Origin of the sequence: Streptomyces sp. NBC_00510 (assembly GCA_036013505.1) — a bacterium.
Lineage (GTDB): Bacteria > Actinomycetota > Actinomycetes > Streptomycetales > Streptomycetaceae > Actinacidiphila.
In genome coordinates this window covers 6,949,728-7,006,397 of the sequence record CP107851.1, presented here as the reverse complement: position 1 = coordinate 7,006,397, position 56,670 = coordinate 6,949,728, and the positions used below count along the sequence as shown (strand labels likewise).

The window sequence follows — 56,670 nt, the reverse complement described above, 5'->3', positions numbered from 1 at the left end:
GGACTCGTTGAGCCAGATGTCGTCCCACCAGCGCAGGGTGACGAGGTCGCCGAACCACATGTGGGCCATCTCGTGGGCGACGACCATGCCGCGGGTCTGCCGTTCGGTGTCGGTGACGGCGGAACGGAAGACCATCTCGTCGCGGAAGGTGACCAGGCCCGGGTTCTCCATCGCGCCCGCGTTGAACTCGGGGACGAAGGCCTGGTCGTAGGAGTCGAAGGGGTACGGCTCCTCGAACAGCTCGTGGTAGCGGTCGAAGCAGCGCCGGGTGATGTCGAAGAGCTCCCCGACGTCGGCGTCCAGGTACGGGGCGAGGGAGCGCCGGCAGTGCAGCCCGAAGGGCAGGCCCGCGTGCTCGGTGCGCACCGAGTGCCAGGGTCCGGCGGCGACGGCGAGCAGGTAGGTGCTGATCGGCGGGGTCGCCGCCACGCGCCAGCGGCCCTCGGCCTCCCCGGTGCGCTCGGCGACGCCGTTGCCGAGGACCGTCCACGCGGGGGGCGCGGTCACGGCGACCTCGAAGACCGCCTTGAGGTCGGGCTGGTCGAAGGCGGCGATGACGCGCTGCACGTCGTCCAGGAAGAGCTGGGTGTACAGGTACGTCTCGCCGTCGGCCGGGTCCGTGAAGCGGTGCATGCCCTCACCGGTGCGGGAGTACCGCATGTCCGCCTCGACCCGCAGTTCGTGCGGGCCGGCCGCGAGCCCGGTGAGCGGCAGCCGGTTGTCGTCCAGGGACGCGGGGTCCAGCGGCCGCCCGTCCAGGACGGCGCCGTGCAGCGCGGCGGGCTTCAGCTCGACGAAGGTGTCGCCGTCGGCGAGCGCGGTGAAGCGGATGACGGTGGTCGATCCGAACACCTCGTCGCCGCGGGTGAGGTCCAGGTCGGCGGAGTAGTGCTGGACGGTGATCCGCCGGGCGCGGGTCTCGGCCTCGGCACGTGTGAGAACAGGCATGCGGTCATGCTGCCCCATGCCCGGTCCGCGGCGCACGGCGGTTCGCCGCGGCCCACGGTCGCGCGGGCCGGTCGGCCGGGCGTGCGGGCCGGCGTGCCGTCAGGTGAAGATGCCGCGCGGAAGGGTCATCGACACGAGCCAGGACGGCAGGTCCACCGTCTCGTTGATCTTCAGGTCGCCCGCCACGCTGCAGAGCGTGTAGGCCTCGTGCAGGCTCAGACCCTGCTCGCCGGCGAGCCAGTCGACCATGTCCCGGACCGCGTTCTTCGCGTTCTCCATCAGGTCCGGTCCGGTGCCGGTCGTCTGGTAGTAGCCCTGGGCGAGCATCTCCTCGGGCATGGCCAGCTGGGTGGGGTCCGCGGCGGGCACGACGGCCCGGGGACCGGCGATCACCGTGTCCGGGATGACGGCGAACCGCAGCGTGACGGCCATGAGCGTCTCGATGGCCGTCCCGGTCACCTCTCCGTCGCCTTGCGCCATGTGCCCGTCCCCGGCGGAGAACAGCGCGCCCTCGGCGTAGACCGGGATCTGTATCCGCGCTCCCTTGACCAGCTGCCGGATGTCGGTGTTGCCGCCCATCGCGCCGCTGACGTCGGGCGGGAAGGTGCGGTACATGCCCTTGCGCAGGGGCGCGACGCCCATGATCCCCATGAAGGGCGCGATGGGGATACGCGCCTGCCGGCCGGTGTCGGCGCCGGTGAACGTGGCGAACCCGGTGTTCTGGCCGCGCTCGAAGCCGAACAACTGGAGGAACGGGGCACCGCTGTTGTGGGGCTGGTCCTCCGGCAGGGCGCCGGCGGCCGGTCCGGGGGTGGGGTCGCTGAACTGGGAGGCCTCGCTCCAGGGGGCGAGCGGGGCGAGCAGTTCGGGGCGCAGGGATCCGAACAGGCCCAGGGCGGGGCTGACGACGACGTAGCCGAAGTCCACGAGCGGGGCGACGTCCAGCACCTCGACCTCGAGGATGTCGCCCGGCTTCGCACCCTCCACCTCGATGGCGCCGGTGAGCGGATGGACCTTCCCGAGGTCGATGGTCAGGGTCGCCTCGGGGGTCATCGTCCGGGCCGCGGCGCCGATGTCCAGGGCGTCCCGGCACAGCAGTTGGACGACCTCGCCCGGCCGCACCGTGGTCACCGGGGGCAGGTCCCGGTTCCACCGGTTGTGCAGTACGCGGCCGAACCCGTCCACGACCTTGTCCCCGTCCGGTCCCGTCGTCACGTCCGGGAAGCCGGAGCCGGCGACGTCCATTCCGCCGACCGTCCCGCCCCCCGCGGCCAGTGCCGACAGCGCGGCCGCGGCCGGTCCTGCGGAGGCCCGCTGCACCAGGCTGCCGGCGCCCGCGGTACCAGAATGCACGAAGCACATCACGGCCTCCCGTGACCCTGCGTCCCGGGTGCCCGAGGCGGCCCGGCTGACGGGGGATGACCCGGGGTCCGCCGGGCGGCGCCCGAGTCGGCGGGGAACCGAGCGGCGCGCCGGCCAGGGCGCTCGACTCCGGCATCCGATGCGAGGGCAGCCCCGCTCTTCACGATCCTCCGCCGGAAATGCCGCGGCAACCGGGGCGGTGGGAGGGGTGCCCGGGCCCGCAGCGCCACTCAGGAGGCGCGGACGGCGGTCGCGTGCACGACCAGCGCCCCGGCGGGCCGGTGGCCGTCGTGCCGGTCGCCCGCGCAGGTGACGAGCCGCAGGGTGGGTACGCCGCCGTCCGTGCGCAGGTCCTGGGCGGGGAAGGAGCGCCGGGGGACGTGCTCGATCCGTGTGACGGTGAAGCGGGCGCGGCTGCCGTCACGGCGGGTGACGACGACGGTGTCGGCGCGGCGCACGGCGTGCAGGTCGTGGAAGACCGCGCGGCCGCGCCCGCCGTCGTCGTGGCCGACGATCACGGAGGTGCCGGTGTCGCCGGGGGCGGCGCTGCGGTCGTACCAGCCGGCGTAGCGGCCCTGCTCGGTCGCGGGGGTCTGGAGGGTGCCGTCGTCGGTGATCCCGAGGTCGACGACGCGGGCGTGCACGTCGGCGCTGGGGATGTCGATGCGCACCGGGGTGTGCCCGGCCGGGTCGGAGGCGCGGGCGGGCGTGCTGCCGTGGACCACGGCGGCGGCGCCCTGCCCCGCGCGGGTGACCGCCCAGGTGGTCGCGGCGGCGGCGACGGCGAGGAGGACGAGGGCGAGGACGTTGATGCGACGGTGCGTCATCCTCATCGCCCCCTCACCTCGGGCGGACGGCGTAGAGGACGCCGCAGACGCCCGCTCCCAGCAGGAACGCGCCGGTCAGCGCCGGTCCGGGGCCGCCCAGGGTGCCGGGGACCCCGGCCGCCCTGGCCACGCACACCGCGAGGACCGCGAACGCCGCGAGCACCGACGCGAGCACCGCGCGGCAGGCGACGGCGGCGGCGATCCGGGCGGAGGCGCTCCGGACGGCCAAGGCGGGGGCGGTCACGGCGGAGGCGGCACAGGCGGCGGACATGGGTTGGTGGGGGTCCTTCGGCGACGGCGGTACGGATGCCGTGGCCGGCCGCCGGGCGACGGGCGGCCGGCCACGGGTCCCACCGTACGGAGCCCGGGGGTGCCGGGGCCTCCCCCGGCCGACCGGTTCCGTATCAGCCGAAAGTATGGTCCCGTGGGCGGGCCTTGCGTCCCGAGGAGGAGGCCGGGCAGGCTCGGCGGATGATCGCCACCTTGCAGTGCACCGTGATCGACTGCCCGGACCCGGCCGCGCTGGGCGCCTTCTACCAGGGGATCCTCGGCTGGGCCCTGGACACCGCGGACCCCTCGTGGGTGACCCTGACGGCCCCGGACGGTACCCGGATCGCCTTCCAGGAGGTGCCCTTCCACCGGCCGCCGCGCTGGCCCGATCCGGAGCACCCCCAGCAGTTCCACCTGGACTTCGACGTCCCCACCCGCGCCGACGTGGAGCGCGCCCACCAGGAGGTCGTCGCGCTGGGCGCCGCCTTCCTGCACGACAGCGGCGGCGAGCGCAGCGGCTTCCGGGTCTTCGCCGACCCGGCCGGGCACCCGTTCTGCCTCTGCTACGGGCAGACGCCGGGGCCGGCCGTCACGGGGTGAGCGGCGGCCCGGTGTCGGCGGCCGCTTGTACGGTGTTCCCGAACGCACTCGGCCGAGGGGGAACGGCATGGACGCACGGCGGACGGCGTACGCATTGGTCGAGGAGGACCCGGACCCCGCGTCGGTGCGCCGGGTCACCTTCGTGCCGTTCCTGCCGGGCGGCCTGGCGGGCGCGGTGCGCGGCGCGGACGGGGTGGTGCGCCTGCCGTCCGGCGAGGTGCTGCCCGGCGAGGACTGGATGCTCGACACCGCCGCCCGGGTGCCGCTGGAGAGCGCCGGCTACTACCGGCAGCGGGTGCACCCCTTCGCCTGGGACGCGGGGCAACAGCGGCTCTACGCCTGGCTGGACGGCGACCGGTACCGGGGCCGGCGGCCGCACGCCGCCGACGCGGACCTGGTCGTGGCCGACGCCGGCACGATCGCGGGCCTGCTCCCCCACGGCCCCGAGCGGCGTGCCGTGCTGGACGCGGCGCGCTCCTTCCGGGAGCAGGACGAGGCCTCGTACTTCGCCGACAACCTGCGCCTGCTGGAGCCCGCCTACCTGCGGGCGACCACGCCCGAGGGCGGTTCGGGCTTCGGCCGGGAGCCGGAGCAGTGGCGGGCGCGGCGCTCGATGGTGGTCGAGGCGCTCCACAAGGACGGCACGTTCCTGGACGTCGGCTGCGCCAACGGGCTGCTGATGGAGTCGGTGCGGCGGTGGGCGGCGGAGCGGGGCCGGGTGGTCGAGCCCCACGGTGTGGACTTCGCCCCGCGCCTGGTGGCGCTGGCCCGGCGCCGGCTGCCGCAGTGGGCCGGGCGGATCGCGGTGGGCAACGCGCTGGACTGGCGGCCCGCCGACGGCGGCCGGTTCACCTTCGTGCACACCCTCGCCGACTGCGTGCCCGAGCGCCGGCTGGGCGACCTGGTCCGCAGGCTGCTGGCGGAACTCGTGGAGCCGGGCGGGCGGCTGCTGGTCAGCGTGTACCAGGCGGAGGGCGGCACCGCGCCGACCGCCGCCGAGCGGCTGGCCGCGCTGGGCGTGCGGGTGGCCGGTTCGGCGAGCGGCACGGGGCCGGAACGCACGGCGACAACGGCCTGGGTCGACGCGTAGGCTCGAAGCGTCGTACCCGCCGGGGAGGCGCCGTGACCGAGCCGTCGTCCAGCCCGATCGAACACGGCTTCCCGCACCTGGAGAAGGTCCGGGCCGCCCTCACCGCGCTGTACCGGCGGCTGTCGTACGACACGGTGAGCCGCTTCCCCGCGAGCGTGCGCCCGGAAGCCGTGGCGTTCCCCGCGCAGGAGGACCTCCATCTGGGCGCCCAGCGGGTGGCCCGGGCCATCGTGCAGCACTTCCGGCTGCCGGAGGCCCGCATGGTGGTCAGCTTCCGGGACATGGTGCACGCGGGCAACGTGGAACTGGCCGCCGGGCCCGAGTACTTCGTGGAGCTGCACGCGCGCTTCCGGGACGACCGGCGCGACGTGGGTGCGGTGCTGGCGCACGAGGTGATGCACGTCTACCTGCACCGGCTCGGCCTGGAGTACCCCGGGGTGCGGGACAACGAGATCCTCACCGACACCGCCACGACCTACCTGGGCGCGGGCTGGCTGCTGCTGGACTCCTACCGGGAGGAGCCGGCGCTGCTCGGGGAGCGGCTGACCACGGCCGCGTCCAAGCTGGGCTACCTCACCCCGGAGGAGTTCGGCTACGTCCTGGCCAAGCGGGCGCAGGCATTCGGCGACGACATCGAGCCGTGGCTCACCAGCCCGAGGGCACGGGAGGCCTACCGGACGGGGCTGCGGCTCGCCGAGGCCGATCTGCGCCATCCGCCGATGGTCGGCTGCGGCTGGGCGGGCCGCCGCCGGTACGCCCACGACCGGCGCCGCGGCGGCGCGTACCCGGCCGCGGGCTACGCCTTCGAGGGCGCCGACCCCCAGCGGGTCTCCTTCTCCTGCCCCACGTGCCACCAGCGGATCCGGGTGCCCGTGCGCGGCCGGGTGAAGGCACGGTGCGGACTGTGCCGCACCGTGCTGGAGTGCGACACGTGATCAGCCGGTGGGCGGAGCGACCTCCCGCAGGAAGTCCAGCAGCACGGCGTTGACCTGCGCCGGGCGCTCCTGCTGGGTCCAGTGGCCGCAGCCGGGCAGCACCACCGGTTCGCGCAGCGTGGGGTGGAGCTCCCGCAGCACCGGGAGCAGCTCGGACATCCCCGGGAAGCCGTGGACGAGGTCGCGGTCGCCGGTGACGTAGAGGGCGGGGACCTGGAGGGCGGCACCGGCCCAGGGCGCGGTCAGCCGCCAGTTGCGGTCGAGGTTGCGGTACCAGTTGAGCCCACCGGTGAAGCCGGCCTCGGCGTACTCGGCGGCGAAGGCGTCGAGGTCCTCGTCGGTGAGCCAGTCCGGGAGTTCCCCGGGCTCCTCGACGAGGTCGAGGAAGCCGCCGCCGGGCGGGACGAGGGGCTGGGCCGGGACCGGGTCGTTGGCGGGGTTGTCGCCGGACGCGCCGTACAGGAAACGACGGAAGGTGGCCCGCGGGTCGGCGGCGAACTCGGCGTCGGCGACACCGGGCCGCTCGAAGTAGTTCCAGTAGAACCGCCCGTCGTACAGCTCGCGCACGGACCGCAGCGGCGGAGTGTCGCCGCTGCGCAAGGTCGGCGGGACGCTGAGGCCCACTACGGCGCGGACGACGTCGGGCCGCAGCAGCGCGGTGTGCCAGGCGACGGGGGCGCCCCAGTCGTGGCCGACGACGACGGCCCGGCTCTCGCCGAGGGCGTGCACGAGCCCGACGACGTCGCCGACGAGGTCGAGGACGGTGTAGGCGTCGACGGCGCCGGGCCGCTCGCTGCGGCCGTAGCCGCGCTGGTCGGGGGCGACCACCCGGTAGCCGGCGGCGGCGAGCGGCGCGAACTGGTGGCGCCAGGAGTACCAGCACTCGGGGAAGCCGTGCAGCAGCAGCACCAGCGGGCCCTCGCCCTGCTCCGCGATGTGCAGCCGGATCCCGTTCGCTTCGACGGTGCGGTGGTGGATCATGGTGCCGGGCGCGCGCCGGGGGATCCTCACGGTGTGACGATCGGGAAGTCCTGGTCGGCGGCGTCCAGCAGTCCGACGAGGGTCGCGACCACCTTCAGGTCCCCCTCGTGGTCGACGCCCTCGAAGCGGCCGCCCGCGAGGAGCCGGTGCAGCTCGGGCCGGCTGAGGGTGAGCGTCAGGTCGGCGTGCCGGACGGCGGGGCGCCCGTCCTGGGTGGAGAAGTAGGTGAGGGCGCCGTTGGAGAGGGTCAGGTGCCAGGTGCGGTGCTCGTCGGTGAGGCGCCAGTCGATGGTCAGGTGGACGTCCCAGGCCTTGGGGCCGTTGACGCGGATGGCGAGGGAGTCGATGAGCTGGTCGACGGTCAGGGCGGCCATCAGCTCCGGGTTCGCGATGACGACGGGGGTCCGGGTCACCCCCTGCCGCAGTTCCTGGGCGCCCATCAGGTAGAAGTTGCGCCAGGGGCCGTTCTCGCAGCCGTGCCCCAGCCGTTCGTAGAGCAGGGCCAGCTCCTCCGCCGCGGCGGCGTGCCCGGGGTCGGCGAAGACGGCGTGGCCCAGCAGGGTGACGGCGAAGCGCAGGTCGCCCGCCTCGGCGTACTCCCTGGCCTTGGCGACGGTGGCGTCGGTGCCGCCGAGGCAGTCCACGTAGCGGCGCGCCTCCTCCGCCGGGGGGTGCTGCCACAGGTGGGCCGGGTTGCCGTCGAACCAGCCCATGTAGCGCTGGTAGACGGCCTTCACGTTGTGGCTGAGGGAGCCGTAGTAGCCGCGGTTGCAGTTGATCCGTTCCAGGGCCGGGGGCAGGGTCAGCTCCTCGGCGATCTCGCTGCCGGTGAGGCCCCTGTTGATCAGCCGCAGGGTCTGGTCGTGGAGGTAGGCGTAGAGGTCGCGCTGGTGCGACAGCAGCCGGTGGATGCCCTCGCGGCTCCAGGTCGGCCAGTGGTGGGAGGCGATGACGACGTCGGAGGCGTTGCCGAAGAGGACGAGGGCCTCGTTGAGGTAGTGCGCCCACAGCCGGGCGTCGCGGACCTGCGCGCCGCGCAGGGTGAGGACGTTGTGCATGGTGTGGGTGGCGTTCTCCGCCATGCACAGCACCCGCTTGGCGGGGAAGTGGAAGTTCATCTCGGCGGGCGCCTCGGCCCCCGGGGTGAGCTGGAAGATGATCCGGACCCCGTCGATGGTCTCGTCCTGGCCGGTGCGGGTGACCAGGACGGTGGGCGGGATCAGGGTGACGCTTCCGGTGGAGGCGGTCTGGCCGAGGCCGCAGCCGATCTGCCCGGCCGGGCCCTTGGGCAGTTCGGAGCCGTACATGTAGACGGCGCGGCGGGTCATCGCGACCCCGGCGTCGACGCTCTCGCCGGCGGCGTGCTCCAGGAAGCCGGCCGGGGCCAGGACGGGCACCGGGTCGTGACCGTGCGGCAGGACACCGCGGGCGCCGCCGAAGTGGTCGACGTGCGAGTGGCTGTAGATGAGGGCGGTGACGGGCCGGTCCCCGCGGTGTTCGCGGTAGAGGGCGAGGGCGGCGGCGGCGCACTCGGCGGAGCGGAGGGGGTCGATGACGACGACCCCGCGGTCCCCCTCGACGAGGGTCATGTTCGACAGGTCCAGGCCTCGTACCTGGTAGATCCCCTCGACGACCTCGAACAGCCCCTGCCGGGAGGCGAGCCGGCTCTGCCGCCACAGGCCGGGGTGCGCCGTGTCGGGGCACGGGCCCTGCAGGAAGGAGTACGCGTCGCCGTCCCAGACCACCCGGCCGTCGCCGTCGGTGACGCGGCCGGGGGTCAGGGCACCGAGGAATCCCCGGTCGGCGTCGGCGAAGTCCGTCGTGTCCTCGGTTGCGCCGGGTGCGAGAGCCGTCATGACGACACAATGTCAGCGTTTCGCCTGAATTGTCACGCTCATGTGCGCCACCAGCGGCGCAGCACCTCCTCCGCGGGTTTGCCACGCGGGCTGTACGCGAGCCGGGCCGGGGTCTCCCCGCTGTCCGGCCAGTCGTCCCACATCCACCAGCACACCCCGGCCCACCAGTGCTCCCCGTCCAGGGCGGCGAGCAACGCCTGGTACGCGGCCGCCTGCTCGGCCTCCCCCGGTTGCCGGCTGACGGTCCAGGAGTACGGGGCCGTGGTCGTCCCGCGCTGGCTGACGTAGCCGGCCTCGGTGAACAGCACGCGGCGGTGGTGCCGGGCGGAGTAGCCCGCCAGCTCCCGGATGACGGGCCGCCAGGCGGCGCGCAGCCGGCCGACGTCGGCGGTGGGGCGCTCGGCCAGCGGCCAGTAGGCGTCGACCCCGATCAGGTCGAGAGCGCCCCAGAAGGGGACGTGCTCGTACTCGTCGTAGTTGGCGGCGTAGACCAGCGGACCGTCGTAGGCGTTCCGGACGGCGCGGATCACCGCCTGCCAGCGCCCGCCGTCCCGCGAGGTGCCGGCCAGTTCGGTGCCGACGGAGAACTGCTCGACGCCGAGCCCGCCCGCCAGCTCCGCGTAGTGGGTGATGAAGCGCGTGTAGGCGCCGAACCAGGCATCGGGGTCGGTGGGCCTGATGCCGGCCCGGTCGCCGCCGCCGGTCAGGTCGACGTGCGGTTTGAGCAGCACCTTCAGGCCGGCGGCATGGGCCTCGCGGACGATCCGCCGCAGGCTCGCGTCGCTCGCGGTCTCCTCGGTGGTGCGCATCGAGGTGTCGTGGACTCCGGACTGGTACCAGGTGGGGGTGAAGGACACCCAGCGCGCACCGGTGGCGGCGATGCCGCGCAGGTAGCGCCCGGCGGCGGGGCTGTCGTAGTCGTCCGCGGCCCAGGAGGGCAGCGCGATGCCGCGGACGCGGTCGCCCGCGGCGGCCCCGGGGCGCTCGTGCGGCCGGTCGTCGGGGCGGTCCGCGGGCCGGGCGCCGACGGTGGTGCAGCCGGCGGTGAGGGCGAGGACCGCCGCCGCGACGGTCGCGGCGGCGGTCCTCCGGAGCAGGGTCACGCGGCGGTCGTGGGGCTGACGAAGGTGTAGCCGAGGGCGCGGATGCCCTCGACCGTCTCCTTGAGCGGCTGGACCGGGTAGTAGGGGTGGTAGAAGAAGCTGGCGAAGCCGTCGCGGACGGCGAGGTTCGCCTTGGCCGAGGCGATCAGGTCGGCCGGCAGGCGCGCCGGGTGGTTGTTGTAGGCCTCGGGCTCGTAGTTGCCGATGTTCTCGGGGAGCACGGTGGTGCCGTACACGTCCTTGACGACGTACGGGAAGAACTGCCCGATGAAGCGGTTGGGGTCGGCCGTGCTGCCGCCGAGGGTGCCCGAGAAGTACAGCGAACGCTCCAGGCGCGCGGTGTAGTTCTGGGCGAAGACCTTGTAGTCGGTGGCGGAGGCCGCGTAGTGCGGGGTGGTCCACAGCTTGGGCACCGGCAGTCCCGCGAGGGCGAACTGGGCCAGGCCCAGGGTGACCCGGGTCTGCGCCCACAGGGCGGAGTCCCCGGCGACCGGGCCGTCGTAGACCACGTTGTCGGAGGCGTCCACGTGGGCCCGGTAGAACTCGAAGTCGTCGCCGGTGACGCCGTTGTAGGGGTTGGCGGTGTTCCCGTACTGGTGGGTGTAGCCGTGGTTCATCAGCACGGCACCATGCTGGAGCATGTACTTCAGGGTGGTGACCAGTTCGGGACGCTGCGCCAGGGTGACGGTCTGCGGCCGGCCGTTGTTGTACGTGCCCTTGGGATCCGTGTAGACGGGGATGACGTTGATGCCGTAGGGGATCTGCTCCGCGGCGAGGTAGTCGGCGATGGCCCGCAGCTGCGCGGGGTCGGAGTTGGGGCTGATGTCCTCCAGCCGCATCATGGCCCGGTGCCGCTCGGCGGTGGCGGGGGCGAGGGAGTCGAAGAGCAGGTCCTCGAAGGCGATGATCCGGTCGCTCTCGGAGACGTAGGCGAAGGGGATCTCACCGACGTACGTGAGGTTGCCCGATCGCACGGCCCACGGGAAGTCGGTGCCGGTGCCGGTGTCGCGCGCGGTGGCCAGTTGCGTCACCGCCGGGTAGCCGGGCCCCGACGAGATGGCGGGGCGCAGCACGCCGCCGTCCTGGCCGGCCGGGATCTTCCGGGTGAGGTTCTGGTTCCTGTACGTCACCTGCGTGACGGTGCCGACGCTGCCGTTCGCCTCGAAGTACGACGCGGTGGGGTCCCAGCCGTACTTGGTCTGGAACTGCGCGACCCCGGTCGCGTTCGCCAGCGACCAGATGTTGTCGGCGAGCCAGGTCACCGGACGCGTGGTGGTGACCACGTCCTGGTAGAAGGCGGCGGGGACGGCGTCGGGGATGCTCCCGCCGTAGTAGGTGGAGCCGATGTAGAAGGTGGCCGTGTACTGGTTGACCATGCCCGCGGTGTACTGCGAGACGGGCTTGGCGGTCACGGTCCCGAAGTGGCCGGCGAGGTTGGCGGTGGCCATGGCGTAGAGCTCGCCGAGGTGTCCGTAGGGGCCGGCGGTGTCGTACAGCACGAGCGCGGTGGTGCCGGCGGCGGCCGCAGCCGCCCTCGCGGGTGCGGCGGCCAGCGGGGCGCGCGCGCCGGTCAGGTCGCGGCCGGCCCGTGGCGGCTGGCCGCCCCCGCGGACCGGGCCCTTGGCGCGCCGCTCCCGGTCGGCGGCGCGCTGGGCCGTGGCCCAGCCCGTGAAGTCGACCTTGCCGAGGCCGGCGCGGCCGCCCAGGAGCTCGCCGCGGTGGCGGTGGTCGCCCTTGCCGGCGGGGCCGCGCCCTGCGGCGCCGCCCGCCGGGGCGGACAGGAATGCGACCCCCAAGAGGGCCGTGATGAGCATGACGATGACGGAGACCCGGGACTTCCCGGGCCTCCTGATGCGGGATTGCATGTTTCCCCCCATTGCACCGGTTCAGAACAGGCCGCCGATTGTTCAGAGCGGCAATGCCCGCTGTCAACACGATCATCGGATTCGCCTCTCGTTCGATTTTCATTCCGCCGCGGAAACCCAATGCCCCCGGAAGGGTGAATCTCCCTTTCGGCGCACACCCCGGAGCTGCGGCGATACGGGCGCACGCCCCGCGCGCGACCCCACGCACCACCTATCAGGCGATGATCATCAAAAAGTATCTGCTAACTTCCTGCCCTGAAGTTCCGGACCGTCTTTCGTGCCGGAACGCATTGGGGGGAACTCACTCATGTACGGAAGGCCCGCACTGGGCACAATGCTGCCGCTGGCCGGTATGGCCACGGCTTCGAGGGCTGTTCCTGGCATTCCGTTCGCCAGGGGTTTACAAATAGCGGCAGGAATGGGCTTCCTGCTGTATTGCCTGATCGCATTCGGTCTGATGGCGGCGAGACTCTGGCTCCGCCGACCCTCGGCCCGCGCGGCGGCCGGCCGCCCCGCCGGGGGCCGGTCATGACCGGCCAGTTCGCGTTGTGGGCCGCGACCGCGCTGATCGTGCTGGCCGGGACCTACAACACCACGCTGTTCCTGCTCTCCCGGCGCCACATCCGCCGGGTGCGCCAGCCGGGACGGCAGCGCTTCTACGTCTTCCTGCTCGCCTGCCTCAACGAGGAGAAGGTCCTCGCCGAGAGCCTGGCCCGGATCACCTCACTGCCCGCCGACAGCTTCGTGGCACTGGTCATCGACGACGCCTCCGACGACCGTACGTCCGAGGTCGCCCGGGCCGCCGACAGCTCGCGGGTCCGGCTCTACCAGCGCCGGCTCCCCGACGCCCGGCGCGGCAAGGGCGCGGCGCTCAACGCGGGCGTGCGCCACCTGCGGGCCGCCGGACTGCTCGGCCACCGCGCCCCCGAGGACGTCATCATCTGCGTCGTCGACGCCGACGGCCGGCTCGACCCGCACACCATCCAGGCCGTCGACCCGTACTTCGACGACCCGGCCACCGGGGCCGTCCAGATCGGCGTCCGCATGTACAACCGGCACCTGGGGCTGCTGGCCCGGCTGCAGGACATGGAGTTCGTCGTCTACGGCGACGTCTTCCAGAGCGCCCGGCGCTTCCTGGGCAGCGTCGGCATGGGCGGCAACGGGCAGTTCATGCGGCTGTCCGCGCTCGACACGCTCGGCGGCGACGGCCCCTGGAGCGACAGCCTGACCGAGGACCTCGACCTCGGGGTCCGGCTGATCGCGCGCGGCTGGCGCAACCAGTACTGCACCACCGCCGCCGTCTCCCAACAGGCCGTGCTCGACGTACGGCGGCTGGTGCGGCAGCGCTCGCGGTGGTTCCAGGGCCACCTGCAGTCCGCCGGCCTGGTGCCGCTGATCCTGCGCGAGGTCGCCACCCGCCCGGCCCTGGACCTGCTCTACCACCTGTCCAGCCCGGTGCTGATCCTGCTCACCTCGCTGCTGCCGCTGTCCTTCCTGGTCGCCGTCGGCGGCACCGTCGCCGCCTCGTTCCAGGAGGGCCGGCCGCTGGTCTCGCCGATGTGGCTGCTCGGCCCGTACCTGCTCTCCTTCACCGCGGCCTACGTCTACGGCTTCGTCTATGCCAAGCGCGAGCGCACGCTCGGGCTGGTGCGCTCCGTCCTGGTGGCGCACGCCTTCATCCTCTACGGCTACATCTGGTTCGCCGCCGGCTGGTGGGGCCTGTGGCGGATGCTCACCGGCAAGCGCACCTGGCTGAAGACCGCGCGCACCTGACGGCCCGTACTCCTTCTCGTCCCGATCACCTGCACCACCGTCCCAGGGGGGAACCATGTCCGCTCACCCATCCGAATCACCCGGAATGACGGGAACGATCCGCGCGATGCTCGTCCTCGGCACCCGGCCGGAGGTGATCAAACTGGCCCCCGTGGCCCGGGCCATGGCGGCCTCGGAGCTGTTCGAGCCGATCGTGGTCACCACCGGACAGCACCGCGAGATGCTCCACCAGATGCTGGAGCTGCTCCAGGTGCCGGCCAGGGCCGGCCTCGACGTGATGCGCGAGCGCCAGCAGCTCTCGGAGCTGACGGCCCGTCTGGTGGAGGGGCTGGGCGAGGTCATCAGGAACGACCGTCCGGACCTGGTGATCGTCCAGGGCGACACCACGACCGCGCTGGCCGGGGCGCTGGCCGCCTTCTACGAACGCGTCCCGGTCGCCCACGTCGAGGCAGGCCTGCGCACCGGCGTCCTCGACAACCCGTTCCCCGAGGAGCTCAACCGCCGGCTGATCGGGCGGATCGCCCGCTGGCACTTCGCCCCCACCCCGCGGGCCGCCGCCCATCTGCTCGCCGAGGGCACCCCCGACACCCAGGTGTTCACCACCGGCAACACGGTCATCGACAACCTGCTGTGGGTGCTCGGCGAGGGCGTCGGCCGCAGCGCCTTCCCGGGCAGCGGCCGCCGCCGGGTGCTGCTCACCCTGCACCGCCGGGAGAACCAGGGGGAGCGGATGCGCGCCATGGGCCGCGCGCTGCGCCGGCTCGGCCGGCGCGGGGACGTGGAGATCCTGCTGCCGCTGCACAAGAGCCCGGCCGTGCGCGAGGCCCTGCTGCCCGAACTGTCCGGCCACCACGCCGTGCACGTCGTCGAGCCGCTCGGCTACCCCGACTTCGCGGCCACCCTCGCCGACTGCGAGCTGGTCCTCACCGACTCCGGCGGCATCCAGGAGGAGGCGCCCAGCCTCGGCAAGCCCGCGCTGGTGCTCCGTACCACCACCGAGCGGCCGGAGGCCGTGGAGGCGGGCGCGGCCCGGCTGATCGGCACCGACCCCGAGGCGATCCTGACGGCCGCGGGCCGGCTGCTGGACGACCCTGCGGAGTACCACCGCATGGCGACCGCGGGCAATCCCTTCGGCGACGGGCGGGCGGCAGAACGCGTGCTCGCCCAGCTCGCCGAGGACTTCGGCGAGGACGTGCCCACCACGCTCACCTCCGCGGTCCCGCCGCCCCGTGCCCCGGAGCCCTCCCCCGCGGCATGACCACCGCCCTGAGGTCCTCCGCGCTCCGGCCCCTCCGTCCCCCGCGGCGGAGGGGCCCGCGGTCCGCCGGGCTGGTGCTCGCCCTGCTGCTGGTGGTGGGCGGCGTGTTGTACGCGTGCCAGGGGCGCGGCGGCACCGGGCCCGGCTGGACGGACGGCACGGTGCACGGGCCCTGGCTGTCGGTGTACGACGGCTACGGCGACAACCGCGGGGACGCCACGTCGCTGCTGCTCTCGCCGGGCGTGGCGGACCGCCCGGACGTCACGCACGCGGGCCTGGTGGTCTCCACCGAGGAGTACGGGGACATGGCGTACGGGGCGCGGACGCGAACGCTCCGTCAGCTGCGCACCTCCCGCCCCAACCCGTGGGAAGTGCCGTGGCTGGTCTGGGCGTACCGCGACCCGGAGCACTTCTACTACCTCGCCCTCAAGCCGAACGGCTGGGAGCTGGGCAAGCGCGACCCGGCGTACCCGGGCGGCCAGCGCTTCCTGGCCACCGGTCCGGCACCGTTCCCCACCGGGCGCTGGTACCGGATCGAGGTGGAGCAGCGCGGCGCCACGCTCACGATCACGGTCGACGGGCGCTTCCTGACCTCGTTCGCGGACGCCGAACGCCCCTACACCCGGGGCGGTGTGGGCGCCTACACCGAGGACGCCCGGGTGGAGTTCCACGACATGGCAGTGCGGCGCCTGCCCCCGGTCGGGTGAGGGCAGGCGCCGCGTTCCGTTCCGTACGCCCTTGTACGGGACGTCTCAGGTGCGACGGAGGGTCAGACCGTCAGCGGGCGATCCGTCGGACGGATCGGGGCCGGCAGGATGCTCGCGCCGGTGAGGTAGTGGTCCACCGCACGGGCCGCGGAACGGCCCTCGGCGATGGCCCACACGATCAACGACTGGCCGCGGCCCGCGTCACCGGCGACGAAGACACCGTCCACGTTGGTGGTGAAGTCCTTGTCGCGGGCGATGTTGCCGCGGGCGTCGAGCTCCAGGCCGAGCTGCTCGACCAGGCCGTTGCGCTGGTCGGTGCCGGTGAAGCCCATGGCGAGGGTGACCAGTTCGGCCGGGATCACCTTCTCCGTGCCGGGCTGCGGGACGAACCTCCCGTCCTGGAACTCGACCTCGACCAGGTGCAGCGCCTTGACGTTGCCGTCCTCGTCGCCCTCGAACCTCATGGTGTTGACGGCGTAGACCCGCTCGCCGCCCTCCTCGTGGGCGGAGGTGACCTTGTACGTCATCGGCATGGTCGGCCAGGGCTGGTGCGCCGGGCGGTCCTCCGACGGCCGGGGCATGATCTCCAGCTGGGTGACCGAGCGGGCGCCCTGGCGGTGCGCGGTGCCGACGCAGTCGGCGCCGGTGTCGCCACCGCCGATGACGACCACGTGCTTGCCCTCGGCGGTGATCGGCGGGGCGACGAAGTCGCCCTCCTGCACCTTGTTGGCCAGCGGTAGGTACTCCATCGCCTGGTAGATGCCGCCGAGTTCGCGTCCCTCGGCGGGCAGGTCGCGCCACTGGGTGGCGCCCGCGGCGATCACCACGGCGTCGTACCGCTTGCGCAGTGCGCTGCCCGGCATGTCCCGGCCGACCTCGACACCGGTGCGGAACTTGGTGCCCTCCGCGCGCATCTGCTCGATGCGGCGGTTGATGTGCCGCTTCTCCATCTTGAACTCGGGGATGCCGTACCGCAGCAGACCGCCGATGCGGTCGGCCCGCTCGTACACCGCGACCGTGTGGCCGGCGCGGGTCAGCTGCTGGGCGGCGGCCAGGCCCGCCGGGCCGGAGCCGATGACGGCGACGGTCTTGCCGGAGAGCCGGTCCGGGGGCTGCGGGGTGACGTCCCCGCTGTCCCAGGCCTTGTCGATGATGGTGACCTCGACGTTCTTGATGGTCACCGCCGGCTGGTTGATGCCGAGCACACAGGCGGACTCGCAGGGGGCCGGGCAGAGGCGACCGGTGAACTCCGGGAAGTTGTTGGTCGCGTGCAGGCGCTCGCTGGCGGCCTTCCAGTCCTCACGGTAGGCGTAGTCGTTCCACTCGGGGATCAGGTTCCCCAGCGGACAGCCGTTGTGGCAGAAGGGGATGCCGCAGTCCATGCAGCGTCCGGCCTGCTTGGTGATGATCGGCAGCAGGCCGCCGGGAACGTAGACCTCGTTCCAGTCCTGCTTGCGCTCCTCGACCGGACGGGTCGGAGCGGTCTCGCGGGGCGTGGTGAGGAAGCCCTTCGGGTCAGCCATTTGCCGCCTCCATCATCTTCGCGACGGTCTCGGACTCGGAGAGCCCGGCTTGCTCGGCGGCGTTCTTGGCGGCGAGCACTGCCTTGTAGTCCCGCGGCATGACCTTGCCGAAGCGGGTGAGGGTGTGACCCCAGTCGGCGAGGAGCTTCTCGGCGACCGTGGAGCCCGTCTCCTCCTGGTGGCGGCGCACCACGTCGTGCAGCCACTTGATGTCGTCGGCGTCCAGCTCCTCGACGTTCACCATGCCGGTGTTGACGTTGTCCGGGTCGAGGTCGAGGACGTACGCGATGCCGCCGGACATGCCCGCCGCGAAGTTGCGCCCGGTCGGGCCGAGGACAAGCGCACGGCCACCGGTCATGTACTCGCAGCCGTGATCGCCCACGCCCTCGGACACGACGGTGGCACCGGAGTTGCGGACGCAGAAGCGCTCGCCCGTGGTGCCGCGCAGGAAGAGCTCACCGCCGGTGGCGCCGTACGCGATGGTGTTGCCGGCGATGGTCGAGTACTCGGCCAGGTGGTCGGCGCCCCGGTCGGGACGGACGATCACCCGGCCGCCGGACAGGCCCTTGCCGACGTAGTCGTTGGCGTCGCCCTCCAGGCGGAGCGTGATGCCCTTGGGGAGGAAGGCGCCGAAGGACTGGCCCGCGGAGCCGGTCAGGGTGATGTCGACGGTGTCGTCGGGCAGGCCGGCGCCGCCGTACTTCTTGGTCACCTCGTGGCCGAGCATGGTGCCGACCGTGCGGTTGACGTTGCGGATCGCGACCTGGGCGCGGACCGGGTCGCCGTTGTCGAGGGCGTCCTTGGCGAGCGCGATGAGCTCGTTGTCGAGCGCCTTGCCCAAGCCGTGGTCCTGGTCGGTGGTGCGGTGCAGGGCCGCGCCCTCGGGCAGCTCGGGCACGTGGAAGAGCGGGGCCAGGTCCATGCCCTGCGCCTTCCAGTGGGTGACGGCCGCGGTGGTGTCGATCAGCTCGGCGTGGCCGACGGCCTCCTCGATCGAGCGGAAGCCCAGCTCGGCCAGGAGCTCGCGGACCTCCTGCGCGATGAACTCGAAGAAGTTCACCACGTACTCGGCCTTGCCGGAGAAGCGGTCGCGCAGCACCGGGTTCTGGGTGGCGATGCCGACCGGACAGGTGTCCAGGTGGCACACCCGCATCATCACGCAGCCGGAGACCACCAGCGGGGCGGTCGCGAAGCCGAACTCCTCGGCGCCCAGCAGGGCGGCGATCACCACGTCGCGGCCGGTCTTCAGCTGGCCGTCGGTCTGCACCACGATGCGGTCGCGCAGGCCGTTGAGCAGCAGCGTCTGCTGGGTCTCGGCCAGCCCCAGCTCCCAGGGGCCACCCGCGTGCTTCAGCGAGGTCAGCGGGGAGGCGCCGGTGCCGCCGTCGTGGCCGGAGATCAGCACGACGTCGGCGTGGGCCTTGGAGACGCCCGCCGCGACCGTGCCGACGCCGACCTCGGAGACCAGCTTCACGTGGATGCGGGCCTGCGGGTTGGCGTTCTTGAGGTCGTGGATCAGCTGCGCCAGGTCCTCGATGGAGTAGATGTCGTGGTGCGGCGGCGGCGAGATCAGGCCGACACCGGGGGTGCTGTGCCGGGTCCTGCCGATCCACGGGTAGACCTTGTTGCCGGGCAGCTGGCCGCCCTCGCCGGGCTTGGCGCCCTGGGCCATCTTGATCTGGATGTCGTCCGCGTTGACCAGGTACTCCGAGGTGACGCCGAAGCGGCCGGAGGCGACCTGCTTGATCGCGGAACGGCGCGCCGGGTCGTACAGGCGGTCCGGGTCCTCGCCGCCCTCCCCGGTGTTGGACTTGCCGCCGATCTGGTTCATGGCGATGGCCAGCGTCTCGTGCGCCTCGCGCGAGATGGAGCCGTACGACATGGCGCCGGTGGAGAAGCGCTTGACGATCTCGGAGACCGGCTCGACCTCGTCGACGGGGATCGGGGCGCGCTCGCCGTCCTTGAACGCGAACAGGCCGCGGAGCGTCATCAGGCGCTCGGACTGCTCGTTCACCCGGTCCGTGTACTGCTTGAAGATGTCGTAGCGGCGCGAGCGGGTGGCGTGCTGCAGCCGGAAGACCGTCTCCGGGTCGAACAGGTGCGGCTCGCCCTCGCGGCGCCACTGGTACTCGCCGCCGATCTCCAGCCGGCGGTGCGCCGGGGCGATGCCGGAGGCGGGGTAGGCCTTGGCGTGCCGGGCCGCGACCTCCTTGGCGACCACGTCGAGGCCGGCGCCGCCGAGCTTGGTCGTGGTGCCGTGGAAGTAGGTGTCGACGAAGTCGGTGTCCAGGCCGATGGCCTCGAAGACCTGCGCGCCGCGGTAGGAGGCGACGGTGGAGATGCCCATCTTGGACATCACCTTCAGCACGCCCTTGCCCAGCGCCTTGATCAGGTTCCTGATGGCCGCCTCGGACTCCAGACCCTGGAGGAAGGTGCCCGCGCGCAGCAGGTCCTCGACCGACTCCATCGCCAGGTACGGGTTGACCGCCGCGGCACCGTAGCCGATGAGCAGCGCGACGTGGTGCACCTCGCGGACGTCGCCGGCCTCGACCAGCAGGCCCACCTGGGTGCGCTGCTTGGTGCGGATGAGGTGGTGGTGCACGGCGGAGGTGAGCAGCAGCGACGGGATCGGCGCGTGCTCGGCGTCCGAGTGCCGGTCGGAGAGCACGATCAGCCGGGCGCCGTCCTCTATGGCGTCGTCGGCCTCGGCGCAGATCTCGGTGAGCCGCGCGGCCAGGGCCTCGCCGCCGCCGGAGACCCGGTACAGGCCCGACAGGGTCGCGGCCTTGAGGCCCGGCAGGTCGCCGTCGGCGTTGATGTGGATGAGCTTGGCCAGCTCGTCGTTGTCGATCACCGGGAAGGGCAGGGTGATGTTGCGACAGGACGCCGGGGAGGGCTCCAGCAGGTTGCCGGACGGGCCGACGGCGCTGATCAGCGAGGTGACCAGCTCCTCCCGGATGGCGTCCAGCGGGGGGTTGGTGACCTGCGCGAACAGCTGGGTGAAGTAGTCGAAGAGCAGCCGGGGCCGCTCCGACAGCGCCGCGATCGGCGAGTCGGTGCCCATGGAGCCCAGCGGCTCACCGCCGGTCTTCGCCATCGGCGCCAGGATGATCCGCAGCTCCTCCTCGGTGTACCCGAAGGTCTGCTGGCGGCGGGTGACCGAGGCGTGGGTGTGCACGATGTGCTCACGCTCGGGCAGGTCGTTGAGGTGGATCAGGCCGGCTTCCAGCCACTCCGCGTAGGGGTGCTCGGCGGCGAGCTGGGCCTTGATCTCGTCGTCCTCGATGATCCGGTGCCCGGCCGTGTCGACCAGGAACATCTTCCCGGGCTGCAGCCGCCCCTTGCGGACCACCTTGTCCGGGGAGATGTCGTCCAGCACACCGGACTCGGAGGCGAGCACGACCAGGCCGTCGTCCGTGACCCAGTAGCGCCCCGGGCGCAGGCCGTTGCGGTCCAGGACGGCGCCGACGACGGAACCGTCGGTGAAGGTGACGCAGGCCGGGCCGTCCCAGGGCTCCATCAGGGTGGAGTGGTACTGGTAGAAGGCACGCCGGGCGGGGTCCATGGAGTCGTGGTTCTCCCACGCCTCGGGGATCATCATCAGCACGCTGTGGGGCAGCGAGCGGCCGCCGAGGTGGAGCAGTTCCAGCACCTCGTCGAAGGTCGCCGTGTCGGAGGCGTCCGGGGTGCAGACCGGGAAGATCCGCTCCAGGTCCCCGCCGAAGAGGCCCGAGGCGAGCTGCGACTCGCGGGCGCGCATCCAGTTGCGGTTGCCCTTGACGGTGTTGATCTCACCGTTGTGGGCGACGAAGCGGTACGGGTGCGCCAGCGGCCAGCTGGGGAAGGTGTTGGTGGAGAAGCGGGAGTGCACCAGCGCGATCGCGGTGGCGATGCGCCCGTCGGACAGGTCCGGGAAGAAGGGCTCGAGCTGGCCGGTGGTCAGCATGCCCTTGTAGACGAGCGTCCGGGCCGACAGCGACGGGAAGTACACGTCCGCCTCGCGCTCGGCGCGCTTGCGCAGCACGAAGGCCGGGCGGTCGAGGTCGATCCCGGACCGCGCGTCCTCGGCGTCCGAGACGAAGAGCTGGGAGAAGCACGGCATCGTCGAGCGCGCCGTGGCGCCGAGGACGTCGGGGCCGATCGGCACCTCACGCCAGCCGAGGACGGTGAGGCCCTCCTCGGCGGCCAGCCGCTCGATGGACTCGACGGCCTTGCGGCGGTCCTCGTCCTCGACGGGCAGGAAGGCCGTACCGACCGCGTACCGGCCGGCGGCGGGCAGCTCGAAGCCGGCGACCGCCCTCAGGAACGCGTCCGGGACCTGCATCAGGATGCCCGCGCCGTCGCCGGAGTCCGGCTCGGAGCCGGTGGCCCCGCGGTGCTCCAGGTTGCGCAGCACGGTCAGTGCCTGCTCCACGAGCGCGTGGTCCGCCTCGCCGGTGAGGGTGGCCACGAAGCCGACGCCGCAGGCGTCGTGCTCGTTGCGGGGGTCGTACATCCCCTGGGGGGCGGGACGCCCGTCCATGTGGGACCACCGGCCGGAACCGGAGCCGGCGGTCTGGGGGTGCGTGGACGCGGAACGCATCGGCTCTCCCGTCGTCGTCATCTGGCATATGACATGCGCACTAGGGACGACGTTGGCCCTCTGCGATTTCGTGCAGGTTACATGATGGCCGGATGGCCGAAAAGTGGATAGCCAGTTCCATCATGTGGACTAAGCAGCGCTACGAGCAGGCAGTATGGGCCAGCATCGCTCACGTGAGACGCAGGCGACACTGCCCACGGCGCCACAGACTGATGCCCTCTGTTGGTCGCGCTGAAACGAGCGGGTAACAAGTGGCTTGTGGCCGTCACCCGGCTCAGCCGACGGCGGTGCCGAACAGCGCGCCCAGAACGAAGGTAACCCCGGCGGCGGCTCCGCCCAAGACGAGCTGCCGAAGTCCGCTGAACCACCAGCTGCGCGCCGTCACACGGGCCACAGCCGCCCCGCAGAGGAAGAGACCGAACAGCGCGACGATCACCGCGGGCCAGACCACCGTTGCGCCGATCAGGTACGGGAGCACCGGCAGCAGGGCGCCCACGCCGAAGGACAGGAACGAGGAACCGGCCGCCACCAGCGGCGACGGAAGGTCGGTCGGGTCGACGCCCAGCTCCTCGCGGGCGTGGATCTCCAGGGCCTGCTCCGGGTCCCTGGACATCTGCCGGGCCACCTCTTCGGCCAGCTCCGGCTCGACGCCCCGGGCGACGTACAGCGCGGCCAGTTCGCGCAGCTCGTCCTTGGGGTTGCGGCGCAGCTCCAGCCGCTCGACGTCCAGCTCCGCCTGGACCAGCTCCCGCTGGGAGGCGACGGAGGTGTACTCGCCCGCGGCCATCGAGAAAGCGCCCGCCGCGAGTCCCGCCAATCCGGTGATCACGATGGTCGAGGGGGCGACGTTGCCGCCGGCGACGCCGGTCATGAGCGCGAGGTTCGACACCAGACCGTCCATCGCCCCGAACACGGCCGGACGCAGCCAGCCGCCGCTGACGTCCCGGTGGGTGTGGTGCGCCACGTGGTACGGCGCGACCCGCTCGTCCTCCACGGCTGACGGCATGGTCGATGTGCTCCTTCCCCCGGGGCGGCGATCCCCGCGTCCCTCCCTCGAACGCCTCGACCGTACGCTCGAATTCCCTGCGTTTCCAGCAAGGAAAGCCTGCCTTACCTGCGAAAACGCGCCCGGAGGGGAAACGCCGCGGCCGCCGTCACCAGGGTGGTGAACGGCGGCCGCGTGCTGCGCGACGTACGCGTCAGAGGTTCTTGGCGGGCTTGGCCTCGGCGTCGACGGGGACGGCGCCGTCCTCCTCGTCCCGGTCCGGGCCGGGCTCCGCCTCGTCGGCTTCGGTCTTCTCGGCGTCCGCGTCAGTCGCCTGCTCGCCCTTGGCGTCCTCGGCGTCCTTGGCCTTCGCCTCGGGGTCCGTCCCCTCCGCGGGGGCCTCGGCCGCGGCGACGGCCGCCGGCTCGACGACCTCCTCACGGCCCGGCCGCAGCCTCGCCGAGACCACGATGTAGACCACGGCGGCGACGAAGACCAGGATCGACGTCCAGTCGTTGAGACGCAGGCCGAGGACGTGGTGGGCGTCGTCGACGCGCAGGTACTCGATCCAGAAGCGCCCGACGGTGTACGCCGCGACGTAGAGCGCGAAGGCGCGGCCGTGGCCGAGCCGGAAGCGCCGGTCGGCCCAGATAACCAGCAGGGCCACGCCCACGCACCACAGCGACTCGTAGAGGAAGGTCGGGTGGTACGTCGCGACGTCCAGGCTGTCCGCCGGCCGGTGGGCGCTGTCGATCTTCAGCGCCCAGGGCAGATCGGTGGCGCGCCCGTACAGCTCCTGGTTGAACCAGTTGCCCCAGCGGCCGATGGCCTGGGCGAAGGCGATGCCCGGGGCCACGGCGTCGGCGTACGCGGGCAGCGAGATACCGCGGCGCCGGCAGCCGATCCAGGCGCCGAGAGCGCCCAGGGCGATGGCGCCCCAGATGCCGAGGCCGCCCTCCCAGATCTTGAACGCGTTGATCCAGTCCTTGCCCTCACCGAAGTAGAGCTCGTAACTGGTGATCACGTGGTAGAGGCGGCCGCCGACCAGGCCGAAGGGCACCGCCCAGACGGCGATGTCGGCGACCGTGGTCTTCAGTCCGCCGCGGGCGACCCATCGCCTGCCGCCGAGCCACACGGCCACGAAGACACCGATGATGATGCAGAAGGCATAGCCGCGCAGAGGGATGGGGCCGAAGTGGATGACCCCGCGCGACGGGCTGGGGATGAAGGCGATGAGTTCCATGGCACTGCCGACGCTACCGTGCCGGGCGGGTGCGGCGGGCACCCGCCCGGCAACGGCTGGATAACGGGCGGGAGCTCAGCCGCCCTGCGAGGCCGCGGGCGAGCCTCCCGCGGGCGCGGAGCCGCTCGCCGATCCCGGCGCACCGGGCGACCCGGACGCGCTCGGCGGGGTGGCGCCCTGCGTCGCGGTGCCGGGCTTCTTGCCCTTGTTGGCCTCGGTGACCAGCTGCTTCAGCCGGTCCGCGGTCAGGTTGGGCTGCCCCTTGGCGAGCAGGTTCTCCCCGCCGTTGAGCAGGATGGTGGGCGTGGAGTTGAAGCCGGCGGCGCCGAAGGCCTCGTTGTTGGCGTTCACCCAGTCGTCGTACGTGCCGTCCTTCACGCAGGTGGTGAAGGCGTCGGTCTTCAGCCCCGGCACCTTGCCCGCCAGCTCCAGCAGGTAGGTCTTGTCGGCGAAGTGGTCGTCGTTCTCCTGCGGCTGGTTCTGGTAGAGGACGTCGTGGTAGGCGCGGAACTTGCCCTCGTCCTGCGCGCAGGCCGCGGCGTTGGCGGCGTTGAGCGAGCCGGTGCCGCCCAGGTTCCCGTCGATGAGCCGGACGAGGTGGTACTCGACCTTGAGCTGGCCCTGGTCCTGGAGGCCGTGGATGGTGTCGCGGAGTTCGTTCTCGTAGGCCGCGCAGGCCGGGCACCGGAAGTCCTCGTACACGGTCAGGGTGGACGGGGCGTCGCTCGCGCCGTTGGGGAGGGCCAGCTTGTCCTTGCCGGTCGCGCCCACCGGGGTGACGGCCGGGGCGCCGGAACCACCGCTGCTGCCCGCCACCACGACCCCGATGACGGCGCCGACGGCCAGGACCCCCACCACGGAGCCCGCGACGATCAGCGTCCTCTTGCGCTTGTGCCGGCGCTCGTCCTCCGCGCGCTGCTCCTGCAGCCGGTCCCGGGCACTGCGCTTTCCTTCACGGTTCTTCTCGCTCACACCCAGGCACAACGAACCGGGGGCACGCTCGCGCGTACCCCCGGCCCATGTTTCGCCCGGAAGAGTGAGGCTCCGCTACCGGCGGACACCCTGGGCGAGGTCCGCCGCCAGCTCGCGCACCCCGGCCAGGCCCTGCTCCAGGTCCGGCGCGTCGAGCAGCCGCTTGACGAACGCCGAGCCGACGATCACCCCGTCCGCGAAGCCCGCCACCTCGGCCGCCTGGGCGGCGTTGGAGACGCCCAGGCCCACGCAGACCGGCAGTTCGGTCTGGGCGCGGGTGCGCCGCACCAGGTCGGCCGCCTCGGCGCCGACGCTCTCGCGGGTGCCGGTGACGCCCATCAGCGAGGCCGCGTAGACGAAGCCGGAGCCCGCCGCCGTGATCTTCGCCAGCCGTTCGTCCCGGCTGCTCGGGGCGACCACGAAGACGGTGGCCAGTCCGTGCTGCTCGGCGGCCTTCCGCCACACCTCGGACTCCTCCACCGGCAGGTCCGGCAGGATGCAGCCCGCGCCGCCCGCCTCGGCCAGCTCGGCGGCGAAACGCTCGGTGCCGTAGCGGTCCACCGGGTTCCAGTACGTCATGACCAGGATCGGCTTCCCGGTCGCGGCGTGCGCCTCCCGCACCGTGCGCAGCACGTCCTTGATCCGCACGCCGCCGCGCAGCGCGATGTCGTCCGCGGTCTGGATGACCGGGCCGTCCAGCACGGGGTCGCTGTGCGGCAGGCCGATCTCGAGGACGTCGGCACCGCCCTCCAGGGCCGCCTTCGCCGCCTCGATGCCGCCCTCCACGGTCGGGAAGCCGGCCGGGAGGTAGGCCACCAGGGCGGCGCGCCCCTCGGCCCTGGCCCCGGCCAGGGTCCGGTCCAGCAGCTCGATCTGCCCGCTCACCGCTGTGCTCCTTCAGCCTCGTCGTACAGCCCGAAGTAGCGGGCGGCCGTGTCCATGTCCTTGTCGCCGCGGCCGGAGAGGTTGACCAGGACCAGGCCCTCCTCGCCCAGCTCCCGGCCGACCCCCAGCGCGCCGGCGAGGGCGTGGGCGCTCTCGATGGCCGGGATGATGCCCTCGGTGCGGGACAGCAGGCGCAGCGCCTGCATCGCCTCGTCGTCGGTGACCGGGCGGTACTCGGCGCGGCCGGTCTCCTTGAGGTAGGCGTGCTCGGGGCCGATGCCGGGGTAGTCCAGGCCGGCCGAGATCGAGTAGGGCTCGGTGATCTGGCCCTCGTCGTCCTGCAGGACGTAGGAGCGGGAGCCGTGCAGGATGCCCGGCTCGCCGACGGTGAGCGTCGCCGCGTGCTCGCCGGATTCCACGCCGTGGCCGGCCGCCTCCAGGCCCACCAGGCGCACGGACTCGTCCGGGATGAAGGCGTGGAACAGGCCGATCGCGTTGGACCCGCCGCCCACGCAGGCGGCGACCACGTCCGGCAGCCGGCCCGCGCGCTCCAGGATCTGGCGGCGGGCCTCGACGCCGATGACGCGGTGGAAGTCGCGCACCATCGCCGGGAAGGGGTGCGGGCCCGCGACCGTGCCGAAGAGGTAGTGGGTGCGGTCCACGTTGGCGACCCAGTCGCGGAACGCCTCGTTGATCGCGTCCTTCAGCGTGCGGCTGCCCGACTTCACGGGGATGACCTCGGCGCCCAGGATGCGCATGCGGGCGACGTTGAGCGCCTGGCGCTCGGTGTCGACCTCGCCCATGTAGATGGTGCACTCCAGGCCGAACAGGGCGCAGGCGGTGGCCGTGGCCACGCCGTGCTGGCCGGCGCCGGTCTCGGCGATGACCCGGGTCTTGCCCATGCGCTTGGTGAGCAGCGCCTGGCCCAGCACGTTGTTGATCTTGTGCGAGCCGGTGTGGTTGAGGTCCTCCCGCTTGAGGAAGACCCGCGCCCCGCCGGCGTGCTCCGCGAACCGCGGCACCTCGGTGAGCGGGCTCGGGCGGCCGGTGTAGTGCACCAGCAGGTCGTTCAGTTCCGCGGCGAAGGCCGGATCGGACTTCGCCTTGTCGTACTCCACGGCGACCTCGTCCACGGCGGCGACCAGCGCCTCCGGGATGAACTTGCCGCCGAACCGGCCGAAGTAGCCCTCGGCACTGGGCACCCGGCCCTCGGGGTCGGGGATGAAGAAGTCTTCGGACATGACGTTCTCGGCTCCTTCGGGGGCGCGCGTCGGCAGCCCCCAGGGTTTCGCGTACCAATGGTCACGTTACGGCGCGTTCGGCGCCGCCGGCGGCATGCGCACGCCCGCGGCCGGGGAGCACGGCGGGACGCTCACCGGCGGTACGCCGGTGGGCACGCCCGTGCCCCGGTCATCAGGAGGACGGCGCTGCCGTCAGCGCCATCGGCGCCCGTTGATCTGACCCGGCTCGCAGCCGATGTGGTAGCGCACGCGGCGGCCGAGGACGCGCCGCGCGGGCGCGCGGCAGCCACGGGGACGGCAGCCCCGGGCCAGCCGCGCGTAGGTCGTCATGGTGCCGGTCAGCCCCGTCCGTGGCGCAGCGCGGGGTGCGCGCCGGCGGCCACGAGGTCGGCCACGGCGGCCTTGGGGTCGCGGCCGGTCACCAGGGACTCGCCGACGAGGACGGCGTCGGCGCCGTCGTTGGCGTAGGCGATGAGGTCGTGCGGGCCGCGGACGCCGGACTCGGCCACCTTGACGATGTGGTCCGGGATCTCCGGGGCGACGCGGGCGAAGGTGCCGCGGTCGACCTCGAGGGTCTTGAGGTTGCGCGCGTTGACGCCGATGATGCGGGCGCCCGCGTCGACGGCGCGCTCGACCTCCTCCTCGTCGTGCACCTCGACCAGCGGGGTGAGCCCGATGGACCCGGCCCGCTCGATCAGGGAGACCAGCGCGTCCTGCTCCAGCGCCGCGACGATCAGCAGCGCCAGGTCGGCACCGTAGGCGCGGGCCTCCCAGAGCTGGTAGGCGGTGACGATGAAGTCCTTGCGGAGCACGGGGATGTCGACCTTGGCCCGGACGGCCTCGAGGTCGGCCAGCGAGCCGCCGAAGCGGCGCTGCTCGGTGAGGACCGAGATGACGGCGGCGCCGCCCGCCTCGTAGTCCGCGGCCAGGCCCGCGGGGTCGGCGATGGCGGCCAGAGCACCCTTGGAGGGGCTGGACCGCTTGACCTCGCAGATGACCTTGACGCTGTCCCCGCGCAGGGCCGCCACGCCGTCCTTGGCGTCGCGCGCCTTCGCCGCCCGCTCCTTGAGCTCGTCGAGGGAGACCCGGGCCTGCCGCTCGGCGAGGTCCTCGCGGACTCCGTCGATGATCTCGTCGAGCACACTCACGCGAGAGGACCCCTTCCGAAAGCGAAACGATCAAGCCAGTGAGATGTTCCACCAGCACTGCGATGGTAACCGCCGGTGGGCGGAGGACCCGCATCCGGCGGGGCGGGGGCCCACCGGACGGACGGTCCGGGCGCCCCTTCGTCGCTGGTCAGGGCGCCAGCGCGGTCCCGAACGGAAGGTTCCGGACGACGGTGAAGAGCAGCACGACACCCGTGATCGCCCACCAGTGGACGGCCCGCAGCGCGAGCGGGAAGGGCCGGCCGCGCAGCGTCCGGGTGAGCCAGACCGTCCACACCACGGCGAAGAGCAGGTAGCCCGCCACGGCCAGCGCGTTGAGGCCGAACGCCGTGCCGAAGTCGCCGTGCATGACCGCGTACGCGCTGCGCAGTCCGCCGCAGCCGGGGCAGTACAGGCCCGTGTAGTGCAGCAGGGGGCAGACCGGGTAGTGCCCGGCCTCGTTCGGGTCGAAGGTGCCGACGTACGCGAAGGCGGCGGCGACACCGCCGAGCACGCCCAGCGGGGCGGCGAGGGCAATCGGCTTCGGCCTGGCGGCGGTCTCGGTCACGCGGTGATTGTCCCGCGCCGCGCCCGCCGGGGACACCCGGGATGGCCGGAAAGGACGCAACCGCCGCCGGCGGATGCGCCGGCGGCGGCTGCGGAGTCCGTGCCCGGGTCAGCCGTGCTGCTTCTCCGGCACCGGCTTGCCGAGGCCCGCGGCGCGCATGCCGAGACCGACCAGACCGCCCAGGGCGGCGACCGCCAGGCCGGCGAACATACCGATCGGCTCCGCCAGGACGACGAAGGCAGCCGCGACGCAGAAGCCGATGAAGGCGATGGTCACGCCGGTCCAGGCGGCAGGGGTGTGTCCGTGGCTGTTGCCCGCCATGAGTGCTCCCAAGTCGTTCTACAAAAGGGTCGTCAGTTGCTCCGCCCGCGCGATGGCGCGCGTCACGCGCCATTGTCCCCCGTTCCGCTCACGCTCCGCGCGCGGGGGGTGGCCCGGCGCGTCAGGGCGCCTCGGTGGGGTCCTCGCCGCGGTCCAGCGCCTTCCACAGGTCCTCGGGGCGCTCCTCGCCGGCGGCGGGTGCGGCGGTACGGACGGGCTGCGACGCCCCCGGGGTGTCGCGGTCGTACCGGTTCGACATCCCGGGCCAGGTCCGCGCGCGGAGGAGGGCGACGGCGCCTGCGAACAGCAGCAGCGCGCCACCGGTCGCGCAGACGCCCGGCCAGGCGCTGGTGGTGGCCCCGGTGACGGTCGTACGGCTGAGGCCGCTGGCGGTCGCCGCGGCGGCGTCCAGGGCCGCGGTGTCGCCGAGCGCGAGCAGCGCCGCCGCGAGGGCCCCGGCCCCGCACAGCGCGAGCAGCCCGCCGACGAGCAGCCGGGCCGCTCCCCGTACGGCGAAGACCGCCACGAGGGCGGCGAGTCCCACCAGCGCGAGCGCGCCCGGCACCCCGGTGACCTGGTGGCCGGAGACACTGACGGGCATCCCGCCGCCGGCGAACGGGGCGCTGCCCTTCTGCCAGGTCTTGCCCGAGGCCAGCAGCACGACCGCGGCGCCGGCCACGCCGCTCGCCAGGGCGAGGACGAGGCTGCCGCGGCCGGCCGCCGGGCGGGGTGCGGGCTCGGCGGCCGGTTCTGCGACGGTGCGGGGCCGGGGTACGGGCTGGGGTACGGAACTGCTCACCGGACCACTATCCCCCGTCGCTCCCGCGCCCCGGCACGCGGGTCCCGCCGGTGGCGGTCACGCCCCGCCGCGCATCCGGCCCGCCGTGGCGACGGCGCGGAGCACCGCGGCGGCCTTGTTCCGGCACTCGGTGTCCTCGCTGACCGGGTCGGAGTCGGCGACGATGCCGGCGCCGGCCTGGACGTAGGCGGTTCCGTCGCGCAGCACCGCGGTGCGGATGGCGATGGCGGTGTCGGAGTCCCCGGCGAAGTCGAGGTAGCCCACGGCGCCGCCGTACAGCCCGCGCCGGGTGGGCTCGAGCTCGTCGATGATCTGCATCGCGCGCGGCTTGGGCGCCCCCGACAGGGTGCCCGCGGGGAAGCAGGCGGTGAGGACGTCGAAGGCCGTGCGGCCGGCGCCGAGGCTGCCGGTGACGGTGGAGACGATGTGCATGACGTGGCTGTACCGCTCGATCGACATGAAGTCGACGACCTCGACGCTGCCGGGCTCGCAGACCCTCCCGAGGTCGTTGCGGCCCAGGTCGACGAGCATCAGGTGCTCGGCGCGCTCCTTGGGGTCGGCGAGCAGTTCGTCGGCGAGCGCCTGGTCCTCCTGGGGCGTCGCGCCGCGCGGGCGGGTGCCCGCGATGGGGTGCACCATGGCCCGGCCGTCCTCGACCTTCACCAGCGCCTCGGGGCTGGAGCCGACGACGTCGAAGCCGTCGAAGCGCAGCAGGTACATGTAGGGGGAGGGGTTGGTCGCCCGCAGCACGCGGTAGACGTCGAGCGCGCTCGCCGGGCAGGGCGTCTCGAACCGCTGCGAGGGCACGACCTGGAAGGCGTCGCCGGCCCGGATGTACTCCTTGGCCGTCTCCACCGCGGCCTGGTACGCGGCGCCGCCGAAGCGCGAGGTGACCTCCTCCGGCAGCCGGGACGGCGGCAGCTCGGCGGGCGCGGAGTCCACGGGACGGGCCAGGTCGGCGGTCATGGCGTCGAGCCGCCGCACGGCCTCGGCGTGCGCCTCGTCGACGCCGGTGTCGAGGTCGTTGTGGTTGATCGCGTTGGCGATCAACAGCACCGAGCCGTCCCAGTGGTCGAGCACCGCCAGGTCGGAGGTGAGCAGCATCGTGAGCTCGGGCAGGCCCAGGTCGTCGCGGGCGTGGTCGCCGATGCGCTCCAGGCGGCGTACGACGTCGTAGCCGAGGTAGCCGACCATGCCCCCGGTGAACGGCGGCAGGCCGGCGTCGTCGTGCAGGTCGCGCGGGGTGTGCAGGGCCTCGATCGTGGCCCGCAGCGCCTCCAGCGGGTCGCCGCCGGCCGGCACGCCGACCGGCGGCGTGCCGAGCCAGTGGGCCTGGCCGTCGCGCTCGGTCAAGGTGGCGGCGCTGCGGACGCCGACGAACGAGTAGCGGGACCACGAGCGGCCGTTCTCCGCGGACTCCAGCAGGAAGGTGCCGGGACGCTCGGCGGCGAGCTTCCGGTACAGGCCGACCGGGGTGTCCCCGTCGGCCAGCAGCTTCCTGCTGACCGGGATGACACGGCGGTCCTGCGCCAGCTTGCGGAAGGTGTCGAGGTCGGGGGTGACGGTGCCCGTGGTCATGGTCCGCAGCCTAGTGCCCGGGCGCGGCCGCTTCAGGCCAGCGGCAGTTCGCCCGCGTCGAAGCAGGTGCGGTCGCCGGTGTGGCAGGCCGCGCCGACCTGGTCGACCTTGACGAGGATCGTGTCGCCGTCGCAGTCCAGGGCCACGGACTTCACGTGCTGGACGTGCCCGGAGGTGTCGCCCTTGACCCAGTACTCCTGGCGGCTGCGGCTCCAGTAGGTGCAGCGGCCGGTGGTGAGGGTGCGGTGCAGCGCCTCGTCGTCCATCCATCCGAGCATGAGGACTTCGCCGGTGTCGTACTGCTGCGCGACGGCGGGGACGAGGCCGTCGGCGGTGCGCTTGAGACGGGCGGCGACGGCTGGGTCGAGCGGGGATTCCATACCCCCATTCTGCCCGCTGCGGGCCGCGTGACTTCGGCTCCTGCCCTCACCCCGCTCACCCGTATGGGGCATGCTTCGTCCATGAGTTTTCCTCCGCCGTCGCCGCCCGACGACCCGCGCTCCGGACAGGGCGGCGGTTTCGGGCCGCCCCCGGGGGGTTTCGGCCCGCCGCAGTACCAGCCCCAGCCGCAGCCGCAGTACCAGCCGCAGCCGATGCCGCCGTACCAGAACCAGCCGCAGTTCCCCGGGCCTGCTCAGCAGGGCGGCGGTTACGGCTACCCGCCCCCGCCGCAGCCGCCGCGCAGCGGTGGCGGCGCGAAGGTGGCCGCGATGGTCATCGGCGCGGTCGTCCTGATAGCCGTCGTCGTCGGCGGCCTGGCGATCGCGCTGAGCGGCGGCGAGGACGACGACAAGGGCGCCACCGGGTCCACGAGCAGCAGCCCCACGGCCTCGGCCCCCGCCACCGAGGACACGGCGACCGCGTCCACGGAGCCGGACCCCTCCGAGACCTTCCGCAAGTACGTCGTGCTCAGCCCCGGCCAGTGCTTCGACGATCCGGGCCTGGACAGCGGCGTCACCGAGGTCACGACGGTCTCCTGCAACGGCCCGCACGACGCCGAGGTCATCGCCAACGAGACCATCACGGGCACCTTCGACACCGAGGCCGCGCTCAAGGCCAAGGTCCTGAAGCTGTGCGAGGCGGACGCCGCCAAGCGCCTGAAGGACGTCAAGGACAACCCCGGGTACTACTACTACGCGCTGTACCCGAAGCTCTCGGGCTACCAGGTGCAGGGCAAGGACACCATCTCCTGCTCCCTGACCCTCAGCAACAAGCTGGACGGCAAGAAGCTGACGAAACCGCTGCCGTAGCTGCTGCCCACCGGCGGGGGCCGGACGTAGGCTGACGGCATGTCGACTCATGCCCAGCGTGAACGTCTGCTCCTCGCCGACCTGCTGGAGAGTGCCGGACCCGAGGCGCCAACCCTCTGTGAGGGCTGGACCACCCGCGACCTCGCCGCCCACATCGTGGTGCGGGAGCGCCGCGGTGACGCCTCGGCCGGCCTGGTCATCCCCTTCCTCGCGGACCGGTCGGAGCGTGTGCGCAAGGAGTTCGCGGAACGGCCCTTCCAGGAACTGATCCGGCTGATCCGCACCGGGCCGCCGCGGCTGTCGCCGTTCGCCCTCAAGCAGATCGACGAGGCGGCCAACACCGTCGAGTTCTTCGTCCACGCCGAGGACGTGCGCCGGGCCCAGCCGGACTGGTCGCCGCGCGAACTGGACCCCGTCTTCGCCGAACTGCTCTGGTCCCGGCTGGAGCGCTCCGCCCGGCTGCTGGGCCGCAAGGCCCCGGTCGGCGTGGTGCTGCGCCGTCCGGACGGGCAGACCGCGGTGGCGCACCGCGGCGCCCCGGTCGTCACGGTCACCGGGGAGCCCGGCGAGCTGCTGCTGTTCGCCTTCGGCCGGCAGGACTCCGCCCGGGTGGAGACCGAGGGCGACAAGGACGCGGTGACCCGGCTGTACGACGCCAGGCTCGGGATCACCGCCTGAGTCCGGCTACCCGGGGCGGCGGGCGAGTTCCGCCCGCCGCAGCGCCGGCGCGGCGAGTCCCGCGACGGCCCCCGCGGCCGCGACCGCCGCACTGGCGACGAACACCGGCTGCGGACCCCAGGCGCCGATGGCGGCCCCGGTGAGCGGGTAGCTCATCGGGGCGACGCCGAGCGAGAACAGCGCGGCCACCGAACTGACCCGGCCGAGGTAGGCGGGGTCGGTGAGGGTCTGCAGCAGGGCTCCGCACAGTGCGCCGCTCAGTCCCGCCACGAGGCCGATCACGACGGCCACGGCGACCGCCCCCGGCAGCGCCGGGACGAAGGCGAAGGCGGCCACCGCGACCGCCCCCAGCCCCAGACAGCAGGCCTGGGCCAGTCCGGCGCGCGGCAGCCGGCCGCGCACCGTCAGCAGCAGTGAGGCGGCACCCGCGCCGGCACCGAAGCCGCTGACGATCCAGCCGAGCCCGGCGGCGCCCCAGCCCCGGTCGGCGGCGACCAGCACGAGGCCGATGTTGAACGGCCCGGTGAAACCGAGCTCGCCGACCGCGATGACGACCATGAGTGCGGTGAGCGCGCGCCGTCCGCGGATGTGGCGCAGGCCGTCCACCAGCTCCCGCCACGGGGTGCCGCCCGCCTGTGCGGCCCGGTCGTCGGGCGGCAGCGGGGCCACGCGGACGGCCAGCAGCAGCACGAGCGAGACCGCGAACAGCACGCCCGCGACGGCGAACGCGGTGGGGGCGCCGCCGGTCGCGACGGCCGTGCCGCCGAGCGAGGCGCCGGCCACGTTGCCGACCCGCATCGCGATGCCCTTCATCCCGTGCAGGCGGCCCAGTTGGTCCGGGCCGGTGATGCGCGTCGGCAGGGCGCCGACGGCGGGCAGGAACACCGCGTCCACGGCGCCGAAGAGCACCGCGACCACGGCCAGCGCCCACAGCCCGGGGGTGGTGAGGGCGAGCAGCGCGGCCGCCGCGAACATCACCGCGCACCGGGTCAGATCACTGCCGATGACGATGCGTCGCGGCCCGAACCGGTCGGCCAGCACTCCCCCACCGAGCATCAGCACCGCGCGCGGCACGGCGGCCGCCGCGAGGACCAGGCCGGCCCGCCCGGGGTCCCCGGCGCGGGTGGCGGCCCAGGACAGGGCGAGGAACCACACGGCGTCGCCGACGAGCGAGGCGGTGAAGGCGGCGAGCCAGCGCAGGACGTTGGCGTCCCGGTGGGCGGGGGCACGGGAAGGGGACAGGGACGGTGCGGCGGTGGCGGGCGCCGTCATGCGGTCGCCTCCTTCGGGGTTCACGGCCGGTGGGGGAATCCGTACAGGTGCACCGCGACGTGCTCACGGCCCTCGGTGTCGCCCGCCTCCTCGGCGGCGCGCCCACGGTCGACCCAGCGCATGACCAGCTCGCCCAGCTCATCGCCGAACCGGCGCATCTCCTGCGCGGTGAGCCGGGGCATGTACTCGGAGCTGAAGGACGCGTCGGTCCACTCCTTGTCCCAGGCGAACTGCTGGTCGAGGTAGGCGGCGTAGCGCGCGTACCGGGTGGCGAGCAGCTGCCGGGTCACCTCGCCCATGACGGCGGCGCCCTCGGGGCGGTCGGCGAAGTCCGAGGTGCGGAAGGTGAATCCGCGCTCGGAGCTGACCTTCCACCACCGCTCGCGGCCGTCCGAGCTCTGCCCGGGGGCCTCGGTGATGAAGCCGTGCGCGGCGAGCTTGCGCAGGTGGTAACTGACCAGCGACACCGCCTCGTCGACCTGGTCGGCCAGCTGGGAGGCGGTCGCGGTGCGGGCGGTGAACAGGGCGCGGTAGAGCTCGATGCGCAGCGTGTGCGTGAAGACCTTGAGCGCGTCGAGGTCGGTGATCCTGCGGGGGTCTGCGGAGGTCTCTTCCGTCTCTTCCTCGGGCATACCCAGGAGGCTAGATAGGAAAGGAAATTTGCGCAATAGAAATTGCGCAACTGATCCTGCACATCGGGGCCACGCGCGGTACGGCGGCCGGTCGGGGGGTCCACCCGTGAGGGCGACGGCGGTCAAGGCCCGTGCCACGAGGCGGACTTCGCGGCCGATGCCGACGGGGACCTCACGCCCCCCGCCCGGAGCCGGGCAGGCACAACACGTACGGACCGGCTTCGGCCCCACGGACCTCGGACGGCTGGAGGAGAACCGGCTGGAGGAGAACCGTGCGCCGGGTGAGACCCTGGTGCACGACGTGATCGCCGCAAAGCTCGACCTCCGTGGGTGACGTGTGCCGTACCTGAAGCTGCTCCGCCGGCCCCATGTGGGCCGGTTGCTGTCCGGTTCGCTCGTCGGACGGCTGCCGACCGCGATGGCGGCCCTGGCCATCGCGCTGGCGCTCCGCGCGGCCGGCGCGGACTACCGGCTGGTGGGCGCCGCCGGGGGCATCTACGCGGTGTCCGGAGCGATCGGCGGGCCACTGCTCGGACGGTGGGCGGACCGGCTGGGCCAGCCGCGCGTGCTGATCGTCTCGGCGCTGGTCTCGGCCGGCGGCTTCGCCGCGCTGGCCGCCGCACCGGGCAGCACGGTGGTGGCCGTGCTCGGCCCGGCCGTCGCCGGGGCCGCCTCGCCGCCGCTGGAGCCGTGCCTGCGGGCGCTCTGGCCCGACCTGGTCGAGCCGGACGAACTGGAGTCGGCGTACGCCGTGGACGCCGGCGCGCAGGAACTGGTCTTCATCGCCGGCCCGCTGCTGGTCGGCGGGCTGGCGGTGCTCGGCCCGGCCCGGCTGGCGCTGCTGGCCGCGGCCGTCCTCGGGGTGGTGGGTGCGCTCTCCGTCGCGACCTCCGCGCCCTCCCGTGCCTGGGCCTCCGCCACCCGTTCCGTCGACTGGCTGGGTCCGCTGCGCAACCGGGCCCTCGTGGTGCTGCTGTGCGCGCTGGCCGGATGCGGCTGGGCCCTGGGCACGTTCAACGTCTTCGCCGTCGCCTACGCCGAGCGCCACCCGCTGCCCGGCGGCGCCGGCACCCTGCTGGCGCTGAACTCCACCGGCGCCCTGATCGGCGCCCTGCTGATCGCCGTCCTGCCCTGGCGGGCGGACGCGGCCACCAAGGCGGCCGTCACCGGTGCCGGGATGGCCGTCACCTTCTGGCCCTTCGCCTTGGTCCCCGGCCCGCTGCCGATGGTGCCGGCCGCCCTGCTGAGCGGGGTGTTCTTCGCGCCGCTGCTCACCGTGGTCTTCGGGCTCACCGGCGAACTCGCCCCGGCGGGCACCGTCACCGAGGCCTTCGCCTGGCTGGTCACCCTGGTCACCACCGGCATCGCGGGCGGCTCCGCCGTCAGCGGCCTGATCCTCGCCGACGGCTCCCTCGCCGCGGCCGCCGTCAGCGCCGCGAGCGGCGTCACCCTCACCGCCCTCACCCTCGCCGCCGCGCGGCCCCTCCTGGCCCGCGACCGCGTCACCGTCCGGGCCGCGGGATAGTCCGGGTCGCGGGCTGGAACGGGCGCGGCGCGCGGTCCGGGGCGCCTAGCGCACCGGGTGCCCGGCGTCCCGGAGGGTCCGCTTGACCTCGCCGATGCGCAGGTCGCCGAAGTGGAAGACGGAGGCGGCCAGGACGGCGTCGGCGCCGGCGGCGACGGCCGGGGGGAAGTCGGTGAGGCGGCCCGCGCCGCCGGAGGCGATGACGGGGACGGTGACGTGCTTGCGGACGGCGGCGATCATCTCCGTGTCGTAGCCGTCCTTGGTGCCGTCGGCGTCCATCGAGTTGAGCAGGATCTCGCCGGCACCCAGTTCGGCCGCGCGGTGCGCCCACTCCACGGCGTCGATGCCGGTGCCCTGGCGGCCGCCGTGCGTGGTCACCTCGTAGCCGGACGGCGTCCCGGCGTCGGTGCGGCGGGCGTCCACGGACAGCACCAGCACCTGGCGGCCGAACCGCTCGGCGATCTCGCGCAGCAGCTCGGGACGGGCGATCGCGGCGGTGTTGACGCCCACCTTGTCGGCCCCGGCGCGCAGCAGCTTGTCGACGTCCTCTGCGGACCGCACGCCGCCGCCGACGGTGAGCGGGATGAAGACCTGCTCGGCGGTGCGCCGCACCACGTCGTAGGTCGTCTCGCGGTTGCCGGAGGAGGCGGTGATGTCGAGGAAGGTCAGCTCGTCGGCGCCCTCGGCGTCGTACAGCTTGGCCATCTCGACGGGGTCGCCGGCGTCCCGCAGGTTCCGGAAGTTGACGCCCTTGACGACCCGGCCGTTGTCCACGTCCAGGCAGGGGATGACTCGGACCGCCAGGGTCATGGTGCTCAAGCTCCTCGGAATGCTTCCAGTTCGACTTCGACCAGGACCCGGGAGTCCACGAAACCGGAGACGACGACCACCGTCGCGGTGGGTCGCACGGCGTCGAAGAACTCCTTGTGGGCCCGGCCCACCGCGTCCACGTCGCGGGCGTGGGTGAGGTACATGCGGGTGCGGACGACCGATTCGGCGCCGAGGCCGAACTCCTCCAGCACGCCGAGCGCGTTGGTGAACGCCGTCTTGGCCTGCTCGTACGGGTCGCCCTCGCCGTACAGCATGGCGCCGACGAACGGCATCGTGCCGCCGACGAGGACCCGGTCCCCCGCCTCGACGCCACGTGCGAAACCGAACTGCTCCTCCCAGGGGCTGTCGCTCTGCACACGCCGTACGGCAGGGGTTTGGGTCATCGCGACACAGCCTCCAGAGCCTCTTCCAAGGTGAACGCCTTGGCGTACAGGGCCTTACCCACGATGGCGCCTTCGACGCCCTCCGGGACCAGAGTCGCGAGGACCCGCAGGTCGTCGAGGGAGGAGACACCGCCGGAGGCGACCACCGGCCGGTCGGTCGCGGCGCACACGTTCCTGAGCAGCTCGACGTTGGGGCCCTGGAGGGTGCCGTCCTTGTTGATGTCGGTGACGACGTAGCGGGCGCAGCCCTCGGAGTCGAGGCGGGCCAGCGTCTCGTAGAGGTCGCCGCCGTCGCGGGTCCAGCCGCGGCCGCGCAGGGTGGTGCCGCGGACGTCCAGGCCGACCGCGATCCGGTCGCCGTGCTCGGCGATGACCTTGGCGACCCACTCCGGGGTCTCCAGGGCGGCGGTGCCGAGGTTGACCCGGGTGCAGCCGGTGGCGAGCGCCGCGGCCAGCGTCCCGTCGTCGCGGATGCCGCCGGACAGCTCGACCTTGATGTCCATGGAGCGGGCGACCTCGGCGATCTGCCCCCGGTTGTCCCCGGTGCCGAAGGCGGCGTCCAGGTCGACCAGGTGCAGCCATTCGGCACCGGCCTGCTGCCAGGCCAGGGCGGCGGCCATCGGGTCGCCGTAGGACGTCTCGGAGCCGGACTCGCCGTGGACGAGGCGGACGGCCTGGCCGTCGCGGACGTCGACGGCTGGAAGGAGTTCGAGGCGGTGCGTCGTGCTCATGGCGGCGTACGTCCTAGTCCTTGAAGGTGTCGAGCCAGTTGGTCAGCAGCTGGGCGCCGGCGTCGCCGGACTTCTCCGGATGGAACTGGGTGGCCCACAGCGGACCGTTCTCCACCGCCGCGACGAAGGGCTCGCCGTGCGTGGCCCAGGTGACCTTCGGGACCCGGATGCCGGGGTTGGCGGTCTCCAGCTCCCAGCTGCGCACCGCGTAGGAGTGCACGAAGTAGAAGCGGGCGTCGGCGTCCAGGCCCGCGAACAGCCGGGAGTCCTCGGGCGCCTTGACGGTGTTCCAGCCCATGTGCGGCACGACCGGTGCGCGCAGCGGCTCCACGGTGCCGGGCCACTCCTCGCAGCCCTCCGTGGTGACGCCGTGCTCGACGCCCTTCTCGAAGAGGATCTGCATGCCGACGCAGATGCCCATCACGGGCCTGCCGCCCGACAGCCGGCGGCCGATGATCCACTCACCGCGCACCGCCTTCAGCCCCGCCATGCAGGCGGCGAAGGCGCCGACACCGGGGACGAGCAGCCCGTCGGCGTTCATGGCCCTGTCGAAGTCGGCGGTGATCTCCACGTCCGCGCCGACCCGGGCGAGCGCGCGCTCGGCGGAACGGACGTTGCCGAAGCCGTAGTCGAGGACCACGACCTTCTTGGCGGCCTTGCTCATCTGCCGGAACCCCCTACAGCCGCAGCAGGCCGGCCGCCAGCGACATGGCGGAGCCGACACCGAGCAGCACGACGACGCTCTTGGGCATCTTCTGCTTCCAGAAGGAATACACCCCGCCGGCCAGGAAGAGACCGAGCAGGATGAAGAGAACGGCCGGCTTGCTCATCAGAGGGCGCCCTTCGTCGACGGGAGGATGCCCGCGGCGCGCGGGTCGCGCTCGGAGGCGTAGCGCAGGGCCCGGGCCAGCGCTTTGAACTGGCACTCCACGATGTGGTGGGCGTTGCGCCCGTACGGCACGTGGACGTGCAGCGCGATCTGCGCCTGGGCGACGAAGGACTCCAGGATGTGCCGGGTCATCGTCGTGTCGTAGGAGCCGATCATCGGCGCCATGTTCTCGGGTTCGGTGTGCACCAGGTACGGGCGGCCCGACAGGTCGACGGTGACCTGGGCGAGGGACTCGTCCAGCGGCACGGTGCAGTTGCCGAAGCGGTAGATGCCCACCTTGTCGCCGAGCGCCTGCTTGAAGGCGGCGCCCAGCGCGAGGGCGGTGTCCTCGATGGTGTGGTGGGTGTCGATGTGCAGGTCGCCCTCGGTCTTGACCGTGAGGTCGAAGAGGCCGTGGCGGCCGAGCTGGTCGAGCATGTGGTCGTAGAAGCCGACTCCGGTGGAGATCTCGGTCCTGCCGGTGCCGTCGAGGTCGAGTTCGACGACGACGGACGTCTCCTTGGTCGTGCGCTCCACGCGGCCGACGCGGGTCATGTGGTTACTGCTCCTTCTTCAGCTCGCGTACCGCTTCGAGGAACGCGTCGTTCTCGGCCGGGGTGCCCGCGGTGACCCGCAGCCAGCCCGGTACGCCGTTGTCGCGGACGAGCACGCCGCGGTCGAGGATCGCCTGCCAGGCGCGGTGGCTGTCCTCGAAGCGGCCGAACTGGACGAAGTTGGCGTCGGAGTCGGTGACCTCGCAGCCGATCGCCCTCAGCTCGCCGACCAGGCGGTCCCGCTCGGCCTTCAGCTGCTCGACGTACCCCAGCAGCGTATCGGTGTGCTCCAGGGCGGCCAGCGCGGTGGCCTGGGTGACGGCCGACAGGTGGTACGGCAGCCGCACCAGCTGGACGGCGTCCACCACCGCCGGGTCGGCGGCGAGGTAGCCCAGCCGCAGGCCGGCCGCGCCGAAGGCCTTCGACATGGTGCGGCTGACCACCATGTTGGGGCGGCCCTCGATCAGCGGCAGCAGGGACGGGCCGTGGCTGAACTCGCCGTACGCCTCGTCGACCACCACCAGGGCGGGACGGGCGGCCTGGGCGGCCTCGTACAGCGCCACGACGGTGTCGGCGGCGACGGCGGTCCCGGTCGGGTTGTTGGGCGAGGTGATGAAGACCACGTTCGGCCGCTGCTCGGCGATGACCCGCGCGGCGGCGGCCACGTCGATGGTGAAGTCCTCGCGGCGCGGGCCGGAGATCCAGCCGGTGCCGGTGCCACGGGAGATCAGCCCGTGCATGGAGTACGAGGGCTCGAAGCCGATCGCGGTGCGCCCGGGGCCGCCGAAGGTCTGCAGCAGTTGCTGGATGACCTCGTTGGAGCCGTTGGCGGCCCACACGTTGGCGAGTCCCACCTCGTGGCCCGCGGTGCGGGTCAGGTACCCGGCCAGTTCGGTGCGGAGCTCCACCGCGTCCCGGTCGGGGTAGCGGTTGAGGTCGCGGGCGGCCTCGCGGACCCGCTCGGCGATCCGCTCGACCAACGCCTCGGGCAGCGGGTAGGGGTTCTCGTTGGTGTTCAGGCGTACGGGGACGTCGAGTTGCGGGGCGCCGTAGGGGGACATGCCGCGCAGTTCGTCCCGGATGGGCAGGTCGTCGATGCCGGTCACGGACCCGGTACCGTCCAATCGAATCGGGCGCGGACCGCGGCGCCGTGCGCGGGCAGGTCCTCGGCGTCGGCCAGGGTCACCACGTGCGCGGCGATCTCGGCGAGCGCCTCGCGGGTGTAGTCCACGACGTGGATGCCGCGCAGGAAGGACTGCACGGACAGGCCCGAGGAGTGGCAGGCACAGCCGCCGGTGGGCAGGACGTGGTTGGAGCCCGCCGCGTAGTCGCCGAGCGAGACGGGCGCGTACGCGCCGACGAAGACCGCGCCCGCGTTGCGCACCCGGGCGGCGACGGCGGCGGCGTCCGCGGTCTGGATCTCCAGGTGCTCGGCCGCGTAGGCGTCCACCACCTGCAGGCCCTGCTCGATCCCGTCGACCAGGACGATGCCGGACTGGCGGCCGGACAGCGCGGGGGCGATCCGGTCCTCGACGTGCCTGGTCGCGGCGACCTGGGTCACCAGCTCCTTCTCCACCGCCTCGGCGAGGTCCACGGAGTCGGTGACCAGGACGGCGGCGGCCAGCGGGTCGTGCTCGGCCTGGCTGATCAGGTCGGCGGCGACGTGCACCGGGTCGGCGGTGGCGTCGGCGAGGATGGCGATCTCGGTCGGGCCGGCCTCCGCGTCGATGCCGATGCGGCCCTTGAGCAGGCGCTTGGCGGCGGCGACCCAGATGTTGCCGGGCCCGGTGACCATGTTCACCGGACGGCACTCCTCGGTGCCGTAGGCGAACATCGCGACGGCCTGGGCGCCGCCCGCGGCGTACACCTCGTCCACGCCGAGCAGCGCGCACGCGGCGAGGATCGTCGGGTGCGGGAGCCCGCCGAACTCCTTCTGCGGCGGGGAGGCGACGGCCATCGAGCCGACCTTGGCCTCCTGCGCGGGCACCACGTTCATCACCACGGAGGACGGGTAGACCGAGCGGCCGCCGGGCACGTACAGGCCCACGCGGTCCACCGGCACCCAGCGCTCGGTGACGGTGCCGCCCGGCACGACCTGCGTGGTGTGGTCGGTGCGGCGCTGCTCGCCGTGGACGAGCCGGGCCCGGCGGACCGACTCCTCCAGCGCGGCCCACACCTTCGGGTCCAGCTCCGCCAGGGCCCGGGTCAGCGCCTCGGCCGGAACGCGCACCCGGTCGATGGTGACGCCGTCGAACTTCTCCGCGTAGTCGATCAGTGCCGCGGTGCCACGATGCTTCACGTCCTCGCAGATCGGGCGCACCTTCTCCAGTGCGGCCTCGACGTCGAGCTCGGCACGGGGCAGCAGGTCGCGGTCGACGCCGTCCGCCGGGAAGGCGTCGCCGCGCAGATCGATTCGGGAGATCACCCTCCCAAGTGTAGAGAACCGCCCTCACGGCCTTCGTCGAGTATCAGTCCGTGATACGCGTACGGGCCCCGTCCCATGATCTCCCGGGCTAGCGTTTCCGTCGTCGTCGCCAGCCACGGGAGGGAAACCGGTGACCGAGCCGTCGGACGTCGCGCCGCCGCACGACTGGAGCGCTGTGGAGCAGGGCCTGTGGGAGGCCTTCCGCCGGGGAGAGCTGTACGACCTGCGCACCGGGATCCCGGAGCGGGACGACCCGGCCGCCGACCGCTTCTGGGGACCGGACCGCACGGTACGGGCCGAGGTGATCGCCAAGCTGCTGCTTGACGGGCCGCAGGCCGCCTCGGGGCGCGTGTCGTGCGTGAAGCTGTCCGGGGCCCAGATCAGCGGGCAGCTCAACCTCTCGGGCGGCACGGTGGTGCCGTACGTGGAGCTGCACGACTGCCGCTTCGAGCAGCAGGTGCTGCTCGCGGAGTGCAGCTTCACGACCCTGCGCATGGTGCGCTGCGCCATACCGCGGCTGGAGGCGGCCCGTCTGCACACCTCGGGGGACCTGCACCTGCCGCAGTGCACGATCGAGGGCGGGATACGGCTCACCGACGCCCACATCGGCACGGACCTGCTGCTCAACCAGATCACCCTGCGCAAGGACCGGCACGGCCGGGCGCTGGCGGCCGACGGGCTCAGCGTCGCCCAGGACGTCGAGGCCGAACTGATCGAGGCGACCGGCGAGATCAGCCTGCGCAGCGCCCGCATCGGCGGCCGGCTCAGCCTGCGCGGCAGCCGGCTGCACAACCCGTACGGGCGCTACGCGCTCAACGCGGCCCGGGTCACCGTCGAGCACACCCTCTACCTGAGCGCGGGCTACGTCGGCACCGGCGGCTCCGGCGGCGGCACCCCGCCGCTGGGCGTGCGCACCCGGCGCTTCAGCTCGGACGGCGGGGTGCGGCTGGACGACGGCCGGTTCGGCAACGCGGTGATCATCCACCAGGCGCGGTTCCGGCTCACCGGCGGCCAGCAGCTGTCGCTGCGCCGGATCCAGACGCCCGAGCTGCGGCTCACCCTCGACCAGCCGCCGACCGGGACGATCTCGCTGGCCGGCGCGCGGGTGGGCAACCTCACGGACAGCCGTACCTGCTGGCCCGACGCCGGCGGTCTCGACCTGACCGGCTTCGCCTACGGCTCCCTCAGCCCCGAGGGCGCCTTCCCGCTGCGCGCCCGGATCGCCTGGCTGGCCGCGGCCACCCCGGAGTACAGCCCCGAGCCGTACGAGCACCTGTCGGCCGCCCTGCGCGCGAGCGGCGAGGACGCCGACGCCCGCGAGGTGCTGCTGGCCAAGCAACGCCGGCGCCGCGAGACCCTCCCCCTCGCGGGCAAGCTGTGGGGCTACCTGCAGGACGTGACCGTCGGCTACGGCTACCGCCCGGGCCGCGCCGCCATATGGATGGCGCTGCTCTGGGCCTTCGGCGCGGTCTTCTTCACCGCGCACGGCAGGCCCGATCCCGTCGACGGCGGCGCCTTCCCCGACTGGAACCCCTCCCTCTTCGCCCTCGACCTGCTCCTGCCGGTCATCAACCTCGGCCAGGACAACGCCTGGCGCCTGACGGGCAACGCCCAATGGGCCGCCGCGGTCCTCAGCATGCTCGGCTGGATCCTCGCCACCACGGTCGCCGCCGGCGCCTCCCGCCTCCTGCGCCGCGGCTGACGCCGTCGCGGCGGCGGGCCCGGCGATGACCGCATACGGGCCGTCCGGGGCGAAAACGGGTGGTGCGGGACGAGGACGACGATGGGGGTGAACGCCGCAGGCCCTAGGATTGCTGACCGTGACCGCTCGTCTTCCGCTCTTCCCGCTCGGCTCCGTCCTCTTCCCGGGCCTCGTGCTGCCGCTGAACGTCTTCGAGGAGCGCTACCGCGCGCTCTTCCGCGACCTGCTGGCCCTGCCGGAGGACGCGCCGCGCACCTTCGGCGTCGTGGCGATCCGGGACGGCCACGAGGTCGCCCCCGCCGGGGCGCAGGAGGCCGCGGCCGGGTACGCGCCGGACCTGTCGGGGGCGCTGTACGCGCTGGGCTGCATCGCGGACGCGGCGACGATCGGGGAGCGCGAGGACGGCGGCTTCGACGTCGTGGCGACCGGTACGACGCGCTTCCGGCTGCTGTCGGTGGACGCCTCCGGCCCGTACCTGGTCGGAGAGGTCGAGGAGGTCCCGGAGGAGCCCGGCACCGGGTCGGGGGCGCTGGCGGCCGACGTGGCGCGGGCCTTCCGCACCTACCAGAAGCGGCTGGCGGGGGCGCGGGAGCGGAGCCTGGCAGGGAGCCAGGAGCTGCCGGACGACCCGACCGTGCTGTCGTACCTGGTGGCGGCCGCGACCGTCGCCGAGACCCCGGAGAAGCAGGCCCTGCTGGAGGCCCCGGACACCGCGGCCCGGCTGGAGCGGGAACTGCGGCTGCTGCGCCGCGAGGCGGCCGTCATCAACAAGCTGGGCACCCTGCCCGCCGTGGACCTGACCCGGCAGGTCCCGAGCCCGAACTGACGTATCCTCACAGCGCCATGGCCAAGAAGAAGCAGTCATCCTCCGGCGGCACGCCCGCCACCGTCGCCCTGGAGAAGGCGGGTGCCGCCTTCACCGTGCACGCGTACGCGCATGACCCCGCATCGGAGCTCGGCTACGGGGAGGAGGCCGCGCAGGCGCTGGGCACCTCCCCCGACCGGGTGTTCAAGACCCTCGTCGCCGACGTGGACGGGGCGCTGACCGTCGCCGTCGTCCCCGTCGCGGGCTCACTGGACCTCAAGGCGCTGGCCTCCGCGGCCGGCGGGAAGCGCGCCGGGATGGCGGATCCGGCCGCCGCCGAGCGGACCACCGGATACGTCAGGGGCGGCATCTCCCCGCTGGGGCAGCGCAAGCGGCTGCGCACCGTGGTGGACGCCTCCGCGCTGGAGCACCCCTCGGTCTTCGTCTCGGCGGGCAAGCGCGGCCTGGAGGTCGAGCTGGCGCCGCAGGACCTGGTGCGGCTCACGGACGCGGTCGTCGCGCCGATCGGTCGCGCCTGACCCCTGGACGGCGGGGCCGTACGGGCGCACTCTGCCGGGAAGCACACCCGGTTCAGGGGAGGCCCGATGTCCAAGCGCACCCGCAAGCGCAAGTGGCGGATCAAGAAGCGCAACGCCAACCACGGCAGGCGCCCGGCGTGACCTCCGGGCCCCGGGTCACGCGCCCGGGGGCGGCGGCGTCCACTGCACGGTGGGGGGCTGCTCGTCGCGCGGGCCCAAACCCGTGGTGAGCAGCAGATGGGTGAGGACGGCCCCTGTGGGCCAGGCCAGGAGCGCGCCCTTGGCCTGCAGTGCGAGGGGGCCGTCGAACACCTTCTTCGCACCGACCGCCCTGGCGTGCGCGATCAGGTCGCTGGTGGGGCCGAGCCAGGTGCCCAGCCGCCAGGCGAGCAGGGAGCCCAGTACCGCGCCCACCGCCATGCCGAGGACGACGCCGACGCCCCCGCGCCGGTTGCGCCAGAAGACGACGGCCCCGGTCAGCACCCCGATGCCGAGCCCGAGCAGCACGAAGACGCCGTCGGCGCCGATCGCCTGCTCCCCCTCGGTGTCCTTGAGGTAGACCGCCTTGCCGTCGGAGACCAGCGGGATCCGTGGCGCGAGCCACAGCCACAGCAGGCCGAGGACCACGCCCGCCACGGCCACGAGCACCGCGGTCAGCGCGCCGCTCTTGAGCTCCCGGACGGGATCCATGCGGCTCTCCTGCTGCGGGAACGGCGGCAGCGGCGCGGGCGGCCATTGATCATGGGGGGTCAGGGGTGCGGTCACCCTGCCATCGTGCCAGGTCCGTCCGTGGCACGCGGCACCGGCACCTCACCGGCACCACACCCACGGGTCACCGACAGGCCGCCCGGCGGTAGGCCCAGGTGGCCACGGCCAGCGACACCAGGCCCACGGCCGCGCACACCGACAGGTCGGTGGTGATCGCCAGCCAGTCGGGGTGGGCGTCGAAGCTGCGGATGAAGGCCTCCACGCCGTAGGTGGAGGGCAGCAGGTCCCGTACGTAGCCGATGGGCTGGGGGAGGTTGCCGGCCGGCAGCACACCCAGCAGCAGCGCCGCGGACATGCCGAGCTGACCGGCGAGGGTGGCCAGCTCCTGGCGCGGCGCGAGCAGCCCGAGCGCCGCGCCCAGCCCGGACAGCGCGGCCCCCGCCAGCGGGATGACCGCGGCGAGGATCCACAGGTGGGCGAATGGCAGCTGGAACAGCGCACAGCCGATGCCCGCCGTCACGAGCGTCCCGGGCACGGTGAAGGACGCGTACGCGCCCGCCACGCCCAGCACCACGGCGGCCGGTGGCACCGGCAGGGTGGCGTAGTGGTCGAGCCCGCCGGAGGCGCGCAGCTGCCCGAAGTACTGGGCCAGCAGGTTCAGCGCCACGAAGGCGACGACCAGCACGCTCGACCCGGCGACCACCGCGCGCGCGGCCGGGCCGCCGTCGACGACGCCACGCATCATGATCATGATGCCGACCGACTGGAAGGTCGCCACGAACAGCAGCGGGATCCGGGCGACCTTCGCCCGGGACAGTTGCGCCCGGTACACCGCCGCCATCGCCGGCAGCAGCCGGGCGCGCGGGGCGAGCGTCGCGGCCGCCTCGCCGAGGGGGGCGGCGGGCGCCGCCGGTGCCGCCGTCCGGGTGTCCGCTCCCGTGGAGATGATCGTCACTCCACGCCGCCCCGCTGCGCGGTGCCGCGCACGTCCAGGTCCACGTTCCGGTCCACGTCCAGGGTCACGTCTCCGCCGTTGCCGCCGTTCACGCCTTGACCAGTCCCTTCCGGCGACCGCCGAGCGCCAGGTAGACATCCTCCAGGCTCGGCGCCGTCAGGGTGAAATCGTCGAGCGCGCCGAAGGCCGGGCCGCCGGTCAGCTCGGCGACCACGGAACGGGCCCGCTGCTGCGGCAGCCGCAGCGTCCAGCGGCGCCCGGTGACGTGGGCGGCGTCGCGCAGGGCCGCCACGGCGGGCACCGCCAGCGGGGGCGCGTCCCGCCACACCAGGTCCAGCCGTACCTCGTCGGCGACGAGTGCCTTCAGCCCGGCCGGGGTGTCGCAGGCGATGACCCGGCCGTCGTCGATGACCGCGACCCGGTCCAGTACGGTCTCCGCCTCGATCACGTTGTGGGTGACCAGCAGCACCGTGGTGCCGCGTTCGGCGCGCCGCCGGTCGACCGCCGCCCACACCGCCCGCCGGGCGACCGGGTCCATGGCGGTGGTCGGCTCGTCCAGCACGAGCACCGGCCGCTCGCCCACCAGGGCGGCGGCGAAGCAGGCGAGCCGCCGTTCCCCGCCCGACAGCCTCTTCACCGGCCGTGAGGCCAGGGCCGTCAGGTCCAGTTCCTCCAGGACGGCGTCCCGCTCGGCGCGCGCGGCCCTGGCGTCCAGGCCGCGCAGCCGTCCGGTGGTCTCGGCGGCCAGGGCGACGGTCAGCTCGTCCAGCGCGCTCGACTCCTGACCGAGGTAGCCGACCAGCCGCGCCGCGCGCTCCGGGTGCCGGACGAGGTCGTGCCCGAGGAGCTGGACGGTGCCCGCGTCGGGGCGCAGCAGCCCCGTCAACTGGCGTACCAGGGTGGTCTTCCCGGCACCGTTGGGGCCGAGCAGCCCGAAGATCTCACCGCCCCGGATGTCCAGGTCGATGCCGTCGTTGGCGCGCACCGGGGGGCTCGCGGCGCCGCGCCGCCCCCGCCCGCCCGGATAGCTCTTCACCAGCCCGCGCACGGTCACCACCATCGCCGTCCGCGTGGTGGCGCCCTGTTCCGTGCCCGTACTCACGAGCATCGAGCCTACGCTGCATCCCGGCCGGGACGTGCCGCAGGGTCGGGTCCGGGCGCGCTCACTCCCCCGCAGAGGCCCTCGCGACGACCGCGCGGGCGTCGATCTCGCGCCAGAAGCCCGCCCGGATGGCGTAACGGTCGTGTTCGTCGATCTGGTCGTCCTTGTGGGCCAGCAACCCGAACCGGGCGGCGTAGCGCAGCAGCTCGCCGTCGATGCGGTGCGGGACGCGCGGGTACTCGGCGGAGAGCACCTGGAGGTGGGACGTGTCGGTGAGCCGGCCGATCCAGCGGCGGGCGAAGACCTGGCCGACCTCGTACGGGTCGCCGCTGACGGCGGTGATGTCCTCCTCGCGGTCCGCCCAGCGCTGTTCGGGGCTGGTGAGCTGGGCCAGCGTGGGCAGGCCCGCGTCGGCGGCCTCGGCGCCGCCGACCAGCCCGCGGTCGGAGGACCAGCGCAGGGTGGCCCCGGTGGCGGACGGGGAGGCGGGGTGCGGGGCGGAGTGCCCGCGGTGGACGATGCCGGCGACGTCCTTGGGGGTGGGCACCATGCCCTTGCCGGTCGCGGCGGCGGGCGCCTCGGGGCTCGGGCGGGTGCCGTTGCGCTCGACGGTGACGACCTGGGGCGCGACGGCGGCCGGCTCCGCGGGCTGGTCCGCCGCGGGCTGCGGCTCGGCGCCGCGGGTGGTCTCGGGCAGCGGCGCGGACAGGATCGCGGCGATCTCGGGCCGCGGGGTGAGGGGCGCGCAGACCCCGGCGGGTTCGCGCACGTGGATGGCCCGGGTGATCCACTCCCGGTCCAGCACGCGCCGCTCGTCGGCCTCGGCGACCAGGTCCTCGGACTGGTTGAAGTCGCCGTCCGCGGCCTGCACGGCCCACAGGTGGACGGCGACGCCGTGCTCCTTCGCCGACATCATGCCGGGCAGGAGGTCGCCGTCGCCGGTGACCAGGACGACGTCGGAGCAGGCGCGGTTGCGGGCCAGCTCCGACAGCTCGGCGTGCATGGCCGCGTCGACGCCCTTCTGCGCCCAGCGGCCGTCGGTCCGGGTCAGCGCGCCCAGGCGGACCGTCACCCGGGGCATCACACGCAGTCGCCGGTGCTCCGGCTGGGGGACGCGGTCGGGGGCGCCGTCGAACCAGTAGATCCGCAGCAGCGGCTGGCCCGTCTCCTTCTCGGCGCGCTCCCGCAGACCCGCGACGACCTCGGCGTGGTCGACCGTGATCCTGGACCGGGAGGGCTCTCCGGCGAGGAGGCTCGCGGCAGCCCCGAGCAGGTAGCCGGCATCCACGAGGACGACGCAGCGGTCCATCGGTCTCACCCTCTTCTCCGAAAGTCCTGCCGTCCGTCCCCCCGGTAACGCTGTTGCCCCGAGTCTGCCCGAACACCGGGGCGTTGTGACCGGTTACGCGATCACCGGCGCGCCACACTCTGCAACTGCCCGAAATGCGACCTTCGTACTCCCGTGCAAGCCTGAGTGCGGCCCATCATCCGAGATTTCCCCCAAGGAGGAATCGTGGGCAAGAACAAGAACCGGGGCGAACGTACCGGCCAGCACCACGACCGCAGCGCCGCGACCACCGAAGAGCACGCGAAGAGCGCAGGCGGACGCGAGCAGATGGCGATGACGGCCCCGGGCGCCGAACCGCACGTGTCGCAGAAGCGGCAGAAGAAGTTCGGCCACAACTAGCGCGCGAGCGCCGGACACTCATGACCGAGGGTGGCACCCCGTCCGGAAGGGGTGCCACCCTCGGCACGTCCGCCCGCTCGCGCGGGGGGTGATCAGCCCGCCTGCTGCTGGGCGGTGGCGAGGCAGGAGGGGCCCAGGAGGGCCTTGAGGTCGCCGAAGAGTGCCGGGTCGGGAGTGACACGGTGGCGGTCGAGCCGCAGCACCGTCGTCTTGCGGGCGCCCTGCAGCCGCACCCGGACCTCGGTGCTCCCCTTGTGGCTGGCGAGCACCTCGCCGAGGCGGGCGATCAGCGGCGGGGTCACCTTCACCGTCGGGATGGAGATCGTCACCGGCGCGTTGGTCCCGGCGTCGGTGAGGTCGGGGACCATCAGCTCCATCGCCACCAGGCGCGGGACGTCCTCGCGCTTGTCGAGCCGGCCCTTGACGAAGACGACGGCGTCCTCGACGAGCTGGGTCGAGATCAACTGGTACGTGGCCGGGAAGAACATGCAGTCGATGGAGCCGCCGAGGTCCTCGACGGTGGCGATGGCCCAGGCGTTGCCCTGCTTGGTCATCTTGCGCTGGAGACCGGAGATGATGCCGCCGATGGTGACGATCGAGCCGTCGGAGTAATCGCCGGCCAGCGCCGAGACGGAGGCGTCCGCCTTGTCGTTGAGGACGTGCTCGATGCCGAAGAGCGGGTGGTCGGAGACGTACAGGCCGAGCATCTCGCGCTCCTGCGCGAGCAGGTACGTCTTGTCCCACTCGACGTCGGAGAAGGTGACGTCGAGCCCGAAGCCCGGTTCGTCGCCCCCGGCGTCGTCGCCCATGCCGCCGAAGAGGTCGAACTGACCCTCGGCCTCCTTGCGCTTCACCGCGACCACGTTGTCGATCATCGGCTCGTAGTGCTCGGTGAGGCCCTTGCGGGTGTGCCCCATCTCGTCGTACGCGCCGGCCTTGATCAGCGATTCCACGGTGCGCTTGTTGCAGACCACGGCCTCGACCTTGTCGAGGAAGTCGGGGAAGGAGGTGTACTTCCCCTTGGACTTGCGGCAGCGGATGATCGAGTCCACCACGTTCTGGCCGACGTTGCGGACGGCGGTGAGGCCGAACAGGATGACGTCGTCGCCCTGCGCGGTGAAGTTGGCGTCCGACTCGTTCACGTTCGGCGGGAGCACCCTGATGCCCATGCGGCGGCACTCGTTGAGGTAGATCGCCGACTTGTCCTTGTCGTCGCGCACCGAGGTGAGCAGCGCCGCCATGTACTCGGCCGGGTAGTTGGCCTTGAGGTAGGCCGTCCAGTAGGAGACCAGGCCGTACGCGGCGGAGTGCGCCTTGTTGAAGGCGTAGCCGGCGAACGGCACCAGGACGTCCCACAGCGCCTGGATCGACTCGTCGCTGTAGCCGTTCCTCCGGGCGCCCTCCTGGAAGATGGTGAAGTTCTTCGCCAGCTCCTCGGGCTTCTTCTTGCCCATGACGCGGCGGAGGATGTCGGCCTCGCCGAGGGAGTACCCGGCGATGATCTGGGCGGCCTTCTGCACCTGCTCCTGGTAGACGATCAGGCCGTAGGTGACGTCGAGGACCTCCTTGAGGGGGGCCTCGAGCGCCGGGTGGATCGGGGTGATCTCCTGCTGCTTGTTCTTGCGCAGCGCGTAGTTGATGTGCGAGTTCATGCCCATCGGGCCCGGCCGGTAGAGGGCCGAGACGGCGGAGATGTCCTCGAAGTTGTCGGGCTTCATCATGCGCAGCAGGGAGCGCATGGGACCGCCGTCGAACTGGAAGACGCCGAGGGTGTCGCCCCGGCCCAGCAGTTCGAAGGTCTTGGGGTCGTCGAAGGGCAGGGCCAGCAGCTCGATGTCGACGCCCTTGTTGGCCTTCACCAGCTTGACGGCGTCGTCCATGATCGTGAGGTTGCGCAGGCCCAGGAAGTCCATCTTCAGCAGGCCGAGCGACTCGCAGCTCGGGTAGTCCCACTGCGTGATGGTGACGCCGTCGGAGTGCCGCACCCAGACCGGGGCGTGGTCGACGATCGGCTCGCTGGACATGATCACACCGGCGGCGTGCACGCCCATCTGCCGGACCAGGCCCTCCACGCCGCGGGCGAGGTCGATGACCTTCTTGGCGTCGGGCTCGTTCTCGTACATCGAGCGGATCTCGCCGGCCTCGCTGTAGCGCGGGTGCGCGGAATCGGTGATGCCGGAGAGCGGGATGCCCTTGCCGAGGACGTCGGCGGGCATCGCCTTGGTGAGGCGGTCGCCGACGGCGTACGGGTAGCCCAGGACGCGGGCGGAGTCCTTGATCGCGTTCTTGGCCTTGATGGTGCCGTAGGTGCCGATCATGGCGACCTTGTCGGCGCCGTACTTCTCGGTGACGTACCGGATCACCTCGGCGCGCCGGCGCTCGTCGAAGTCGATGTCGACATCGGGCATGGAGATGCGCTCGGGGTTGAGGAAGCGCTCGAAGATCAGGCCGTGGTCGATCGGGTCGAGGTCGGTGATGCCCATGGCGTAGGCGACGATCGAGCCGGCCGCGGAGCCTCGGCCGGGGCCGACGGCGATGCCGTTGTTCTTGGCCCACATGATGAAGTCGGCGACGACGAGGAAGTAGCCCGGGAACCCCATCTGGATGATGGTGTCCATCTCGTACTCGACCTGCTTCATCCGGTCGTCCGGGATGCCTCCGGGGTAGCGGCGCTGCATGCCGCGCATGGTCTCCTCGCGGAACCAGGTGACCTCGGTGTAGCCCTCGGGGACGTCGAAGCGGGGCATCAGGTTCCGCGCCTGGAACATGCCGTCGGTGTCCACCTGCTGCGCGACGAGCAGCGTGGTGTTGCGGCAGCCCTCCTGCCAGGCCTCGGAGGAGTCGATGGCGAACATCTCGTCCGTCGTCTTCAGGTAGTAGCCGGTGCCGTCGAAGCGGAAGCGGTCCGGGTCGGAGACGTTCTTGCCGGTCTGGATGCACAGCAGCGCGTCGTGGGCGTCGGCCTCGCTGGCATAGGTGTAGTGCGAGTCGTTGGTGACGACCGGCGGGATGCCGAGCTTCTTGCCGATCTCCAGCAGCCCGTCGCGGACCCGGCGCTCGATCTCGATGCCGTGGTCCATCAGCTCCAGGAAGTACCGCTCCTTGCCGAAGATGTCCTGGTACTCGGCGGCGGCCTTCACCGCCTCGTCGAACTGGCCGAGGCGGAGCCTGGTCTGCACCTCGCCCGAGGGGCAGCCGGTGGAGGCCATCAGGCCCTCCGACCACTGGGCGATGGTCTCCTTGTCCATGCGCGGGTACTTGGTCAGCCAGCCCTCGGCATAGGCGTCGGAGGAGAGCCGGAAGAGGTTGTGCAGACCCGTCGCGTTCGCCGCCCAGATCGTCTTGTGCAGGTACGAACCGGAGGCCGAGACGTCGTCCCGCTTCTGGTGCGGCTGGCCCCAGGTGACCTTGCGCTTGTTCCGCCGCGACTCGGGGGCGACGTACGCCTCGATCCCGATGATCGGCGTGATCCCGGCGCCCTTGGCCTGGTGGAAGAAGTCGTACGCCCCGTGCAGGTTGCCGTGGTCGGTCATGGCGATGTGCGTCATGCCCATCTCACCGCAGGCCTTGAACATGTCCTTGAGCCGCGCCGCTCCGTCCAGCAGGGAGTACTGGGTGTGGACGTGAAGGTGGGTGAACGGCGTTGTCACGGGAAGCGACACCTCCGGCATCGGTCGTCATCTGGCGGCGTTGGAATCCTACGCCGGGGGTCCGACAGCCGATGCCATTCCCGCCCTCCCCGCCTTGCCCGCCGCGGCCGGCCGGCCCCGTGACCGGCCGGACGCGGACGGTGGCGTCAGCCCGCCCGGTAGGCGGCCCACGAGCTCTTCATGCGGCTCACCTGGCCTGCGGTGAACTGGTACATGCAGGAGTCGTAGGTGTAGTCCATGAAGTTGTGGATGGGGTCCACCCCGCCGGCCGTGCAGGTGTCACGGCCGGTCGGGCAGGCGCTGGCGGCGGTCTTCTCGGCGGGCGTGTCGGAGACGTAGTCGCCGTTGGCGCCGCAGCCGCCCTGGAAGGTGTGGTAGAGGCCCATCCAGTGACCGACCTCGTGGGTGGCGGTGTCGCCCTGGTTGTAGTTGGTGGCGGAGCCGCCGGGGACGGACGCGTCGAGGATGACCACGCCGTCGTCCTTGGGATCGCCGGCGTACCAGCTCGGGAAGGTGGCCCAGCCGAGCAGGTCGTCCTGGAGGTTGGCCGAGTAGATGTTGAGCGCGCTCGCGCCGCCCTTGCGGAGGCTGGTCTTCATCGAGGTCTCGGCCGAGGAGCCCTCGGTCAGGTTGTACCAGGCGGCCTTGTCGGTGTAGTCCGTCGCGACCAGCGAGAACTGGTAGCCGGAGTCGACGTTGCCGGTGCCCTGGCCGGCGTAGGCCGCGTTGAGCACCGCTATCTGGCCGGCGACGGCGGCGGCGCTGAGCTTGCCGGTGCTGCCGCTGTGGATGACGTGCCAGTAGACCGGGATGGTCGTCGTCGCGGCGGCGGCGACCCGGGAGCCCTTGCCCTCCGCCTTGATCTTCGCGACGCGCTTCCTCAGGTCCGCGTCCATCGCCTTGGCGGTGGCGTCGCTGATGGCGTTGGGCTCGTGTGCCGTGGAGCCCTTCATCTTGCGGGCCGCGGCGTCGCCGCTGTCCGCGCACTGCTCCGCGGGGGTCCTCGAGTGCGCGGAGGCGCTGCTCACGGTGACCGTCGCGCCGGTGAGGGGGAGCAGGGCCAGGGTTCCGGCCACGGCGGCGAGACCGACGAGACGGCGGGAACGGGGGGTGCGTGACATGTGGGGGCACTCCTCGTGGGACGTACGGGAGGAATTTCCTCCTCGCCGCCCGGAGGTTATGTGTCCATGCCAGAACCGGTGCAGCCCCCTTCCGGCCCATTGGCGGACAGAGGGTAATCCCTAGACAACGAAGGACCCTTGAGGGTCCGCGCCGGCCGGCGTAACACCCCCGGAACGCGGGGCGGGCGGTGTGTCCGGATTCGGACCCGGGGGCTCCCCACCGCCCGCCCCGCGCCGGCCGGTCCGCGCATGGCGCGGGGGGTTGGCCGGAAACCGACGTTCGGGAGGCTCAGCGTACCGGCGAGTAGACCCGCTCGACCTTCTGCGTGCCCGACAGGGTGCGGTACGAACGCTCCCAGGTCGACGAGGCGTTCGGGTCGGTGCGGTCGGAGAGAGCGTAATAGTCCATCTGCGCCCGCTCGCCGGTGATGTCCAGCACGCCGTAGCCGTGGGAGTCCATGTCCAGCCACTTCACATGGCGGTTGGCGGCCTTCACGGCGGCCTCGGCGACCGTGGAGACGGTGTCCGGGGCGACCTTGAGGATGTCGTCCAGGTTGTCGGACGTGACCGAGGTGACCACGAACTCGGTGGCGGCCGAGGCCGACAGCGGGTAGGTCGCCGCCTTCACCGGGACGTCGTTCGCCCACGCCATGTGGATGTCGCCGGTCAGGAAGACCGTGTTGCGGATGCCGTTGTCCCGCAGGTGGGCCAGGATCTCGCGGCGGTCGTCGGTGTAGCCGTCCCACTGGTCGACGTTGACCGCCAGGCCCTCGGCGGGCAGGCCGAGCAGCTTCGCCAGCGGCGCCAGCAGGTAGTCCGGCAGCGCGCCGAAGGCGACCGGCGAGATCATCACCGAGTTGCCGATCAGCCGCCAGGATGTGTCCGAGGCCTTCAGACCCGCCTTCAGCCAGTCCAGCTGGGCCCGGCCGGTGATCGTCCGGTCCGGGTCGTCCACCGCGCCGCTGCCGATCGAGGCCTGCTGGGAGCGGAAGGAGCGCAGGTCGAGCAGGGACAGGTCGGCGAGCTTGCCGAAGCGCAGCCGCCGGTAGGTGGTGCCGGCCACCGAGGGACGCACCGGCATCCACTCGAAGTAGGCCTGCTTGGCGGCGGCCACCCGCGCCGTCCAGGCGCCCTCGGCGCCCTCGGTGTGGTTCTCGGCACCGCCGGACCATGCGTCGTTGGCGAACTCGTGGTCGTCCCAGATCGCCACGACCGGGGCCACGGCGTGCAGCGCCTGCAGGTCGGTGTCCGTCTTGTAGCGCCCGTGCCGGGTGCGGTAGTCGGCCAGCGTGACGATCTCGTGGGCGGGCGCGTGCGGGCGGACGACGGCGCCACGGGCGGCGTAGCCCCCGGTGCCGTACTCGTAGATGTAGTCGCCCAGGTGCAGCCAGGCGTCCAGGTCCCCGCGGGCGGCCAGGTGCCGGTACGAGGAGAAGTACCCGGCCTCCCAGTTGGCGCAGGAGACCACCCCGAAGCGCAGCCGGTCGGCGGCGGCGTTCTCGGCGGGCGCGGTACGGGTACGGCCGGCCGGCGAGGTCACACCGCCGGCCGTGAAGCGGTACCAGTACTCCGTGGCGGGCTGCAGTCCGCGCACGTCGGCCTTGACGGTGTGGTCGGAGGCGGCGGTCGTGGCGGCCGTGCCGGTCGCCACGACGGAGGTGAACGCCTTGTCCCTGGCGACGGTCCAGCTCACCTCGGTCGCGGGGCCGAGCCCGGAGCCCGGGACGGCCTCGGGCAGGGGAGTCACGCGCGTCCACAGCAGCACGCCGTCGGGCAGCGGGTCACCGGAGGCCACGCCGTGCAGGAAGGCGGGGGCCGGGGCGGCGGAGGCGGGG

52 protein-coding genes (2 of these 52 running past the window's edge) are annotated in these 56,670 nt (G+C 72.8%); 14 read left to right on the top strand and 38 right to left on the bottom strand.

What is annotated here, in order from left to right:
- From pepN to OG937_31605, 4 genes are all read right to left on the bottom strand, one after another.
- Positions 1-948 carry the 5' end (the start) of an aminopeptidase N gene (pepN, locus tag OG937_31620; GenBank protein WUD75921.1) on the bottom strand. It extends 1,554 nt beyond the left edge of the window, so the window shows 948 of its 2,502 coding nt (coding positions 1-948); its start codon is at positions 946-948; its stop codon lies off the left edge, out of view.
- Positions 949-1,047: 99 nt separating this feature from the next.
- Complete coding sequence (locus OG937_31615) at positions 1,048-2,301, bottom strand: acetamidase/formamidase family protein (GenBank protein ID WUD75920.1); 1,254 nt, start codon at positions 2,299-2,301, stop codon at positions 1,048-1,050.
- A gap of 239 nt (positions 2,302-2,540) precedes the next feature.
- Positions 2,541-3,143: a sortase gene (locus tag OG937_31610; protein ID WUD75919.1), complete on the bottom strand. Its 603-nt coding sequence runs from the start codon at positions 3,141-3,143 to the stop codon at positions 2,541-2,543.
- Positions 3,144-3,150: 7 nt separating this feature from the next.
- The gene (locus OG937_31605; protein ID WUD75918.1) at positions 3,151-3,408 is read right to left on the bottom strand and encodes a hypothetical protein; all 258 of its coding nucleotides are present in this window, start codon (positions 3,406-3,408) and stop codon (positions 3,151-3,153) included.
- Positions 3,409-3,608: 200 nt separating this feature from the next.
- Between OG937_31605 and OG937_31600 the strand changes: the two genes are divergently transcribed.
- From OG937_31600 to OG937_31590, 3 genes are all read left to right on the top strand, one after another.
- Positions 3,609-4,007 (top strand): VOC family protein, encoded by a 399-nt coding sequence (locus OG937_31600; protein ID WUD75917.1) that lies wholly within the window; start codon positions 3,609-3,611, stop codon positions 4,005-4,007.
- Between the two features lie 67 nt (positions 4,008-4,074).
- A complete protein-coding gene (locus OG937_31595; GenBank protein ID WUD75916.1) occupies positions 4,075-5,097 on the top strand; it encodes a class I SAM-dependent methyltransferase in 1,023 nt (340 codons plus the stop codon).
- A 32-nt stretch (positions 5,098-5,129) separates the two neighbouring features.
- Positions 5,130-6,032: a zinc-ribbon domain-containing protein gene (locus OG937_31590; GenBank protein WUD75915.1), complete on the top strand. Its 903-nt coding sequence runs from the start codon at positions 5,130-5,132 to the stop codon at positions 6,030-6,032.
- On the opposite strand, the gene OG937_31585 is transcribed toward OG937_31590, so the two are convergent.
- Genes OG937_31585 through OG937_31570 form a run of 4 tightly spaced genes read right to left on the bottom strand, consistent with a single transcriptional unit; the run spans position 6,033 to position 11,837 of the window.
- Entirely contained in the window at positions 6,033-7,013 is a 981-nt protein-coding gene (locus OG937_31585; GenBank protein ID WUD78951.1) for an alpha/beta hydrolase, read from the bottom strand.
- A 26-nt stretch (positions 7,014-7,039) separates the two neighbouring features.
- Positions 7,040-8,869 carry an MBL fold metallo-hydrolase gene (locus tag OG937_31580; GenBank protein WUD75914.1) on the bottom strand — a complete coding sequence of 610 codons (1,830 nt, stop codon included), beginning with the start codon at positions 8,867-8,869 and terminating at the stop codon, positions 7,040-7,042.
- A gap of 38 nt (positions 8,870-8,907) precedes the next feature.
- Positions 8,908-9,972, bottom strand: a complete 1,065-nt coding sequence (locus OG937_31575; protein WUD75913.1) for a hypothetical protein — start codon at positions 9,970-9,972, stop codon at positions 8,908-8,910.
- Positions 9,969-11,837 carry a polysaccharide deacetylase family protein gene (locus OG937_31570; protein WUD75912.1) on the bottom strand — a complete coding sequence of 623 codons (1,869 nt, stop codon included), beginning with the start codon at positions 11,835-11,837 and terminating at the stop codon, positions 9,969-9,971. The genes OG937_31575 and OG937_31570 overlap by 4 nt, the downstream gene beginning before the upstream one ends.
- Positions 11,838-12,365: 528 nt before the next feature.
- On the opposite strand from OG937_31570, the gene OG937_31565 reads away from it, so the two are divergent.
- The 3 genes from OG937_31565 (at position 12,366) to OG937_31555 (ending at position 15,575) form a co-directional block, all read left to right on the top strand.
- Positions 12,366-13,610, top strand: a complete 1,245-nt coding sequence (locus OG937_31565; GenBank protein ID WUD75911.1) for a glycosyltransferase — start codon at positions 12,366-12,368, stop codon at positions 13,608-13,610.
- Positions 13,611-13,695: 85 nt separating this feature from the next.
- The gene (wecB, locus tag OG937_31560; protein ID WUD75910.1) at positions 13,696-14,868 is read left to right on the top strand and encodes a UDP-N-acetylglucosamine 2-epimerase (non-hydrolyzing); all 1,173 of its coding nucleotides are present in this window, start codon (positions 13,696-13,698) and stop codon (positions 14,866-14,868) included.
- Positions 14,865-15,575 carry a calcium-binding protein gene (locus OG937_31555; protein WUD75909.1) on the top strand — a complete coding sequence of 237 codons (711 nt, stop codon included), beginning with the start codon at positions 14,865-14,867 and terminating at the stop codon, positions 15,573-15,575. The genes wecB and OG937_31555 overlap by 4 nt, the downstream gene beginning before the upstream one ends.
- Positions 15,576-15,637: 62 nt before the next feature.
- On the opposite strand, the gene OG937_31550 is transcribed toward OG937_31555, so the two are convergent.
- From OG937_31550 to hisI, 13 genes are all read right to left on the bottom strand, one after another.
- Complete coding sequence (locus OG937_31550; GenBank protein WUD75908.1) at positions 15,638-17,098, bottom strand: glutamate synthase subunit beta; 1,461 nt, start codon at positions 17,096-17,098, stop codon at positions 15,638-15,640.
- Positions 17,091-21,680, bottom strand: a complete 4,590-nt coding sequence (gene gltB / locus OG937_31545; protein ID WUD78950.1) for a glutamate synthase large subunit — start codon at positions 21,678-21,680, stop codon at positions 17,091-17,093. Before gltB ends, OG937_31550 begins: the two co-directional genes overlap by 8 nt.
- 274 nt (positions 21,681-21,954) lie before the next feature.
- Complete coding sequence (locus tag OG937_31540) at positions 21,955-22,686, bottom strand: VIT1/CCC1 transporter family protein (protein WUD75907.1); 732 nt, start codon at positions 22,684-22,686, stop codon at positions 21,955-21,957.
- A gap of 193 nt (positions 22,687-22,879) precedes the next feature.
- On the bottom strand, positions 22,880-23,908 hold the full coding sequence (gene lgt / locus OG937_31535) for a prolipoprotein diacylglyceryl transferase (protein WUD75906.1): 1,029 nt from the start codon (positions 23,906-23,908) through the stop codon (positions 22,880-22,882).
- A 75-nt stretch (positions 23,909-23,983) separates the two neighbouring features.
- Positions 23,984-24,880 carry a DsbA family protein gene (locus OG937_31530; GenBank protein WUD75905.1) on the bottom strand — a complete coding sequence of 299 codons (897 nt, stop codon included), beginning with the start codon at positions 24,878-24,880 and terminating at the stop codon, positions 23,984-23,986.
- Between the two features lie 75 nt (positions 24,881-24,955).
- The gene (gene trpA / locus OG937_31525; protein ID WUD75904.1) at positions 24,956-25,765 is read right to left on the bottom strand and encodes a tryptophan synthase subunit alpha; all 810 of its coding nucleotides are present in this window, start codon (positions 25,763-25,765) and stop codon (positions 24,956-24,958) included.
- A complete protein-coding gene (gene trpB, locus OG937_31520; protein WUD75903.1) occupies positions 25,762-27,006 on the bottom strand; it encodes a tryptophan synthase subunit beta in 1,245 nt (414 codons plus the stop codon). Before trpB ends, trpA begins: the two co-directional genes overlap by 4 nt.
- 338 nt (positions 27,007-27,344) lie before the next feature.
- Positions 27,345-28,154, bottom strand: a complete 810-nt coding sequence (gene trpC / locus OG937_31515) for an indole-3-glycerol phosphate synthase TrpC (GenBank protein WUD75902.1) — start codon at positions 28,152-28,154, stop codon at positions 27,345-27,347.
- 148 nt (positions 28,155-28,302) lie between these two features.
- Entirely contained in the window at positions 28,303-28,719 is a 417-nt protein-coding gene (locus OG937_31510) for a DUF2752 domain-containing protein (protein WUD75901.1), read from the bottom strand.
- 108 nt (positions 28,720-28,827) lie between these two features.
- Positions 28,828-29,040: a hypothetical protein gene (locus OG937_31505; GenBank protein WUD75900.1), complete on the bottom strand. Its 213-nt coding sequence runs from the start codon at positions 29,038-29,040 to the stop codon at positions 28,828-28,830.
- A 121-nt stretch (positions 29,041-29,161) separates the two neighbouring features.
- Positions 29,162-29,839 (bottom strand): TIGR02234 family membrane protein, encoded by a 678-nt coding sequence (locus tag OG937_31500; protein ID WUD75899.1) that lies wholly within the window; start codon positions 29,837-29,839, stop codon positions 29,162-29,164.
- A 57-nt stretch (positions 29,840-29,896) separates the two neighbouring features.
- Positions 29,897-31,417, bottom strand: a complete 1,521-nt coding sequence (locus OG937_31495) for an anthranilate synthase component I (protein ID WUD75898.1) — start codon at positions 31,415-31,417, stop codon at positions 29,897-29,899.
- A gap of 32 nt (positions 31,418-31,449) precedes the next feature.
- Positions 31,450-31,797, bottom strand: coding sequence for a phosphoribosyl-AMP cyclohydrolase (hisI, locus tag OG937_31490; protein WUD75897.1), 348 nt, complete (start codon positions 31,795-31,797; stop codon positions 31,450-31,452).
- Between the two features lie 81 nt (positions 31,798-31,878).
- Between hisI and OG937_31485 the strand changes: the two genes are divergently transcribed.
- Together OG937_31485 and OG937_31480 are read left to right on the top strand one after the other, a co-directional pair.
- Entirely contained in the window at positions 31,879-32,667 is a 789-nt protein-coding gene (locus OG937_31485; GenBank protein ID WUD75896.1) for a hypothetical protein, read from the top strand.
- A gap of 39 nt (positions 32,668-32,706) precedes the next feature.
- Positions 32,707-33,345, top strand: coding sequence for a TIGR03085 family metal-binding protein (locus tag OG937_31480; GenBank protein WUD75895.1), 639 nt, complete (start codon positions 32,707-32,709; stop codon positions 33,343-33,345).
- A gap of 6 nt (positions 33,346-33,351) precedes the next feature.
- Here the strand turns inward: OG937_31480 and OG937_31475 are convergent, their stop codons facing one another.
- Together OG937_31475 and OG937_31470 are read right to left on the bottom strand one after the other, a co-directional pair.
- Complete coding sequence (locus OG937_31475) at positions 33,352-34,617, bottom strand: MFS transporter (protein ID WUD75894.1); 1,266 nt, start codon at positions 34,615-34,617, stop codon at positions 33,352-33,354.
- A 20-nt stretch (positions 34,618-34,637) separates the two neighbouring features.
- Positions 34,638-35,249, bottom strand: a complete 612-nt coding sequence (locus tag OG937_31470) for a helix-turn-helix domain-containing protein (GenBank protein WUD75893.1) — start codon at positions 35,247-35,249, stop codon at positions 34,638-34,640.
- A 157-nt stretch (positions 35,250-35,406) separates the two neighbouring features.
- Between OG937_31470 and OG937_31465 the strand changes: the two genes are divergently transcribed.
- Together OG937_31465 and OG937_31460 are read left to right on the top strand one after the other, a co-directional pair.
- Positions 35,407-35,583, top strand: a complete 177-nt coding sequence (locus OG937_31465) for a hypothetical protein (GenBank protein ID WUD75892.1) — start codon at positions 35,407-35,409, stop codon at positions 35,581-35,583.
- A 3-nt stretch (positions 35,584-35,586) separates the two neighbouring features.
- Positions 35,587-36,774 carry an MFS transporter gene (locus OG937_31460; protein WUD75891.1) on the top strand — a complete coding sequence of 396 codons (1,188 nt, stop codon included), beginning with the start codon at positions 35,587-35,589 and terminating at the stop codon, positions 36,772-36,774.
- 45 nt (positions 36,775-36,819) lie between these two features.
- Here OG937_31460 and hisF read toward each other — a convergent pair whose 3' ends face one another.
- Genes hisF through hisD form a run of 8 tightly spaced genes read right to left on the bottom strand, consistent with a single transcriptional unit; the run spans position 36,820 to position 42,566 of the window.
- Positions 36,820-37,584, bottom strand: coding sequence for an imidazole glycerol phosphate synthase subunit HisF (hisF, locus tag OG937_31455; GenBank protein ID WUD75890.1), 765 nt, complete (start codon positions 37,582-37,584; stop codon positions 36,820-36,822).
- 5 nt (positions 37,585-37,589) lie between these two features.
- Positions 37,590-37,988 carry a RidA family protein gene (locus tag OG937_31450; GenBank protein WUD75889.1) on the bottom strand — a complete coding sequence of 133 codons (399 nt, stop codon included), beginning with the start codon at positions 37,986-37,988 and terminating at the stop codon, positions 37,590-37,592.
- Positions 37,985-38,719, bottom strand: coding sequence for a bifunctional 1-(5-phosphoribosyl)-5-((5-phosphoribosylamino)methylideneamino)imidazole-4-carboxamide isomerase/phosphoribosylanthranilate isomerase PriA (priA, locus tag OG937_31445; GenBank protein ID WUD75888.1), 735 nt, complete (start codon positions 38,717-38,719; stop codon positions 37,985-37,987). Before priA ends, OG937_31450 begins: the two co-directional genes overlap by 4 nt.
- Before the next feature lie 13 nt (positions 38,720-38,732).
- Complete coding sequence (hisH, locus tag OG937_31440) at positions 38,733-39,383, bottom strand: imidazole glycerol phosphate synthase subunit HisH (GenBank protein ID WUD75887.1); 651 nt, start codon at positions 39,381-39,383, stop codon at positions 38,733-38,735.
- Positions 39,384-39,396: 13 nt separating this feature from the next.
- On the bottom strand, positions 39,397-39,549 hold the full coding sequence (locus OG937_31435; GenBank protein WUD75886.1) for a hypothetical protein: 153 nt from the start codon (positions 39,547-39,549) through the stop codon (positions 39,397-39,399).
- On the bottom strand, positions 39,549-40,142 hold the full coding sequence (gene hisB, locus OG937_31430; GenBank protein ID WUD75885.1) for an imidazoleglycerol-phosphate dehydratase HisB: 594 nt from the start codon (positions 40,140-40,142) through the stop codon (positions 39,549-39,551). Before hisB ends, OG937_31435 begins: the two co-directional genes overlap by 1 nt.
- 4 nt (positions 40,143-40,146) lie before the next feature.
- Complete coding sequence (locus OG937_31425) at positions 40,147-41,247, bottom strand: histidinol-phosphate transaminase (GenBank protein ID WUD75884.1); 1,101 nt, start codon at positions 41,245-41,247, stop codon at positions 40,147-40,149.
- Entirely contained in the window at positions 41,244-42,566 is a 1,323-nt protein-coding gene (hisD, locus tag OG937_31420) for a histidinol dehydrogenase (GenBank protein WUD75883.1), read from the bottom strand. Before hisD ends, OG937_31425 begins: the two co-directional genes overlap by 4 nt.
- 130 nt (positions 42,567-42,696) lie before the next feature.
- On the opposite strand from hisD, the gene OG937_31415 reads away from it, so the two are divergent.
- The 3 genes from OG937_31415 (at position 42,697) to ybaK (ending at position 45,612) form a co-directional block, all read left to right on the top strand.
- Positions 42,697-44,268 (top strand): oxidoreductase, encoded by a 1,572-nt coding sequence (locus tag OG937_31415; protein WUD75882.1) that lies wholly within the window; start codon positions 42,697-42,699, stop codon positions 44,266-44,268.
- A 118-nt stretch (positions 44,269-44,386) separates the two neighbouring features.
- Entirely contained in the window at positions 44,387-45,094 is a 708-nt protein-coding gene (locus tag OG937_31410) for an LON peptidase substrate-binding domain-containing protein (protein ID WUD75881.1), read from the top strand.
- Positions 45,095-45,111: 17 nt separating this feature from the next.
- A complete protein-coding gene (ybaK, locus tag OG937_31405) occupies positions 45,112-45,612 on the top strand; it encodes a Cys-tRNA(Pro) deacylase (protein ID WUD75880.1) in 501 nt (166 codons plus the stop codon).
- A gap of 156 nt (positions 45,613-45,768) precedes the next feature.
- Here the strand turns inward: ybaK and OG937_31400 are convergent, their stop codons facing one another.
- The 4 genes from OG937_31400 to OG937_31385 all read right to left on the bottom strand — a co-directional run bounded on the left by OG937_31400 (position 45,769) and on the right by OG937_31385 (position 49,686).
- A complete protein-coding gene (locus tag OG937_31400; protein ID WUD78949.1) occupies positions 45,769-46,332 on the bottom strand; it encodes an ABC transporter permease in 564 nt (187 codons plus the stop codon).
- A gap of 112 nt (positions 46,333-46,444) precedes the next feature.
- Positions 46,445-47,161, bottom strand: coding sequence for an ABC transporter permease (locus OG937_31395; protein WUD78948.1), 717 nt, complete (start codon positions 47,159-47,161; stop codon positions 46,445-46,447).
- 202 nt (positions 47,162-47,363) lie between these two features.
- Positions 47,364-48,383 (bottom strand): ABC transporter ATP-binding protein, encoded by a 1,020-nt coding sequence (locus tag OG937_31390; protein WUD75879.1) that lies wholly within the window; start codon positions 48,381-48,383, stop codon positions 47,364-47,366.
- A gap of 55 nt (positions 48,384-48,438) precedes the next feature.
- The gene (locus OG937_31385) at positions 48,439-49,686 is read right to left on the bottom strand and encodes an NYN domain-containing protein (protein WUD75878.1); all 1,248 of its coding nucleotides are present in this window, start codon (positions 49,684-49,686) and stop codon (positions 48,439-48,441) included.
- 204 nt (positions 49,687-49,890) lie between these two features.
- Here OG937_31385 and OG937_31380 point away from each other — a divergent pair, with 204 nt between their 5' ends.
- Complete coding sequence (locus OG937_31380; GenBank protein WUD75877.1) at positions 49,891-50,064, top strand: hypothetical protein; 174 nt, start codon at positions 49,891-49,893, stop codon at positions 50,062-50,064.
- 92 nt (positions 50,065-50,156) lie between these two features.
- Here OG937_31380 and dnaE read toward each other — a convergent pair whose 3' ends face one another.
- The 3 genes from dnaE to OG937_31365 form a co-directional block, all read right to left on the bottom strand.
- On the bottom strand, positions 50,157-53,735 hold the full coding sequence (gene dnaE / locus OG937_31375; GenBank protein ID WUD75876.1) for a DNA polymerase III subunit alpha: 3,579 nt from the start codon (positions 53,733-53,735) through the stop codon (positions 50,157-50,159).
- 125 nt (positions 53,736-53,860) lie between these two features.
- Positions 53,861-54,835: a zinc metalloprotease gene (locus tag OG937_31370; protein WUD75875.1), complete on the bottom strand. Its 975-nt coding sequence runs from the start codon at positions 54,833-54,835 to the stop codon at positions 53,861-53,863.
- 289 nt (positions 54,836-55,124) lie between these two features.
- Positions 55,125-56,670, bottom strand: the 3' portion of a protein-coding gene (locus OG937_31365) for an alkaline phosphatase D family protein (protein ID WUD75874.1). 119 nt of this gene lie beyond the right edge of the window; the window shows 1,546 of its 1,665 coding nt (coding positions 120-1,665); its start codon lies off the right edge, out of view; its stop codon occupies positions 55,125-55,127.

Bases quoted from the DNA above. Each gene is read 5' to 3' on its own strand.
- OG937_31610 (WUD75919.1), bottom strand. From the start codon at position 3,143: ATGAGGATGACGCACCGTCGCATCAACGTCCTCGCCCTCGTCCTCCTC.
- wecB (WUD75910.1), top strand. From the start codon at position 13,696: ATGACGGGAACGATCCGCGCGATGCTCGTCCTCGGCACCCGGCCGGAG.
- priA (WUD75888.1), bottom strand. From the start codon at position 38,719: ATGAGCACGACGCACCGCCTCGAACTCCTTCCAGCCGTCGACGTCCGC.
- ybaK (WUD75880.1), top strand. From the start codon at position 45,112: ATGGCCAAGAAGAAGCAGTCATCCTCCGGCGGCACGCCCGCCACCGTC.
- OG937_31605 (WUD75918.1), bottom strand. From the start codon at position 3,408: ATGTCCGCCGCCTGTGCCGCCTCCGCCGTGACCGCCCCCGCCTTGGCC.
- OG937_31540 (WUD75907.1), bottom strand. From the start codon at position 22,686: ATGCCGTCAGCCGTGGAGGACGAGCGGGTCGCGCCGTACCACGTGGCG.
- OG937_31585 (WUD78951.1), bottom strand. From the start codon at position 7,013: ATGATCCACCACCGCACCGTCGAAGCGAACGGGATCCGGCTGCACATC.
- trpB (WUD75903.1), bottom strand. From the start codon at position 27,006: ATGTCCGAAGACTTCTTCATCCCCGACCCCGAGGGCCGGGTGCCCAGT.
- OG937_31470 (WUD75893.1), bottom strand. From the start codon at position 35,249: ATGCCCGAGGAAGAGACGGAAGAGACCTCCGCAGACCCCCGCAGGATC.
- OG937_31555 (WUD75909.1), top strand. From the start codon at position 14,865: ATGACCACCGCCCTGAGGTCCTCCGCGCTCCGGCCCCTCCGTCCCCCG.
- OG937_31580 (WUD75914.1), bottom strand. From the start codon at position 8,869: ATGACGGCTCTCGCACCCGGCGCAACCGAGGACACGACGGACTTCGCC.
- hisF (WUD75890.1), bottom strand. From the start codon at position 37,584: ATGACCCTGGCGGTCCGAGTCATCCCCTGCCTGGACGTGGACAACGGC.
- OG937_31385 (WUD75878.1), bottom strand. From the start codon at position 49,686: ATGGACCGCTGCGTCGTCCTCGTGGATGCCGGCTACCTGCTCGGGGCT.
- OG937_31475 (WUD75894.1), bottom strand. From the start codon at position 34,617: ATGACGGCGCCCGCCACCGCCGCACCGTCCCTGTCCCCTTCCCGTGCC.
- lgt (WUD75906.1), bottom strand. From the start codon at position 23,908: ATGGAACTCATCGCCTTCATCCCCAGCCCGTCGCGCGGGGTCATCCAC.
- OG937_31465 (WUD75892.1), top strand. From the start codon at position 35,407: ATGCCGACGGGGACCTCACGCCCCCCGCCCGGAGCCGGGCAGGCACAA.
- OG937_31600 (WUD75917.1), top strand. From the start codon at position 3,609: ATGATCGCCACCTTGCAGTGCACCGTGATCGACTGCCCGGACCCGGCC.
- OG937_31450 (WUD75889.1), bottom strand. From the start codon at position 37,988: ATGACCCAAACCCCTGCCGTACGGCGTGTGCAGAGCGACAGCCCCTGG.
- gltB (WUD78950.1), bottom strand. From the start codon at position 21,680: ATGCGTTCCGCGTCCACGCACCCCCAGACCGCCGGCTCCGGTTCCGGC.
- OG937_31370 (WUD75875.1), bottom strand. From the start codon at position 54,835: ATGTCACGCACCCCCCGTTCCCGCCGTCTCGTCGGTCTCGCCGCCGTG.
- hisI (WUD75897.1), bottom strand. From the start codon at position 31,797: ATGGAATCCCCGCTCGACCCAGCCGTCGCCGCCCGTCTCAAGCGCACC.
- OG937_31570 (WUD75912.1), bottom strand. From the start codon at position 11,837: ATGCAATCCCGCATCAGGAGGCCCGGGAAGTCCCGGGTCTCCGTCATC.
- OG937_31505 (WUD75900.1), bottom strand. From the start codon at position 29,040: ATGGCGGGCAACAGCCACGGACACACCCCTGCCGCCTGGACCGGCGTG.
- hisH (WUD75887.1), bottom strand. From the start codon at position 39,383: ATGAGCAAGGCCGCCAAGAAGGTCGTGGTCCTCGACTACGGCTTCGGC.
- OG937_31485 (WUD75896.1), top strand. From the start codon at position 31,879: ATGAGTTTTCCTCCGCCGTCGCCGCCCGACGACCCGCGCTCCGGACAG.
- hisB (WUD75885.1), bottom strand. From the start codon at position 40,142: ATGACCCGCGTCGGCCGCGTGGAGCGCACGACCAAGGAGACGTCCGTC.
- OG937_31550 (WUD75908.1), bottom strand. From the start codon at position 17,098: ATGGCTGACCCGAAGGGCTTCCTCACCACGCCCCGCGAGACCGCTCCG.
- OG937_31495 (WUD75898.1), bottom strand. From the start codon at position 31,417: ATGACCACGGGCACCGTCACCCCCGACCTCGACACCTTCCGCAAGCTG.
- OG937_31595 (WUD75916.1), top strand. From the start codon at position 4,075: ATGGACGCACGGCGGACGGCGTACGCATTGGTCGAGGAGGACCCGGAC.
- OG937_31435 (WUD75886.1), bottom strand. From the start codon at position 39,549: ATGAGCAAGCCGGCCGTTCTCTTCATCCTGCTCGGTCTCTTCCTGGCC.
- dnaE (WUD75876.1), bottom strand. From the start codon at position 53,735: ATGCCGGAGGTGTCGCTTCCCGTGACAACGCCGTTCACCCACCTTCAC.
- OG937_31565 (WUD75911.1), top strand. From the start codon at position 12,366: ATGACCGGCCAGTTCGCGTTGTGGGCCGCGACCGCGCTGATCGTGCTG.
- OG937_31395 (WUD78948.1), bottom strand. From the start codon at position 47,161: ATGGCGGCGGTGTACCGGGCGCAACTGTCCCGGGCGAAGGTCGCCCGG.
- OG937_31480 (WUD75895.1), top strand. From the start codon at position 32,707: ATGTCGACTCATGCCCAGCGTGAACGTCTGCTCCTCGCCGACCTGCTG.
- OG937_31390 (WUD75879.1), bottom strand. From the start codon at position 48,383: ATGCTCGTGAGTACGGGCACGGAACAGGGCGCCACCACGCGGACGGCG.